Here is a 57,671-nt window from a genome sequence, read left to right on the forward strand (position 1 = left end):
CGCTGTTGAGACGCTGTATGAGCAAGACAAATCCATTGTGCTGGCCATGCTGCACTACCTCAAAAACACCGAAAAGGAAGACCTGCAGCACCTGTCCCGCAAAGACAGAATCAACGCCCTGGACCAGCACTTTTACTATCTCTCCTCTTTTGTCCGCGAAAATGTGGATTGCACGCACAGCGCCCATGGCCAGGACCAAATTCCCTGTTCCCATTATAATGCGGCCGGTAAACCACAGCACAGCCATGATTATGTTCCCTGCCTGCATATCGCGCACCTGGAGGGACACATCATTGTAAAGAAAGTAACCGAGTGATTTTTCTGGTCATTCAGCTTCTCTCACCTAAAATCGAATCAGGCCCGTTTTCCAGAAAATGGGCTTGAAGTGGACCGTGGAGCCGGGCACGTTCAAGATCATGGTGGGCAGCTCCTCAGAAGACATCCGGGAAAGCAAAGAAGTCACCATTCCTGAGTAGCCCTGCGCGCTGAATTAGTTTCTCCAAAATCCTGATGCTGGCCTAAAATGCCTTCAAAAGCTATGCATGGTCAGCGTCAGGATTTTCCTTTTTCAGCCCATGGCAGATTGACCTTTTTCTATCCTTGAGCTCCTGCTAGCATATCTGTAACCGAGGTTTTCCAGGGGATAACACCTAAATTATTACAAGTTGCCAGTGACAGCTCTTGGACCTAAAACAAAATAAAAAAGGTGCCTCTTTCTACCCACATTCCGTCAGGGACAGGCCGTTATATTCCTCCAAAACTATGTTAGGCGAAGCTCGTAAACCTAAGTATCTGGGCTGTTTATCAATATTTTACATAAAAGCGCATTTATTAAGAGTTAACAAGCTATGGACAGAACAATAGGAAGATACGCACCTCAGGCCTATGCGCTCCTGCGCATTGTGGCCGGGCTCATGTTTGCGATGCACGGAACGCAAAAGCTATTCGGTTTTCCGGGCGACAAACCCGCCGCGGATATTGCCTCTATGATGGGCGTGGCCGGTATTATTGAACTGGTGGCGGGCATTTTGATTGCGATGGGTTTACTCACCAGCTGGGCCGCTTTCATTGCCGCCGGTCTCATGGCGGTGGCCTATTTCATGGCCCACGCGGCCCAAAACCCTTTGCCTATCGTTAACCAAGGCGAGCTAGCGGTTCTGTACTGTTTCGTGTTCCTGTACATTGCCGCGGCGGGCTCCGGGGTATGGAGCGTGGATAACAGCAGAAGAGGGTACATCCGGTCACCCTTGACCCGCTAAACAGCGGAATAATCTGATGAGAAATAAAAAGGAGGTACCAGTTCTGGCACCTCCTTTTTTATTTTAAGGCCATTTTGCAGGAAACGCCCCTGAACTGGAATTGGGTTGAAAAGCTGCAGAATCTCAATGCTGGATTTCAAATCACGGGCTTAACAGTCACAGGTGAAATCACGGCTGTTGTACTCGTCTGAGGCCACGTCGCCCACTTTCACCAGATTGTCAAATCTGATTTCCTCCCCGTTGACCAGCTCCAGATACTGGGCTCCGTCCTTTTCCTCCACTTTCTTGATCATGGAAGTAACAGACAGGTATTCGTTCAGGTCGGTGCGGTACTGGATCTTCAGGAATTTCCGTTTAGAAACCGCCTCTTCAACCGCTTGCATCAAGGGCTCATCCATGGTATTTGCCATCACACTAAAAATTAAGGTAAGTCACTAAGGTGTTTTACGGCTGTTTTCACAAAAACGAGGCAAAAAAGAAGCATTAAGCACTCTCCTCTTTTTCCCTGTAGACAAACCCTGGTTTACACGGTGGCGCCCACCAGTTGCTGCAGGACCTCTACCACCCCGTTCTGGCTGTTGCTTTTGGCCCTGAACCTTGATACTTCCTTTATCTCTGGGTGGGCGTTCTCCATGGCGTAGCTGAAATAGGCTTTCTCCATCATCTTCAGGTCGTTGAGGTAATCCCCGAAGACCATGGTTTGCTCCGGCGTGATGTTGTACTTCTGCTGAATCACCTCCATGCCGCGGCCTTTGTTGGCCTGTTTGTCGCAGATGTCCAGCCAGATCTTACCGGAGACGGTAACCTGCAGATGGGCTCTTTCCTCCTGGAAATACGTGTTGCTGTTGCCCTCAGCCCCGGCCAGGTCACAAAGCGCGATCTTCAGGAACTGGTCATCTTCCACAGCCAGCAGGTCTTCCACCACTTCTACGGCGTCATAGTACAGGTTCACCTGTTCCATGAACTCAGGGCTGGTGTTTTCCACGTAGGCAGATTTCTTTCCGCAGAGCACGATGTACACGCCGGGAATGGTTCTGGCTTTCTGCAGGAGCTGTTTGGTGATGCCGTGGTCCATGGCTTGAACCAGCAGTTCCTGACCCTGGTACACTACGTAACTGCCATTCTCGGCCAGGAAAATGATTTCGTCTTTGATGGGGGTAAACAGGTTCACCAGGTTGTAGTACTGCCGACCGCTGGCGGCGGCGAACAGAATGCCCTTTTCTTTCAGGGCCTGGTAAACCGGGTAAAAATCCTCGCTAAGGTTATGATGGGGGTCTAGCAGGGTGCCATCCATGTCGGTGGCCACCAGCTTAATGTTTGAAAAATCCATAAGCAAAAAATATCCAGCGGCGCTGGTCCTTCAGTATGCCGCAAGGTACTCATTACCGCTCAGCCTTCCTGAAAGTTGTGCTTTTTCCTCTGAAAACGTATCTAGGGCCCATTATTGTAAAAATAAGCCCCAAACAGGCTACCGCAGGGAAACCTACTTCCTGTAAAGCGGATTCTTGAGGTAGACTTTGAAGGTAGTGCCCTCGCCCAGGTTGCTTTCCACCTCAATCTTGCCGCCGGCATTGTCCACAATGCGTTTTACCATGTACAGCCCCACACCGGAGCCTTCCACGTGGTCATGGAAACGGCGGAACATGGAGAACAGCTGTTTTTGCTGGGCAGATCCCAGGCCCAAGCCGTTGTCCTGCACCTTAAGCACCATGTATTCAGCCGTTAGATGGCAGCTTACCATCACCTGGGGGGTGCGGTCTGGGTGGCGGTATTTAATGGCGTTGGAGAGCAGGTTGTAGATGATGCTGCGCAGGTTCTTCTCTGAGAAAGTAACATGGGTGCAGCTTATTACCGAGGTTTGGATCTGCGCCCCTGCTTTCTGGATATTCTGGTCCAGGTCCAGGATGACTTCCTTCACCAAGTCCTCCAGATTCACTACTTTGGCCTCTGTGATATGGTCTTTCTGCAGCCTGGTGATCTCGGTGAGGTTATTGATGGTTTTCTTGAAGCGTTCAATGGACCCTTTCATCATGCCCAGAATGTTGCCTACCTCTTCCAGCTGCAGGCTTTCCGGCGGCAGTTCCAGCAGCAGCTCGCCCATGAGCATCTCAATGTTGGAGATAGGTGCCCGCAGGTCATGGGAAGCCGTGTAGATGAAGTTGTCCAGGTCTGAGTTGGTGTGGAGCAGCTGCTGGTTTGTGGCCTGCAGGTCTTCGTTGGCGGTGGCTAGTTCCTCGGCGATGGCTTTGGCCTCCTGCTCGCTTTTCTCCAGTGCCCGGCGGGCTTCCACCCGTTCGGTGACGTCGGTGACCAGGGAATAAAAACCTTTCACCACCCCATCCCGGATATCGGGCACGTAGCTGGTATGGATGTGTTTTTTGAAACCATCGCGGTAAGGCATCTCGGCCTCAAAGTCCAGCCGCTCACCGGCCAGGGCTCTATCAATGTAGCCTTTCACGTTTTGGTAGGCTTTTTCGCCAATCACCTCTAAAACACTGCGCCCCAGAAAGCCCCCCGGTTTATTAGGGAACCAGGTTTCATAGGCCTTGTTTGTAAAGCGGTAGACCTGGTCCTTGTCAAGGTACCCTATGAGCACCGGCAATGAATCTGTGATGAGCTGCAGTTGCCGGGCACCGGCCTCCACTGCCCGGCGGGCTTCAATCTGCTCAGTCACCTCAAAGGCCAAGACCAGAATGCCGTCTATGAGGCCGTGCTCATTGTAGCGCGCCTGCTGAATGTATTTAAAGTACCTGTCCTCCAGAACGCCGTCGCCGGGTCGGGCCAGCGGTATGTGCATTCCCTCTTCCTCGTGGGTTTTGCCGGTTTCATACACTTCCCGGAGGGTCCGGTACACATCATTGTGCTCAATCTCTGGCAAAGCCTCCAGAATGGGCTTGCCCAGAAGCTCGCGGCCGGGAAACAGTTGCTGATAGATGGGGTTCACCAGTTCAAACACCAGCTCAGGCCCTTCCAGGATGCAGATGGCTGCCGGGGCATCGGTGAAGAGGCGCTCCAGGCGTTGTTTCTGCTTTTCGGCTATTGACTGGGCTATTTGCAGGGCTTTGGTGCGCCGCTCAACGCGGGCCTCCAGTTCCTGGTTCAGTGCCTGCAAAGCCTCAGCGTTCTTCTCCAGTTGCCGCCTTGAGAGAACCACCTCTGTCATGTCCAGCGCGAAGATCAGCACGCCGTTTACCTTTCCCTGGGCATCATACAGCGCCTGGTAAATGAAATCCCAGTAAATGTCTTCGGGTTCCTTATCGGCGAAGCGCGCCACCGGAATGAGCACCTCCTTTCCTTCAAAGGTCTCGCCGGTGTCATACACGTGCCGGATAATGGCTTCAATGGGTTGATCTTTCAGCTCGGGTAGGGCCTCAAACAGGGGCAGGTTCATGAGTTTGCGGCCCGGAAACAGCTGCTGGTAGCTTTCATTGAATACTTTGAAAACCAGATCGGGGCCTTCCAGCATGGCCAGCGCGGCAGGCGCCTGCTCAAACAGACGCTCTAACCGGGTGCGCTGAAGCTCTGCGTGGGCCAGGGCGTGCTGTTCCCTTTCCTGGCTTTCCTTCAGTTGCAGCCTGGCCTTCTCCCTTTCCGTTACATTGAAGGTCTCGTGAATAATGCAGGTGATGTTGCCCTGGTCATCCAGCACCGCCGAGTTGACCGTGTGCCAGTAGCGCTCCAGGAATTTGCCCTCGTGCTCAGGGTCCGGGATATCGTACCGGAAAACGTCCATTTTGTGGGCCTTGCCCGTCGCAAACACCTGCGCAAAGGAGGCTTTCAGGCTCTGGGTAGATGAGGCCTCTGTTACCTCCGGGTTATCCGGGAAAACGTCAAATACATGCTTGTCTATAATCTCTTCCCTTACCGTGAGCGTTTCGCGCAGGTAAACGTCTGTGGCGGCCTGCACCCGCAGGTCAGGCGAAAGAATCAAAAGCAACCCAGGCTGGGACTCAAAAATCTGGCGAAAAGGCAGACTTTGTTCTTTGGCTGTGCCCTCTGCAACAGAGGAGGTTTGGTTATTCATGTATCAAACGCCAGGGGGTAACGGGTGAAGATGTCCGCTATACGTGTTTCGCAGCCAGATGGACAACTTGCGGCCCTATATTTTATCTTTCAGGGTGGTCAAGGAACCTATGACACCTACGGCTTAAAAATAGGTAAAAGATTTGGATAGTATTACCCCAGCCCAGGCGAAGAAACCGGCGAAAACTTGTGAGGAGATGCGGCCGGTCAGCGGGCTTTTTACGCTTTGGCCAGCGCCTTGATGTCTGGCACCTCCAGGATTTGTTTTTGGTAGCCTTTGGTGGCCACATGGATCATGGCTTGGCCCAGGTCCCGGAGGGTGGAAATGTAATGGGGTGCCAAGACTCTTACCGCCGGCGCCAGCCAGCCAATGTATTTGTAGTATTTGCTGGTGTTTTTCATGCCCGGGGTAGGCTCCAGAAAGGCAGGCCGGAAGTTATAGACGCTTTTGAAAGGCAGCTTTAGCAGGTCGTTCTCCGTTTTTCCTTTGACCCGGGCCCACATAGACCTACCCTTTTCTGAGCTGTCTGTACCCGCCCCTGAAACGTAGCAGAAAACCATCTGGGGATTCTGCCGGGCCAGGGTTTGCGCCGCATGCAGGGTCAGGTCATAGGTAAGGTGCCGGTACTCCGCTTCTTTCATGCCTACAGATGATACGCCCAAACAGAAGAAACACGCATGGTAGCCGGCCAACTGGTTTTCAATGGGCGAAAGGTCAAAAAAATTTTGGTGGATGATCTCTTTCAGCTTGGGATGGACTACACCGCAAGGTCGCCTGTTCACCACCAACACCTGCGCTACCTCTGGTTCCTGCAGGCACTCAAAAAGCACGCCTTCGCCTACCATTCCGGTTACCCCGGTGATGATCACGTTGATGCCGGAGGTTGAATTCATGTCAGTAGGAGTATTGGTTTGAGGGTGAAACTGAAATTTAAGTAACCTCTTTGGTAAACAGCGGGAGGCCGCCAGCCACAGTTGGTGTTTACACGTGGTTGTAGTTCGTTGTAATTCAGATTATATTGTTGGAGTATTTTACTATACCATTTAATTCAGCAATTCCTTCTTCTCTTTCGGCAAGCGATTTTAACTCCTTACAGAAATTGTCAATGGCATTTGGCTCAACAATTAATTCCATTGAGAGTTTGTCTTTTTCTTCTTTTCGGTATTCTGTCGAGACATTCTCTTCCATAGTGATTAGAACTCCGCATATCCCTGATGGACCAATTTTGTAGAAATCCATTTCAAAATATGCGTAACTATCCTTTTCCCCGCAAGAATGAGTCAGCCTATCTTTTCCAAAAGGAAAACCATTAAGTTCTTTTACAAACTCGAGCAAACTTTCAGAAACTTCGTAGACTTCTGTCGTACCTGAGTATCGGCCATTGTTTGCTGAAATCCGCAATTCCATCATATCGTCATCTTTCCAAATGACTTCAAACTTTAGTTGATTTTCATCCATTAATCTATTGCACTACAACTACCTAGCAAAACGCTTTTACTCACAGGCAAGCGAAGGAATAGCCTAAAAGTATCTGGCCTATTTTTGAAAAATAAACCCAAATACGCGCAGTGAAGACCTACTGAAAATGAATCACCGCTTTATAGCGGAGCCGGCGGCAGGAGGCGTACAGTTGGTCATTCTGGGTAAGGAGGTCGTAGAGCAGGTGGTCTTCAAAGCCGTTGCGCCAGAAATCGCCGTTGTTGGGGTTGTAAGGATTCAGGACGCAGGTGGCCTGTTTGGCTTCGTTCACGTAGATGAGGCCCCAGTTGGCGGGCACCTCGGTCTCCTGTATCTCATTAGCGGGAACGCACAGGAAACGGTATCTGCCCATCTCTTGCCCGGGCGTTTGCCAGGCTTTGTTTTGCACGTCTTTTTCAAAATCTGCCCTTGAAACGTAGGCCTTCAGGAGAATACTCCGGCCAAAAGAGCCAATCCCAATCACATCCGGGCGCGGCCCGGTTTCCTCTCCATCGGCAAACTCTTTAAAAGCGGCGGCACAGCTGCCCTCCGTCAGAATCCATTTACAGGCACTTGCAACTAAGTCTTCGTAAGTCATCCTTTTTGATTTCCTGATTCATGCCCTGGCCATGAAAATGAGTCAGAAATTCTCTTAATCTACGTAAAAAAATCTAAAACCACTTTCTGCGGAAACAGAAGCGGTCTGGGTCCCCTCCTCTCAGGCAGGCAAAAAGGAATCTCCTTTTCTGGCCTCCTACCCAAAATCAGGATAAATATGCCTTCACCAGGGCCACTGCCGTCATGAGCAGCCAGATAGAGTTCAAGACCCAACTGGCGTGCGCGTTCTTGTTTACCGCATAGATAATCAAGAAAAAGCAACCAATCATGTTCATGGACAAATATTCCACAGACTGGCTGCCAATGACGTTGAGGCTATTGAGGCTAAAGGCCGACAGGGAAAAAAGCGCCCCGGTCCAACCAATGGCTTCTTGTATGTATTTTGGGAGCGTTACCATCTTATCTTTGTTTTTAAGGCAAAGGAAAGGCGGACACCCCGTTCTAAAAATGCCAATATCGGGTTGACTAATGCATAAACCAAATCAGGGGCCATGGAGCTGCAACAAATAAAGTATTTTCTGGCCCTGGCGCAGGAACTCCATTTCTGGAACACCGCCGAGAAAATGTTCATCACGCAGTCGGCGCTGAGCCGGCAGATCAAGTCCCTGGAGGAGGATTTGGGCGTGCAGCTTTTTGAGCGCAGCAAGCGGAACGTGAAGCTCACCCAGGCCGGCGTTTTCCTGCGGGACCGGTGGTTGCCCCTGCTGGAGGAGATCAACCGCATGCATCGGCAGGCCCGCAAGATCCACGAGGGCGCCTACGGTTCCATCTCCATCGGGTATCCGGGATCGGTGGCGTACGGTTTCCTGCCCGAGTTCATCTCCAGCATTGCGCAGACCTTGCCCGAGCTGAAGGTGGAACTGGTAGAGCCCACCGACATCAGCTTTGAACAGCTGCTGCTCAATTACCAGATGGATCTGGCCTTCAGGAGAGACCCCGCCGAGAACCCCGCCCTGCAATCCATCAGCCTGTACTCAGAGCATTTCGCCTTGGTGGTGCCCCAGGGCCACTGGTTGCGGCAGGACAATTTCAAGGGGCTGCAGGAGGTAAAAGATGAGAAGTTCATCCTCTCCGGTTTGCACCACCAGACCTTGTATGTCAAAGGCCTGCGGCAGATTTTCAAGGAGTACGGCTTCACGCCCAATGTGTACATTGAATCAGATTTCGGGGGCATGATTCTGAGCCTGGTGGCCCGTGGTTTGGGCGTCACCATCTTGCCCAGTTCTTATTCCTTCGGGGCGCCGCCCGATGTAAGGTTCATTCACCTGCCGCACAAAGCCAACCTGTACGTGACCTGGCGCCGCGAAGACACCAGCCCCGTGCTCACCAACGTGCTGAAGCAAGTGCAGGAAACCGCCCGGAAATTCAACACCGACCAGATCTGAGACCCCTGAAAAGGGCACTTTCATGAAAAACGCCCCTAAAACGCAGGATTTTAGCATTTCAGGGGCGTTTCTATAAACCAGGCTACAATCTAGCTCTTTGGCTTTTGCCGGAGCGCGGCCTTGATCTCCTCGCCTACCGGTGACACCGCCGGCCCGAAGTAATGCGTGAGGTTGCCTTGCTCGTCTATTAGGTATTTGCTGAAATTCCAGTCGGGTTGGTGCTCGTTCCAGCCGTTTTTCTGGGCGTGTGACAGCCAGTCATACACCGGGTTCTGCCCCGGGTTTTTCACCACTACGCTCTTCTTGGCCAGCGGAAACGTCACCCCGAAGTTCACCTGGCAGAACTGCGAGATGGCGGCATCATTGTCTTTCTCCTGCTCCTTGAAATCATTGGCCGGGAACCCGATGATCACCAGATTGTCTTTTTGCTCTTCATGCAGCTGTTGCAGTTCCTCGTACTGGCCAGTGTACCCGCAGTTGGAGGCCGTGTTCACCAGCAAGACCTTCTTGTTTCTGAACTGACTGAAATCAAGCGGGCTGCCGTTGTTGAGCGTGGCCTGTAACCCATAGAAAGGCTGGGCTGCGGGCACCTGCTGCCTGTTCTCCAGTATCTTCCCGTTTTTGGTTGACTTGGACAGCCGCATAATCAACGGGTACAGCCATTTCATGATTCTTTGTCTTAACTCCATGGGGTAAAGGTAAGGTTACAAGTTGAAGGTTTACGCCTGCGTACATCGCCAATCCATTTCACAGTGGTTTCTCCTGGTATATCAGGCTTTCAGCCGATTGGCGAAAAAGGCGAGCGTGGTGGCCCAGGCTTCTTTGGCGGCCAGCGGGTGGTAACTGGCGCGTTCATCGCAGTGGAACCCATGATCTGCGTACGAGATCACAGTATTGATATAGTCTTTGCCGGCTTCTTTCACCGCGTTGATGATGGTGTCAATCTTCTCCTGCGGAATGTGGGCGTCTTTGCCACCCCAGAAAAACAGGTGCGGCCCGTGCAACTTACTAGCCTCAGAAGCCAGCGTGTCCAGCCCGCCGCCGTAGTAAGACACCGCCGCCGCCAGCGGCAGCACCGTATTGGCAATGAAAGACACCCGCCCGCCCAGGCAGAACCCAATGCTGCCAATCTTGTCCGGCTGCACGGATGGTTGCTGTTGGAGCCAGTCAAATGAAGCCTGTAAATCGGCGGTCAAGCCTTCTTTGGTGATGGCCTGGTAGTGCGGCATGGCAGAGGCGAAATCTGAGTAGCTGATCTCCACCCGTTTGGCCGTGCGGTGAAACAGATCAGGGGCGATGACGGCGTACCCTTCCCCGCAAAGCCTATCCGCAATACTTCTGATGTGGCCATTCACCCCGAAAGCCTCCTGTAAAACAATGATAGCCGGGAATGGGCCCGCTCCCTCGGGCAGCACCACGTAAGCCTCCATGGGCGTACCATCGGCTACTTGCAGGGTGATAAAATCGTGGTTGGTCATTCTGTAGTTGATTTTGTTTCTGGCGCCAGGATTGCCTGATAGTTCCTTCACCACAAGGTCTGTTTCAGCGCCAGTTTAACAAAAACACCTTCTAAACGAAAAGGTTACAACTGAGCCTCGGTCTAAAGGGCTGCATGCATTCCGTTTGATAATGAAAAACGGCCTTAGAATGACTTTCTGCAGGCAGGATGGCAAGCCGTAAGAATTAAAACGGAGCAACCATCCGGTTTTCAATCCGTTTTATAAGGCTGCAATTGATGTAGAACTTAACTCTAAAGGATATGAAAAAGGTAACATTTTTGGCGGCTTTGTTTCTGGCTGCCGGCCTGCAACTGAATACCGCCCAAGCCTCTGACCACCCGGTACAAGATACCACCCAGGTGAAAACCACTAACAAAGAGCGGGCAAAAACCGGGGTTAACCAGGTAGGCCACGGCGCAAAGTCAGTGGGCAAAGGCACCAAGAACCTGGCGGTAAGCGGCGCGAAGGCTACGGCCAAAGGCGCTAAGAAAGCCGGCAAAGCCGTGAAGAACACCACCAAAAAAGGCGTAAAAAAGGTAGACGAGAAAATTGACTAACCTGAGTAAACCTTTGCCACAAAAAAGCCTTCCTGAACTCCAGGAAGGCTTTTTTTAATGGACGAATTTCTATCCAGTGTAAGTGGATCAGTTCTCCTCCGCTCCGTTTTGGGGCAATTTCCGAACGGGCATGATCGTGAATTCCTGGATGCGCCAGTCCAGGTCCCTTACTTCCTGGAGCAATTTCTCTATCTGCTGGGTAAGCTGCCCGTTGTGGTCATGGGGCACCAAAAACGCCTCGCCGGAGTAAATATGGCCTTCCTCGCGCATCCTGAACGCGTGTTCCTTTATCCAGGGCTGGCCTTTGATTTTATGCTCTATCTGGTTGAGCAAAGGATCGGTTTCCTGGTCGTCCACGGTCTTGGGTATTTGGTCCATGAGATCGAAAACAGCCTGCTTCAGGTTAGTGTAGCCGTCTTTGATGATGTCTAAGGAGATGAGGAGCGCCGCCACCGAATCGGCCCACCACCAGCCCATTCCAATACCTATTATACCCGGAATAGCCGCCGCCCCCGTCATCCAGTCGGCTTTGTTCATGTCGGCATCGGTGTAGAGGTTCTTTTCGTGGAGTTGCTTGGCCAGGGGCAGCTTCATGCGGCCCAGGATCATGGCTGGTATGGTGCTGTAGAGCATGGCTGCAATCATGAGATAGCCCAGCCAGATCTCGTGCCCGAAAATGACTTTGATCCCGATGGTGGGGTGTTCCTGCTTGAGCAAGGTGTGCACCGAATCATAGATGAGAAAGCCCCCCACCGAGAACAAAGCCAGCGCGCTGCACAGATACGCAATACTCACCACCCGGTGGTAGCCGTACGGAAAGTTCTTGTTCGGTTTCTTGTGGAACACCCGCGAGGCGATCAGAAACGAAATGGAGGGCGTAAGGCTCAGGATATCCTCAAACCAGGCGGTTTTCATGGCCTGGGAGTTGCCCATGGTGAGGAATACCACAATGGAGGTAGTGATCAGGTAGCCTACCGTGATCCATTCCAGCTTTTTGGCTTTCTTGAAAACCGGCTGCAGTTCCTCTGGGTATTCAAATCTGCTGACCTGTTTCATGGCTGTACCCGGTTTTGAATGACGGATTTCTGCTGGTTCAGAAAACTTTCCAGTTTCACGGTGAAGGCATTCTCTCCCATGATCACCGCCATGACGTGTTTCTTTTTCTCCACCTCTACAAACGGCCGGGTAAAAGAGATTTTGCTTTTCCAGGGCGAGTCATCTGTGAGCCCGGCAATCACCAAATGCAGTTCATTTTTCTCCAGATCCTCCAGCAGGTTCTGCTCAGAATCGTTCTGCCACTGCACCCGGGCGTTGATGCTTTTGGCGAAGGCTTTCACCAGATCTGGCTCAATGCCGGTGGGGCCATCTGGGCCTTTCACCACCCAGGGCGGGTTCTCTGAGTACCCCACTTTGAGGGTTCCGTTGCTGACCTGCTCCAGCGTTTTCTCCGGGTCTTTGGGAAAATCCTGGCAACCGGTAACCAGCAGGAGAACGCAAAACAGGTATAAGATAAAATAGCCATTGCTATGCATGCGTAGGTTATTTAGGGTTAAGGGAGAAAGCTGGGCGATATTTTCAATCTATTGCTATATAGGACTAAAACAATTTACTCGAATTGCTGTTATTACGCACGCCACGCCAGATTGGTTAATGCCCAACCAGGTTGGTTTCAAAAGGAAGCATCTAAATTCCTTTCCGGAGAATCCTGGTCAGAAAGCCCTAATTCCCCACCCCCGCGTATCTCCCTGTTCTTCAACCCCCTGCTCTCTCCCTGATTCCTCCCTCCTATAAATTTGCAGCGTTAGCTTAGGTGACAAATCTCTTTTAGAGATTTGCGAACCCGTGAATTTGTAAGATTGGAAAACCGCTTCCTCAGACTCAGCCTGCTTAGCAGATACTTTAAGCGGTTGTGGCAATTGAATCTCAGCTTCAGGAAAGAACTTAAGGTGGGTTAAGCTTCTTTCCAGGTAATTGCTTTAAAGTTTTCGCCTTTCCTGCAGGCTTATTTTGCGTAAAAACAAGTACACTAGGGTTGAAACAAAGGCAACGGTATTTCCATCCTGAATTTCTGAAAACAGGGAGAAAACCCGTTCTTTCCGTGGTTGAACTTAATTAAATTCAGGCCTCAGAATTACTCAACACCATGCGCTCCCATACCCTAAACTTCGTCACGATTGCCGCCTTGCTCCTCTGGGCCGGGATGGTCATTGGCATCTCCTTTATTGAAGCCCCTGTAAAATTCACCGCACCTGGCATTACCCTGGCACTAGGCCTGGGCATTGGGCGGCTGGTATTTGGCGTGCTGAACAAGGTGGAGATCGCGCTCTGCACCGTGGCGCTGCTGGGCCTGCTTTTCAACCATGGCACCAGAAAAGAATGGACTCTGCTTGGCTCTTTGACCGGTATTCTCTTGCTGCAGACGTTCTGGCTGCTGCCTGCCCTGGACGTACGGACGCTGGCCGTTATTGCCGGAAACACAACGCCGGGAAGTAACCTACATTACCTGTACATAGGGCTGGAAGTCATAAAACTGGTGTTGCTGGTTTCCAGTGCCGCCGTGGTGAACAACACCACTATCAAAGCAAAGCACGCAGAGCGGCTCCGCCTCCACCAGCTCCAGAAAATGGTTTCGTGATTCTCCTCTCAGTTGCCGAACGCGCCCGGGCCTCTTCCTGGCCAGAGAATTGCAGCGCCATTTAAGGGTTGTTTAAAAGAAATCAGCCCTTAATCGGCTTTTCTCTTTCGGGTAAGATTTCAGATTTTCATGACCGAAAAACCTTGCCATCGGTTAAAACCTCTGCGGCCCGAATAAACACCTAATTATCAGGTTATAACCAACTATCCCCCTATAGAAGCGTAGCCAATAAGCCCACATCCTGGATAATAGCCCCTGATAATTAGCGTCATATGAAAAAAGGATTTACCATCGCCTTCCTAATACTTCTGGCCCTGGTAGTGGCCGCTGGGGTTGTCATCGCCACTACGCCTACCAAAAAGCTCATTTCCTTTCTCGCACCTAAGATTGACAACATCCGGATCACCGATACCAAAATTGGGGAGAAAACCGCCACCATGAACGTGCTCATGGATGTGGAGCCTTCGCTGGTATCCAGCTTCGTGGACAGTATTTCCTATAAATTCAAACTGTACAACAAAAGCGTGGCGCAGGGACAGAAGAGTTTTGAGCGCGATGCCAACCAGAAAAAGCAAACCATCAAATTCCCGATGACCATGGACCACAACAAAACCCGCGAACTGGTGCGGCGCCAGGTGAAGGAAGGCGAACAGGTAAGGGCTTACATCCAGGCCTATACCGATATCCCGCTGCTGGGCCGGCGCAAGTTTGACATAGACGAATCTCTGGACATGGTGATTCCGGCGGTGCCCGGCGCCGAGGTCACCAACCTCAAGATCACCGATTTCGGGCTGGACGAGATGGAGATGGTCATGACCATGAGCCTGGACAACCCCAATGAGTTTGATTTCTACATCCGGGAAATGAAGATGACACTGAACTTCCCAGACAAGATGAGCTCCGTGGGAGGCACGGTGAAAGACTACCTGGTGAAGGCCCAAAGCGTGACCCCCATCCAAATCCAGGCCGTGTCTGACGTGAAAAAACCGCTGAAGACCACCTTCAAGACCCTTATGGGCGACCACATGTGGAACTACAGCATGAAAACCTACATGGTGCTGGAGCCCAAAAGCGACGTGGTGGGCACTATCCACATGGATGCCGTGAAGACAGGTAAGATCAACGTGGTGCAGCAGCTCAAGAAAATAAAGGAAACCAAAAAGGCCGAGAAGAAAGCCGAGAAAGAGGAAAAGAAAGAAGCCAAAGAGCAGCGCAAAGAAGAGAAGAAAGAAACCAGGTAGCCGCGCTTTGGGGCTTTTCCTAGAAAAACAGGGTTAAAACAGTTCTGCATCTGGTGGCATAAAAGTTTAAGGACAAAAGCGTATTTTGCTTTGCAAATCCTTGAATCCACCACCCTATGCCAAACGTCTACTTCGCTCGTTTTCGCAAAAATATATTCTTTCCCGCGGTAGCCTTCACTCTTGCTGCCTTTTGTGTTCCGCAGGCTTCTTTGGCCAGGCAAGAGACCTTGCAAGCCCCCTCAGACTCGGTGCAGATGGGCTATGGTTTAAAGAAAAGGCAACAAACCACCGGTGCCTTGCAGACCCTTACCGCCAGGCAGTTCAACCAGGGCCTGGTAGTTTCACCAGAGCAGCTTATCTCAGGGCAACTGGCGGGTTTACAGGTGACGGGCTTAACGGGGGCACCAGGCGCAGGTTTCCTGGTGCAGCAGCTCAGAAATGCAACCCTGGCAGGCAGAAGTGCGCCTTTGGTTGTTCTGGACGGCGTTATCCTGGAGAGCGAGGCAGAGGAAGAACTGGTGTCCGCGCTGGCGCTCCTCAATCCGCAGGATCTTGCCTCTATTACCTTGCTGAAAGACGCCGCTGCTACCGGTATGTATGGCTCCCGCGGAGTGAACGGGGTGCTGCTTTTAACCTCCAAACGCGGGGCAGAAAACAAGAAGCTCCAGGTGGATTTCCGGTCACAGGTAGCCCTTTCTACCCTGCCCAGAAAAGTGGAGGTACTTTCCGGTGATGAATTCAGGCAGGTGGTTACGCAACGCGGGACACAGGAACAAAAAGCCAGGCTGGGACAGGCCAACACAGATTGGCAGGAGGAGGTGTATGAAAACGCCGTCAGCTATGACCAGAACCTGAGCCTGGATGGTACCGTGGGTTTTCTGCCCTACCGGGTGGCTGTAGGTTATCTGCACCAGAACGGCATTCTCACCAACAGCTACTTTAAACGGAAATCCGCGGCCCTTACCCTGAACCCCTCTTTTTTTGAGGATCACCTGAGGCTGGATATCAGCGTCAAAGGCACTAAGAGCGAGACCCGGTCACCTAACCAACGGCTGATCAATGCCGCGGTGAACTTCAACCCTACGCAGCCGGTGTATGCCTCCAACGGAGATTACTTTGAATGGCGTGATGCGGAAGGCAAGCCCGAGGCGTTTGCACCTTTGAACCCCCTGGGCCTTCTGGAGCGCTCCACCTCAGGCCAGGAATCAGAAAGGAAGTTTGGCAACGCGCACCTGGCGTATCGCTTTCATTTTCTGCCGGCCCTTACCGCCCATATCAACCTGGGCTATGACCATCACAACACCGACGGCAGGGACAACAACAACATTTCAGCCACTCCATCTGATTACCTTTTAACCGTAGCCCAGTTTGGCCACACCCGTAAGAACCGGCTTCAGGAGTATTACCTTACTTACGCAGCGTCGCTGGAGAAGCTTAAAAGCCAGTTGGACTTTACGGCCGGATATTCGGCCCAGAAAACCCTAAATAAATTCTTCCTGAATTCTGTTTCTGAGCCGGAGGGCAATCTAAGGTCTGGGTACAGCTATGAGACAAACATGGCTAAAAAAGCATTCTTCGGGAGCTTGCAGTATGGGTTCAAAGAACGTTACTTCCTGACCGCCTCGGCTCGCCAGGACCAAAGCCCGTATTTTGCCGAGAAGAACAGAGATTTCACCTCCAAAGCGGTAGGCCTTGCATGGCTTCTTTCTGAGGAAGCGTTTTTGCAAGACCAGGACCTTCTCTCTTACCTGAAAGTCAGGGCCAGCTACGGCGTGCAGGGCAACACCCCTTTGTTTCCCGCCTTCAACCCTTTCAATAGCGGCACCACCTCCAGCGCTTTTCCCAACCCAGACTTAACCTGGGAGAAAACCACTTCCTTTAACCTGGGGGCAGATGTTGGGTTTTGGGGTACCCGTTTCAACGCCAGCCTTGATTTGTTTTTAAAGAAAACCGATGATCTGCTAACCTACAGAGCCCTTCCTAACACCAACAACGGCTTTTCCTACGTCATGGCCAATGGCGGCGAGGTGCAGACAAAAGGCGGCGAAGTATCTCTCCGATACCTGGCACTAGACACAGAAAACGCCCAATGGGTAGTTTCTTTGAATGCCTCTTACGCTACTAATAAACTGGTCTCCGGACCCATGGGGGCTTACGGGGCCAGAACCTTTCTGCTGGCTTTTACCAATCCCCGGTACGTCAACGCACCCGGGCATGAACTGGATGCCTACTCGGTTTACGTGCAGAAATACAGCAACGGATCTCCGTTGGAAGGGCAGTACGAGGACGTAAACAACAACGGCACCTTCGGACCGGAAGACCAGAGAATCTTCCATAGCGCCAGACCCAAAAGCCTGCTGGGTTTCACCTCGCAGGCCACGTACAAACAGTGGAGCCTGGGCTTTATGGCCAGGGCCCAGTTGGGAGCGTATGCCTACAACCGCCATGCGGCAGAAACCGGTTATTACAACAGCTTCAGAAGTTCGGCCTGGCTCCAGAATCAGTCTTCCAGCGTGCTGGAAACCAACTTCAACCTCCCGCAGCCTTTCTCAGACTATTACGTTGAGAACGCCTCTTTCCTCCGGATGGAGTACCTCAGCGTAGGCTATGATTTCGGGAAAATCCTGCAGGACAAGGCCCGGCTCAATCTCATTGCCACCGTGCAAAATGCTTTTGTCATTACCGGCTACTCCGGCCAGGACCCTGAGGTGGCCTACGGAAACGGCACGGTGCATTACCCAAGAGCCCGTACCTTCTCCCTCACCCTGGAAGTGGGACTCTGAGACAGAAACCCAAACTAAAGCCCGCAAGAGCTGCCTGGTAGCGGCTCTTCCGGTTTTAGTTTTAGGGCTCTTATTATGAAATCAGGCGCAAAATGCAGCTTACTCCGCTACCTCCAATTTATAGCCCCTGCCATGCACGGTGGTGATCTTCACCGAGGAATCTGGCTGAAGGTATTTACGCAGGCGTGAAATGAACACGTCCAGGCTGCGGCCCACAAAGTACCCGTCGTCTTGCCAGAGGCGCTGCAGGATCTCCTCGCGGCGTAATAGCTGGTGCGGGTGCTGGGCGAAAAGGCGGAGCAGTTCGGCTTCCCTGTCGGTGAGGGTGTGGGTTTGGCCGCCCACGTGCAGCAACAGGTTCTTGAACTCCAATGAAGAAGTGCCAAAAGAGATGACGTCTGTGGCGGCAGGTTTTGCCTGGTCAGGTGGCGTAGTTTTAGGAGCCGTGCGGCGCAGAATGGCTTTTACGCGGTACACCAATTCCTCCAGCCCGAAGGGCTTGGTCAGGTAATCGTCGGCGCCCAGCTCAAAGCCTTGCAGGCGGTCGGCCTTAAGGGCTTTCGCGGTCAGGAACATGAACGGTACCGGCAGGTTGCGCTGCCTTATTTCCTCCGCCACTGAGAAGCCGTCGCGCTTGGGCAACATCACGTCCAGTACGCAAAGGTCAAAGGTCTCCTGGGCCAGCGCCGATAATCCGGCTTCACCGTCCGGGCAGAGGGTGACCTGGTACCCCGCCGTCTCCAGGCTGTCTTGCAACAGGAAACCCAAACTAGGGTCGTCCTCCACGATCAGGATGTGCGCCATAACTCAGTTGACTACTAGAAAGTCAGCGATAACCTTTTCCTGACCATTCACGATCACTGACACACGGTGCTCTCCCGGATAGTACCTGCGCGTGGTGATGAACTTGAAGCTTTGCCTACGGGTAATGTTGGTTTCCTCAATTGGAGCAAATTCGCGCTCGCTGATCTTGAACACCTTCCGGGCCAGGGAGTTTTTTGCTTTTTTGTAATACACGCCGTATTCCAGTCGTACTTTCTGGGGCGTTTCAGAGGTATTTTTCAGGGAAAAGGCGAAAAGCAGATCCTGCCCCAGCGCCACTTGGGGGGTTAACACTTTGAAGCCGGAGACCTCCAGGTGGGCCGCTCCGTTAAACCCGAAATACTGGAGCACCTCGGTATGGCCTTGCTTGAGCAACGTGCGGCAGCCGTGTTTTACTACCCAATCGGTTTTTTTGGTTTGGCCTTTCCATTGGGCCAGCAGTTCCAGCACCAGTTCGGGGTTATCCTTGGAAATGTCGTTGAGGTTATTGGCCACGCTCCGGCGCACGAACTCAGAAGCATCTGCTTTGAGGTTCTCCAGGATGGGCAAAATGGGCGACGGATCGCGTTTGAGGAAGGGCAGCGCCATGGCCCAGGGCAACCGGGGCCGACAGCCTTCGGAGGAAAACCGCCTGACCGCGTGGTGATCGTGCGTGGACCAGGCTAGCATCTGCGCCATCATCCGCTCGGGATATTTCAGAAGGAACGGACGAACAGCGAACTCGCAGCTGATGAACTGCGTGATCTGCTCCATGGCCCAGACGGAAGTTTCCAGGTCCTCAAGGCCGTACAGTTCCACATAATCTGGGAAGAACATGAATTCTACGTGCTGCACCGGAAACTGGCGCTCGCGTAGCTGTTGGATGGTTTGCAGAATCACCCCTACCGCCTCCGGAAAATTCCAGGGCAGAAAATGGTGCAGCATGCGGGCGGTGTGCCGCATGCGCTCCTTCAGTTCTTTGGCTTCCCAACCTTCCGCGAAAATCAACTGCCTGAACTGCTCCTGATCAAACTGGGGCAAGATAGTTTTCAGCACCTGACCGAACTTGTCATAGAACTGGGGCGAATAGACGTCTTTCAGGAGCGCGGGCATTGGCAGAGGGTTGAGGCGTTTGGGGGCCAATTTCAGGAAAAGCCCTGAAAAACGCGAATCTTACTCCTTGCCTAGGCCCACATTGTTTTTGGTCTCATTACTGGTTCAAAGACTCAAACCATTGCAGCACATCCAGCATCATGGGTTCAATGCTGGTGCGGTGCGTACCGCCCTGGATGGGAGTAAAAGTGACATTGGTAGCCCCGGCCGCCACAAACTGGTTGTAGGTGGTTACGGTGGTCTGGTAGAAAACCGCCTCATCGTCGGTGCCGTGGTACAGGCGGGTGGGCGTGGTGGGTTTCCAGTCCAGGAGGCTGTTGTTGGCAATGGCCTGTTTCAGGGTGGTTTCCCCCGATGGGTTGCTTAGGTTCGCGTAGAAAGTAGGGTTGAACAGCGCCGTGGTGGAAGTGGTGAGCTGCGCATCTATGTCTTCCCGGCTTTTGGTGCCATCCAATAAACCCGGAAGCCGGTCGGCGTACGGTTGCTGGAAGAAATCTGAGAACGGACGGTTCCAGCCATAGGTCACGTTGTAGCCGTTCAGGATCTGGGCCAGGAAAGAAGGGGCTGCGTAGTTCTGCACGGTGGCAATGGTGGAGAGCATGGTATTGAGGTCATAGCCCCCGGCGCCGGCCGCCACGGCAGTCAGGTCCAGATCCAGGTCAGGGTTGGATTCTATCTCTTTCTGGGCGGCCAGCGTCACATAGCCTCCCTCAGAATACCCCACCAGAAACAGGTTGTCATTCGTGGCGATCTGTTCGCGGTCTAGATAAAACTCCGCGGCCCGCAGCATGTCCACCACCGCGGCGGCAGAATGTTCCTCATCGTAATAAGGGTGGACCAGGTCTTTGGAGGTGCCGTAGCCAATAAAATCGGGGATCACGGTGACGTAGCCCACCGCCGCAAAGAGCTCAAAACCGGTGAAGCTCTGGGGAAAACTGGAAGGGGCATCATTATCCCGGAAAATGGTGCCGTGCTGGGCACTCACCAGCGCCGGGGCACCAGGCGTGTTCTGCGGAACGCACAGTAAGCCCGAGGCTTGGATCCTGGATCCTTTGTAGGTGGTGTTGTAAATGAACCTGAAGAACTCAATGTCATAGTCAATGAATGAAACAAAATTCCCGTACCCCGCTGTCACAGCATAAGCCTGCAGCGCTACCTTGGGAACAACGCCCAGCGAGGTAGCCGACACGAAGTAATCACCATCCTGGGGTTTTGGATCTTCATCGTCAGAGAAATCGCAACCGCTAAAGACAAATAAAGCCAGCACTACCCAGCTAAACTTTTTCAGGCTCTTTTTCATATCCCTTTCTATTAAGCTAAACCAATCCGCCTCTTTGCTTCCCACCTGATAGTCAAGGTATTAATTAATATTTTCAATTAAAACACAATATTTTCTTTTCAACCTTCAAATAAAGTGGTTTGCTACTCCGGTGAAGGGTCTTCAATTCAGTTATTTGGTAACAATAAGTTAACATTGGCGCCACAAGCATAACATTGCCTTCACATTCCCCTCATAGGGAAAGTGTAAATTACTTTCTTAATCACAAGATTATGAAGGAGATAGCACTGAACACCCTGCTGACAGACCTGGAGCCGCTGATGCTGAAAGTGAAAGTAGTTACGGGTGGTTACCTTACAGAGGTCCAGACCCTGATGTGCGAACGGCTGGAGCGCCTGGGTGTGGCCACCGGAAACCAACCGCTGGAGTTCTACTGCACCGAGCAGGACCATGTGCTGGCCTTCCATTTCGCCCGGCGGCTGGACCTGCAGAAATCCATCTGCGCCATAGACTATTTCCCCCAGCATTCGCCTAAAGAAGTAAGCAAAGTCTCAGACAAGTTGCTGGAGGTTCTGCGAAAACCGCCTGTTTTTACCAAAAAGGCCTCAAAACACCATTCTTAGTTCACGGGCAGCACCAACCGGAAACAGGTGCCCTGCTGCTCTGCGCTCTCCACGGTAACTTGTCCCTGGTGCGCCTCCATGATGGCTTTGACGTAACTCAGCCCCAACCCGAAACCTTTCACGTTGTGCACGTTGCCGTTGGGCACGCGGTAGAACTTATCAAACAGAAATTTCTGAAACTCCTGCTTTATCCCGATGCCGCGGTCGCGGATGCTGATCAAGATGCCCTGCTCGGTGTCGCGGGTGGTCACCTCAATCTCCGGCGCCTGATTGGAGTACTTCTCCGCGTTGTCCAGGAGGCTGTAGAAAGCGTTGGCCACGTGCAGACTATCGGCGTGAACCAGGGAATTGGTGGCCTGGAGATCAAGCCGCAGATGTCCGGAACGTTGCTGCAACCTCGGGGCCAGGTTCTCGCCGGTCTGCAGCAGCAGCGCGTGCAAATCCACGGTTTCCTTTTTCAGGGCCAGTTCCCGGCTTTCCATTGTGGCCATCTGCAGCACCCGCTCTACCTGGGCACGCAGGCGCTCGTTCTCGGAGTGGATCAGGTCATGGTAGCGGGTGAGCCGGTCCGGGGACAAGGTCTCGGAACGTTTGCGCAGCACCTCGCTGGCCAACCCGATGTTGGTGATGGGGGTTTGCAGCTCGTGGGTGAGGTTGTTGATAAAATCGGTTTTGAGCTCTGAGAGGCGTTTCTCACGCAGAATCTGCACCATGGTATAAGCGAAGAACAGCACCACCAGCAGCAGTGCGCCTGTGGAGTACCACCAGAATTCCATTTCCCGCAGAATAAAAGAAGTCTTGCCCGGAAACACCACCGCCAGGTTGTACAAAGGCGTTGCCCCTGCCCGCTCATGTCGCACCACCGGTTCTGGATTTGTATTGCTCACCCGCTGGGAGGTCGGTACATACTGCCCAAACAAGAGCGTGTCATCCAGGCTGTTATAGAAACCAAACTCATAGCGCTCCTGCAACTTCCGTTTGGCCAGTTCCTGCCGCAGGATCTTACTGGCCTGGGCCGGATCCACGGGCGCGTTCAGTTCCGCCAGAAAGAAGTTGGAGGCTACCTGCTGCACGGGAGCCGCCGAGGTCACTCCTTTGCCGCTATGGGCCAGCAACTGATCAGATACACTGGTGAGCGCCACCTGCACGCTGTGGTTGAAAGCCCGTTCCTGGGCACTGTAGGCTTTGTTCAGCCACACCAGCTGCACCGACAACAAGGCCACCAGCGCCACGCAGGCCAGCACCAGAATTATTTGCATTTTCACTCGGCTCATGGCTCTAAAGTACAGAATTTCCGGCGCTCTTCTACCGCATTAACATCTCATTAACATCTTTTTACAAACCGTTAACCTGGGTGCATCTCAGTAGCCGATAAGTTTGCAGAGGAGTAATTGTATGAGTTAAAAGAGAAGAATTCACGACGGAAGAGGAGGTTTTCAACGGACAAAAGTGGTGCATTCCGTTCGCTTTGAAGGTCCAGGATGAGAAGTCGGTTTCATTCTAAATCGTCTCTGGTTCAAGTTTTCAACTTGGACCTACCATGACCTGCAGTTTGCAACTGCAGTGAGGCGAAAGCCTCAAAAGGAGCATTCAAAGACTGAAATACTGCTGCAATAAATAAATCTAGGATAAAATAATTCTGCTTTGCCTTAGATGTAATAGCACTGATTCATTTTAACAGTGTCTGGATGTGTTTAAGGATCGCAAATGTGTCATTTGAGGCTATCGCCTCACTGAAGTTGCAAACTTCAGCCCATTATGGGTCCAAGTTGAAAACTTGAACCAAAAAAAATTTAAGGCACATGTAAAGAGAAAAGATTTAAGATATCCGCAAAGCGACAAACCATAAAGAACCAACTATGAGTACCACCATCAAAGCACCTGTTCAGTCAATCGTGCAAGCGCCTTTTCTGTTCACCAGACGGCAGTTCATCCCGCTGCTGGCAGGCATGGGAATTATTGCAATAGGCTTTCTGCTCATGGCTACTGATTCTGCCCCCCAGGGCTATGGTTTCCAGGGGCTCACGTTGGGTCCATTGCTGGTGGTGCTGGGCCTGTTGCTCCCCATTTGGGGCATTTTCCGGAAAAACAGCCTTAAAACAGTTGTGGAAGTTTCCCCGGCCTGGCGCTCTTTCCGGAGGTGGAATACGGTGCTGGGTTGGGTTTCGGCATTAGTTGCCTTGGGAGTGTACGTGCGCACGCTGGAGCCTACGACTAGTTTCTGGGATACGGGCGAGTTCATTGCGGCGGCTTACAAGCTGCAGGTACCGCATCCGCCGGGGGCGCCTCTGTTCCTGCTCATCGGGCGGCTGTTTACGCTGCTGAGTTTCGGGGAGGTGACCCAGGTGGCCTGGTGGATGAACTTCCTCTCAGCGGTGAGCAGTGCGGCCACGGTGCTGTTTTTGTTCTGGAGCATCACACTGCTTGCCCAACGGCTGCTACCTTTATCTCCTGATGGTCCCTCCCCTGCCCAACGTGTGCTGCTACTAGGCAGCGGAGCCGTAGGCGCCCTGGCTTTTGCGTTCACCGATTCTTTCTGGTTCAGTGCCGTGGAGGCCGAGGTCTACGGCATGTCCTCGTTCTTCACGGCCATTGTGGTGTGGGCGGCCCTCAAGTGGCAAGCCGAGGCTAACTCACCGGGGGCCGATCGCTGGCTATTATTTCTGGCTTACCTGGTGGGGCTTTCCATTGGGGTGCACTTGCTCAACCTGGTGGCTTTGCCCACCATCGCGCTGCTGGTGTATTTTCAGAAGTACAAGCCTACCAAGTGGGGAGTTTTGCTTGCGCTTGTGATGGGTGTGGCTTTGGTGCTGGTGGTGATGGAAGGCGTGATTACAGGCCTGCCCTCGGTGGCCGGGGCCATGGAAGTGTTCTTCGTAAACACCATCGGCTTGCCGTACGGCGCGGGGGCAGTTGTGTTTTTGCTGGGACTCACAGCGGCCATCTGGTACGGGCTGCGCTGGGCCAGGAAAACGGGCAGGGTGCTTTGGCACCACGCGCTGGTGTCTTTGGTGTTGGTGCTGGTGGGTTACTCGTCTTACCTCATGGTGCCCATCCGGAGTGGCTACAACCCGCCCATTGACGAGAACAACCCTGAGAATCTGCTTTCCTTTGTGAGTTACCTCAAACGCGAGCAGTATGGTAGCCGTCCCCTCCTGTATGGTCCGCAGTTCAACACCGAAGCCCAGAGCTTTGAGAAAGGCAGCCCCATTTACGCGCCGCAAAACGGTAAATACGCGATAGTGGATTACAAATATGAGGTGGCCTACGCCGATAAAGACAAAACCCTGCTCCCGCGCCTTTACTCAGATACGCCGCTGCACCTTCGGGCCTACCAATATTGGGAAAACGTACAGCAGGGCCAGAAACCAACCTTCGGACAGAACCTGGGTTTCTTGTGGAACTACCAACTGAACCACATGTATTGGCGGTACTTCGGGTGGAATTTTGTGGGCCGAGAGAGCGAGGTGCAGGGTGCCGGCGTGCTGTGGCCCTGGGAAAAGAAATCCGATGCGCCCTCGCCCATTGCCCAGAGTAAAGCCCGAAACCAGTTCTACATGCTGCCTTTGGTCTTGGGTGTTTTAGGGCTGATTTTCCAATTCCGGCGCCAAAACAAGGATGGCTGGACCGTCCTGCTGCTGTTCGTTTTCACGGGCGTGGCCATTGTGGTGTACCTGAACCAACCACCGGTAGAGCCACGCGAGCGCGACTACACCTTTGCAGGTTCTTACTACGCGTTCAGTATCTGGCTGGGCCTGGGCGTTCTTGCCTTGGGTGAACTCCTGCGCCGATTCAAAAAATCCGAACTCTCAGCCGCGATCCTGGCCACCCTGCTGGCGTTGCCCGCTCCATTGGTGCTGTTGGCCCAAGGTTGGGATGACCATGATCGCTCCAATCGTTACCACGCGCTGGATTCAGCCAAGAACCTGCTGAGCTCCGTGGCGCCCAACGCAATCCTGTTCACCAACGGCGACAATGACACCTTCCCGCTTTGGTATGCCCAGGAAGTGGAAGGCTTCCGGACCGATGTGCGCGTGCTGGTGATGACCTACCTCAACACCGATTGGTACATTGAACAAGCCCGCCGCCAGGTGAATGCCTCGGCTCCGCTTCCAGTTACCCTGCCCATGGAGCAATATGCTTTCAGCACGAATAATTACTTACCCTACATACCCAACCCCAGTGTGCAGGATAGCGGCATGGACCTGAACCAGTATCTCCAACTGCTCAAACAAAACCACCCTGCCCTCCAGGTTCAGACGCAAGACGGTCGCACCTTAAGCGCCTTGCCCACTAAGCGGCTGCATCTGGCCGTAGATCCCAGAGCCGTGCTGCAGAACGGCACCGTTTCCCCTGAGCGAGCCAGCCAGCTAGCTTCAACCATGTCGTGGGAATTACAAGCTTCGGCCCTGGAGAAAAGACACTTGTTCATGCTGGACGTGATCGCCTCTAACAACTGGCAGCGGCCCATCTATTTCTCCAGCACCGGGAGTGAATCCTCTGAACTTGGTTTGCAGCCGTACCTCCAATTGGAAGGCCAAGCTCTGCGTCTGGTACCCGCCCGCAACCCAGATCCTCAAGCCGATGCCTACGTAGACCGCCACCGGACCCAGCAAAGTTTAATGGAGAAGTTCCGCTACACCGGCCTCACCAACCCAGACCAACCCTATGAAGAGAATTTCACCACGCAAATTGTGCCTTTGTACCGCCATAACTTCGCAGAATTGGCCACGGCCCACCTACAGGCCGGAGATGTGCCACAGGCCCGCAAGGTGTTGCATACCTGCTTAACCCTGATGCCGGATGCCGGAGCCCCACACAACTTTGAAAGCGCGAACCTGGTGCTGCCCCTGGCGCAGGCAGGCCTCACCAAAGAAGCCCAGGCCCTCACCCAACTGCTTGCCAACCGCTTTGATGCCCAACTGAATTACTACCGAACCCAGCCGCCCTACTTTGACCGCGAAAAACAACTGAATCTATTTGGCCTGCAGAACCTCGTCCGGGCTGCCCAAACCGCCAACCTCCCTGAGGCAAAAAGACTGGAGGAGTTGTTCCTGCGGCACTATGAGGGACTGGGGGAATGAAGGAATGAGGATTTGAAGATTTGAAGATGTGAGGATTGGGAAATTTGGAAATATGATAATTTGGAAAGGGTAGATTCAGGTTACTCGTTTGGGCCCCGCTTTAGGAATTTTGGGCTCAAAGCCAACTTAGTGTGCCACCAACTGAGTGTGCCATTTGAAACACCCTCAAAGCCCACCTCAGATGCCGTTGTTGGTGTTATCACCAACAACCATAACAGCGTTTCTAGTGCCTTTTACAGAAAATTAGCTATAAACGGGTATTGAATAAAACAGGTGAATGCGGTAAGATTACTATGGTGGGAAATGGAGCTGTTGGTGATAAAACCAACAACGGCATTGAACTGAGAAGTCCTCTTAACACCTACAAGGGCAGCAAAGAACCTTCCCTTTCCAATCCTCGCATCTCCTAATCTCCACATCTTCAAATCTACAAATCTCCAAAAACTCCCTAATAAGGAATCTGCATGGCTTGTAACAGGCGTTCTTCTAGTTCGGGGAGTTCGCAGAAACCGCGGGAGATGAGGCGGGGGCCCATGGGGTGCTCCAGGTAAACGCTGGGCAGGGTACTGACGCCCATTTCCTCTACCATTTTGAACTCGTCCTGGGTTTGCTGGTAGATTTCATCGGTCTCGAAGACGGCCAGGAACAGGTTCTCCGGTATCCCAAACGGACGCAGCACCTCCACCAGCACCTGGGTATCAGTGATGTCCCAGCCATCGGCGTAGAAGGCCGAGTGGAGGGCGCGGAGAACTTCCAGGGTGAGCCCGGGTCTTAGGTGACGCACAGTTAAGAGGGCACGGCAAGCGGGTTCGGTATCATAAACGGCCTCTTTCCGCAGGAAGAAGCTGTAGTCAAAAGGCAGGTGTGATTTCCCCTGGGCCCGGTGCCAGCTCACGGCCAGTTTGTCTTTCTCCGCCGAGGTCAACGGATCCTGGACGTACGGATGTAGCCCTCCCACCAACACCTGCACCGATAGCCGGCCAAACCAAAGGGCCCTTAATCTTCTGATCACTGGCGTGAACCCGTAACACCAGGCGCACATAGGATCAGTGACGTACAGCAGGAGGGGATTTTCGGGGAGCATGGACATAGGTATTCTTCCTTGGTTTCTCTCTGTTTACCGTGAACCCAGCCCCAAAGGTTTGTCCTGACCTTGATTTTAGACCTGCGACAATCCGTATCGGTGCCCGGTGTTTAGGGGTAGATTTTAGTAAAATAGCCGCTAAACGCTATTCGTGGTAAATCATTTTCACGGTCATGCCGCCGTCAATGGTCAGGCTCTGGCCCGTGATAAAACCGGCTTTGTCTGAACAGAGAAAGAAGGCCGCTTCGGCGATGTCCTCGGGGGTGCCCACCCGGCCTACGGGGTGCTGCTCCTTGTCTTCCTTGCTGTGGTGCGGTTCTACTTTTTTGCCGTCCTTCTGCCAGGGACCGGTCTCAATCCAGCCCGGGCTAATGGCGTTGACCCTGATGCGCTGGGGTGCCAGGCTGATGGCCAGGGAATGGGTAAGCGACTCCAGGCCGCCTTTGGCCGCGGTGTACCCAAAGGTATCGGGCTCAGACATAAAGGCGCGGGTGGAAGTGATGTTGAGGATGGTGGGGTTAATGCCTTTCTCCAGCAGCGGCATGGCGTATTTGGCGCACAGGAAAGGACCCCGCAGATTCACGGACAGTACCTCGTCAAACTCCTCCACGGGCAACTGGGCCAAAGACCTTCTCACCGGGGCCGCGATGCCGGCGTTGTTGATGAGCACATCCAGGCGGCCGTACACTTGCCGCACCTTGTTCATGAGTTGCTGCACCTGCTGCTTTTTGCTTACGTCGCAGGGCATAAAGTCAATGGTGAGGTTTTGTTTCCCCAGCCACGCCATGGCATCAGCGCCCGCTTCCCAGTCAATATCGGTAATCACCACGTGGGCTTTCTCCAGCGCGAACGCCTGGGCCAGTCCCCGGCCAATGCCTTGGGCGCCGCCGGTGATCAGGATGATTTTGGAGGTAAAGTAATTCTGCATGATAGCTGGGAATAAGGGCTGCCGGAGAAACGCGTGAAATCAAGAAGGCAGACCGGCTCTGTTCTCCCAATTGCAGAACAGAGATACAATTATGCCTACCTTTTTTCATATGCCGCGTTAGAACAGCAATACAGGCAAAGTTTATTATCTAAAAGTAAGCTATAAACTATGAAAAAAACGTCTATCTGGCGGCAAGATGCCCAAATAAGTAATTATCCCAGGCTGGAGGGAGAAATAGAGGCGGATGTGGTTATCATTGGCGGCGGCATCACCGGCATTACCACGGCGCATCTGCTGGCCTCCGGAGGAAAGCGGGTAGTGGTGCTGGAAGCCCTGAAAGTAGCCGAGAGCACGACCGGTTACTCCACCGGAAACCTGTATGCACCCGTGGGCTCTTACCTGAACGTGCTGGAGAAAAAGTACGACCAGGAGACCGTGCGGGCCTTAACCGCTTCCAGAACCGCCGCCGTTGACTTGATTGAACGCCTTACGCAGCAATTCAACATAGACTGCCATTTCAAACGAGTGCCCTGGTACCTGCTCACCGAGAACGAGGCAGAAAACGCTTTCATCCAGGCCGAAACGGAGACCGCCCAAAGAGTAGGCTTGCCCGCTTACCTGGATGAATCCAGAACGCCAATGCCTTACCCGGTTTCCTCAGCCATGCGGCTGGAAAACCAGGCCCAGTTCAACCCTATGGCGTACGTAAAGGGACTGGCTGCGCAGATCGCCGGCCCCAATTGCCAGATTTTTGAGAACAGCCAGGTAACTTACGTAAAAGAAGGCAAGACCCACGTGGTGCATACAGAGCAGGGCAAGGTACGCGCCAACCGGGTAGTACACGCCACTCACACCCCAAAAGGCATCTGGTTCCTGCACACCCTGCTGGGGCCGTACCGCGAATATGCCTTAGCGGTGTCTCTGAACTCGGCTTACCCCGAAGGCACGTTCTGGGACTACAGCGCCATGCACCACCACTCCATGCGCACTTACGTCAACGACCAGGGAGAACCGTTCCTGCTCATTTTGGGCGAGCCGCATAAAGTAGGCCACAAGGAAAACAACGAAGAAGCTTTCCAGAAGCTGGAGCAATTTGCGCGCGAACGCTTCGATGTGAAAGCCGTGGAATACCGCTGGGCCGCCCAACACTACAAACCAGCCGATAGCCTTCCCTACATCGGTCGCCGCGACAAAGGATCTGAGATTTACGTGGGCACCGGGTACGAGGCAGACGGCCTCACCTTCGGTACCCTGGCGGCCATGATCATCAGTGACCTCATTCTGGGCCGCGAAAACCCTTACGCCGAGATGTACGCCCCTACCCGTCACAGTCCTAAGAAAGCGGCCGGCAAGTTCATCAAGGAAAACGTAGACGTGATGGCCCAATACCTCAAGGACCTGCCTTACCGCAGCCAAGTAGAAAAACTGGCCGACATCTCCGCGGGTGAAGGGAAAAACATTGAAATGGGCGGCAAGAACTACGGCGCCTACCGCGATGAAGCCGGCAAGCTGCACGTGGTATCGGCGGTTTGTACGCACATGGCTTGCCTGGTGCACTTCAACCAAGCCGAGAAAAGCTGGGACTGCCCCTGCCACGGCAGCCGCTTCGATATTGACGGACAGGTACTGGAAGGTCCCGCTTACTTAGACTTGTCCAAGATGCAGGACAAACCCTCATCCTACAACCGGTTCAAGAAGCTTTCCTCAGCGGCTTTCTTCGGAGCCACCGCCCTGGCAGGCTTTTACTTCTACCGGAAAGCCCTTAAAGAGAAAGGCGCCTCCAAAAAGAAAAGTAAGTAATTCCTTCGCCTCATTGAAAGGAGAAATTCACCATTATTAAGTGGTGCCACCATCATGTCAAAACGCTTTCATCGTAAAGGTGGCATGGTTGTGGCACTATTCATACCGTAAGTTTCGTTACCAAGGCAGGACACCTTTCTGCCCCAAATTTTCAAAAGGGGATTGCTTCTCTAAAATCTGAACTACAGCAATCCTCGCATTCATTTCTGATATCTGTTTTTGCAGCGCTTATTGCCTGGGATTACTAAATCAAGAAGTTAATCTCAAGCCCATCAAGCGTTTATGTCACAGAAGTTAAAATTCATCAATACAAACCAATCTGCCTTTTTCTCCACTGCCCGCAAGATGGTAGACATCTATTTTCAGGAACAGGGAATCTCCAGAAACGCCAACTGGCTTATGTGGAGCAAAACGGCTTTCTTCCTGGTGGGGTATGTATCGCTTTATCTGCTGATCCTTTCCGGAAATTTTGGCACCTTGCCGTTGATAGGCCTGACCCTAGCATTAGGGGCCTTCGGGGCTTTCATCGGGTTTAACATTTGCCACGATGCCATTCATGGCTCGTTTTCTAAAAGCAGCAAGGTAAACAAAAGCCTTAGCTACCTCTTCTACATCATCGGGGCGAACCCCTACCTGTGGAACATCTCGCACAACGTGGTGCACCACACCTATACCAACATTCCCGGCCATGACGAGGACATTGAGGTTGCCCCAGGCTTGATCCGGCTGGACGAGAGCGAAAAAGTGAACAAGATCCAACGCTTTCAGCACCTGTACGCCTTTTGGCTCTACGGTCTGGCGTCTCTCTCCTGGGCTCTGCGGAAAGACTATGTGAAGTTCTTCCAGAAACAGATTGGGCAGCACAGAAACCAGCATCCCAAGCGCGAGTACTTTAATCTTTTCTTCTTCAAGCTGGTCCACTATTTCCTGTTTATAGGGGTGCCTTTGCTGGTACTGGACCTTACCTGGTGGCAGGCGGCGCTTGGCTTTTTAATCATGCATTTAGCTGAGGGCACGGTGATGGGCCTGGTTTTCCAGTTGGCCCACGTGGTGGAAGGCACTGATTTTCCGGTACCCAACGAGCAGGGCAGCATGGAAGAGGCATGGGCAAACCACCAGATGCGCACCACCGCTAATTTCGCCCCTAAAAGCGCCGTTGCCAGTTTCTTCCTGGGCGGCCTGAACCGGCAGATAGAGCATCACCTTTTCCCGAAGGTGTGCCACGTGCATTACCCGGCAATCTCCAAAATCATCAAACAGACCGCAGCAGAGTTTGACTTACCGTACATTGAGATTGAGAGCTTCAAAGCGGCCTTGCTGTCCCATTACCGCATCTTAAGAAAGCTGGGCAAAGAGGCTTATCAGGACCAGACCAAAACCCTGCAGCTTGTAAGTTAACGAAAGCAAAAGCGTAGCTACTCTCAAACTCTATAAAACAAAGAAAGCCGCGGATGGAACCGCGGCTTTCTTTGTTTTAAACTACTACTTTTTACTAACCTAGTTTTTCTGGGCCAGAACTCAGCTCTCGTCCGTAGAACACCAAATCCTTTTGGGAAGGGTTTTCTGGGACGGTACAATAATAGACGCGTTTCGCATACCTTCTAACTACTAATTTCTGAGTAGGTTTAGCATTTGCGTACACGGTTGATCCTTCGGGAAATTGGAAATCCATCATTTATGTATATACGGGGTGTAAGGGTATTAAAATGAATATGAAGCGGTTATTAATCAGATACTTTCAGCTTCGCTGCCGTTTTCCCTTTCTTTCTGAAAAGTAGGCCCTAAACAGAACAAGCAGGGACATTTTTCTAAGTAGCCAGGAAAAAGGAAACCCTGTGGAAAGGATGTTTTCAGAAAAACATCCTTTCCACAGGGTTTCCCACTTATCTGACAGAACTTCTTTAAGTATAGACGAAGCTCTAACTGTTTACTTTTTGCCCTTAGGCTTCTTCTTTTTCTTTGATGCTTCCTCAAAATCCTGCACCTCTTTCAACAGGGATTTCAGGTCGGGTTTTACCTCTGCGGAGAAGTCAATGGTGGCGGTGTAATCCTGTTTCTCAATGTCCAGCACCTTGATGGGCTTGCCCAGATAGCCTTCAATCTCATCCAGGATTTCTTTTTCCTCTGGGCTGCAGAAAGAAACGGACTTTCCTTTCTGGGTACCCCGGCCGGTACGGCCCACGCGGTGCACGTAGTTCTCAGGCACATCGGGCAGGTCATAGTTCACCACGTACTCCACGCTGGGGATGTCAATCCCGCGCGAGCTCACATCGGTGGCGATGAGCACTTTCACCTCGCCTTTCTTGAAGCGGTTCAACGCGGCCAGGCGGTCTTTCTGGTCTTTGTCGCCGTGCAGGGTATCGGCTTTGATGCCCACGCGCTCCATGGCGGCGTGCACCCGCTCGGCCCGCACTTTCGTGCGCACAAACACCAGTATCTTGCTGCCCTCGTTTTCCTTGATCACGCGCTCCAGGAAGAACCGTTTGTCATCCATCCCAATGTAAGCCACCGAGTGGTCTACGTTCTTGGAAACCGGGTCTTTGGGCGAGATCTGGATGCGGATAGGTTTGGTCACCAGCGAGTAGGCCAGGTCTTTGATTTTCTCGTTGATGGTCGCCGAGAAGAACAGCGTTTGCCGCTTACGGGGCAGGTGGCGCAACACATCTCTTATGTCTTTGATGAAACCCAGGTCCAGCATGTGGTCGGCCTCGTCTAATATCAAAATCTCTACGCGCTCCAGCCTGATGTGGCCTTGGCTCACCAGGTCAAACATCCGGCCCGGGGTAGCCACCAGCACATCAATGCCGTCTTCCAGTTTAGTGATCTGAGGCGCCTGCTCCACACCGCCAAACACCGTCATGGTTTCCACGCGGGTGTGCTTGCCCAGGGTATGAAACACCTCGGTGATCTGGATGGCCAGCTCGCGGGTGGGCACCATCACCAGGCATTTGATGCCGTCCTGCCGGGCGTACTGCTTGCGCTCATGCAGCATGTGCAGCACCGGAATGGCAAAGGCCGCCGTCTTACCGGTACCCGTCTGCGCAATTGCCAGCACATCCTCACCCCTTAAAATAGGCGGAATGGCCTTGAACTGGATATCGGTGGGTTTCTTGAAGCCTAGTTTGTCCAGGGCTTTCTTGATGGCGGGGTTGATATGGTAATCTTCGAATTTCATGATCGCGGGTGTTTCGGCGTGTGCCGATAAGCAAAGCGGTTTCTCCTTGTACGAGAAGTAAAGCCAGAAACCTTCTGCAAAGGTGCGATTTCTTTCTGGGTTTTAAGGGGAATTCTATCAGATCAGGCTCAAAGCTCAGAGAACCAGGAAGAGCATTCCATTTGATTTGATATCTTGTAGTACCAGAAATTATATGAAGGTTGGAAAATCACTTTTAACCATTCCTCTAAACACTATTCAATGAAAGTTGAAGAATTAATTGGCAAAGCAAAATCGTCTGAAGAGGTGAATCAATTTCTTAGCCTATTCAAAATACCCTGTGAAATATCCAGATTCCCAGATAGCTACTTCTACATTTTCTCTGAACCAAGCATTGAGGTAAAGTTCAACACATCACACTACCTTGAATGTATATTCTTCAACAATACTGGTGACGCTATAACAGACAAGTATCCTATTGAATTTCCTTACGGATTAACCATGTTTGACACCAGGGAATTAATAGAAGAAAAGATAGGTACTCCCGAGCGTGTATCTAAAGGTAATGGACACTTTGACTTTTGGACCAGCCATCCCGAGGTGGGTGTGTCTTTCACCTACAATACTTTTGATAAAAACAATTATGGAACAACCATAAAACACATCTGCTTTTCTGAGCCAGAAACAGAACTATCAAGATTATGGTTTTTAAACAAAACAAGAATATACAACTACCTACAGATTACAAGTAAAACCTACTCTCCTGCCCTTTTATCTGACATACTCCAACTGGAACCAACCAGGTTTGCCGAAGCAGGTGGAGAAGATATCTCAGAAGATGAATACACGTCTGAGGATCACTTTTGGGAGCTTTGTCTTTCAGAAAACCAATTTCTCACCCTGAAAGCGCAACTAAAAAGTTCTTTACAGTTTTTACTGGAAAAGGAGTGTTTATTAAAGTCTTTGCAGAAGAGCTGCAAACTAAAGTTAAAAATTGTTTACTACAGCTTACCTTCCAACTCCAGCCAGGCTAGTTTTAGTCTTGAATTTCTGGAAACCGTCAGCAGGCTAGGCATTGAAGTGGATATTCAAATTCAGACCTGATTGATTTATTTTTCAACAGCAAGGCTACTGGGCTATGCAGAATGGAAAGTTGTTCTTTTTTGAAAATGGTAAGAAAACAAAGACACGCACGCCAAAGGCTACAATGCTTATCTGGGGGCCTACTTTCTTCCTGACCTTTACCCCATTTTCTTTCAAAATATGCTTACATCTACTTCCTTTAAGCCAACCCTCTTCTAGTGGGCAGAATAGCTTTTCTCCAAACCCATAAGTTACCGGGCAGAACACAGCAAACTTATCCCAAAGCAAATCTTTCAATATTTAAAAACTTAATTCCATGGAAACTGTTAACCGCGCAGGCTAGCGTGCTTCTATATTCCTGCAACCGAAAAAAAGTTAAATTTGCTTTCGCTTAAGCTCCTCCGCAAACGACAGCTTAAATGACCAGGCTCGCTTGCAAATGCAAGTGCTTGTTTACCCCAATTTTCACACACGATACATGGAAGATATCATACACCCCATTCAGGACGAGCCCCAAGTTCCGATCCTGTCTATTATTGGGGGAGGCGAATTAGGAGACCTTATCCGGAGCCATGATTGGGCTTCCACAGGCCTGGGACCTATTGCGGAATGGAGCCTAAGCCTGCGGATGACTGTAAACCTAATCCTGCAGTCCCCTACCCCTATGGTGATGTTCTGGGGCGAAGACGGCACGGTGCTCTACAACGACGCTTACCGCGCATTGGCCGGTCAGAGGCACCCGGATATGCTGGGCATCAGGTTCTCTGAGAGCTGGCCCGAAACCGCTGATTTTGTGACCCAGGTTATCTCCAAGACACTACAAGGCAAGGCGCTTACTTACCGAAAACTACCTTTCACAGTTTTCAGGAACAATACCGCCGAAGAAATCTGGGTGGACCTGGACTGCAGCCCTATTTTAGGTGATTATGGCCTTCCGGCTGGCACGTTGATCATCACCAATGAGATAACCGAGAAAGTTAAGGCCGACCTGGCCTTGGTTGACCACGAAGAACGGCTGGGCGGGGTGTTCAACCAGAAGTCTGTGGGCATTGCAGAGTGCGATTTCACCGGAAAATTCATCCTGGTGAACGACAGGTTCTGTGAAATGGCGGGCCGTTCCAAGGAGGAGCTTTACCAGCTGAGCATGCAGGACATCAGCCACCCGGAGGAACTTGCGCGTAATACGGCTCTGTTCAAGGAAGCCATTAAGCACGGTACGCCCTTTGACATTGAGAAACGCTTTGTCAAACCAGACGGCTCTGAGATTTGGGTGAACAACAGTGTCTCGATGGCAAAGAACTCACATGGGGTCCCGGCCTTTGTGGTAGCTGTCTGCCTTGACATCACCGAAAGAAAAATGGCCGAAAAACACCAGAAGCTTTTCCTGGCCATGAGCGAGAACTCCTCTAATTTCATAGGTATCGCAGACACCGAAGGAAAGGTAATCTATCTGAACCCTTCGGGCCGCAGAATGGTAGGCCTGGACAGCCTGGAGGAAGCCCAGCAGACCAAAGTCATAGATTACTTCTCTGACGAAGACAAACCTTTTGTGCGGGATGTGATTTTACCGGCCCAGAACACAACCGGCTTCTGGAAGGGCGAATTCCGGTTCTGTCACTTCAAAACAGGCCAGTACATAGAGGTAGATTATAACCAGTTTACGGTAAAAGACCCCGAAACCGGAGAGGTGCTGGGTATTGCCACCGTAAGCCCAGACATTACAGACCGCAAGCGGGCAGAGGCTGCTTTAACGGAGAGCGAAGAACGCTTCCGGACCATGGCCGAGGCCTCTGGCCTGCTCATTGCCCAAACTGATCTGGAGGGGAACGCCATCTACTTCAACCAGGAATGGATGAACCTTACCGGCCGTACCCCAGAGGAACTCCTCAACTATGGTTGGGGCGAGTTCCTTCACCCAGATGACCGCGAGGGTTTTATAGAGGCGTACCAGAACGCCTTTACCCAAAGGAAAGTTTTGCAGCGCGAATTCCGGCTCCTGAACAAAGAAGGAGAATACCGTTGGCAACATGCCGTGGTGTCGCCCAGGTTTGGCCCAGATGGTACCTTTGCCGGGTACATCAGCTCCTGCGTAGACGTGACAGAGAGCAAGAAAACCCAGGAAGCCCTGGAGGAAAGCGAAGAGTGGTTTAAAACTTTTGCCAACAACATCCAGAACCTGGCCTGGGTAGCCAACCCCGATGGCTTGATTACCTGGTACAACCAGCGCTGGTACGATTTCACCGGCACCAACTTTGAAGAAATGCAGGGCCTGGGCTGGAAAAAGATCCAGCATCCGGAACATCATGAGTGGGTAGTGAAATTCGCGGCAGATGCCTGGGCCACAAAGGAAACCTGGGAAATAACCCTGCCTTTGAAAGGCAGCAATGGCGAGTACCGGTGGTTCCTGACCCGGGGCGTTCCGGTCAAAGATGCAGCCGGCAACGTTGTCCGCTGGATTGGCACCAACACAGACATTACGGAGCAGAAGAAAGCCGAAGCCGAGCTAAGCAAGTTCAAGATCATCAGTGACTATGCCTTTGACGCCTTCATTCTCATGCGGAAAGACGGCACTTTTGCCTATCTCAATGATCTGGCCCTGAAACGCTGGGGCTATACCAAAGAAGAAGCCGCCTCTCTTAACGTACCTGATATTGACCCTACCTACGGACAAGAGGTGTTTGATACAACTTTTGCCCTGGCACAGGAACAAGGCGCTATTCCCACTTTTGAAACCCTTCACAAGCGCAAGGACGGCACCATCTATCCGGTGGAGGTAAGCATGGGCGGCATTACGCTGGATGGTCAGCCCCACATGTTTGCCGTGGCCCGGGACATCACAGACCGTAAACTGGCCGAAGAAACCCTGAAACGGAGAAACGAAGAACTCCAGCGAACGAACAACGACCTGGATAACTTCATCTACACCGCCTCCCACGACCTGAAAGCGCCCATCACCAACATTGAGGGCCTGGTGAATACCCTGGTCATGGACCTGCCGCACGACATTCTGGAAACACCTGAGATAGCACCCATCATTTCCCTTATTGGGGATTCCATCTGCAGATTCAAAAACACCATCAATGACCTCACCGAGCTCACCAAGTTACAGCGCCAAAGCAGCGAAGATGTGAGCACGGTACCGTTCCAGGAAGTGTTGGACGAAATCTGCCAGGATCTGAAAGATCCTATCCAACAATCTGGGGCCATCATGGAATTGACTTCAGCCAATACCCTGAACTGCAGTTTTCCAGAAAGAACCTCAGAAGCGTGCTGTATAACTTCATCTCCAACGCCATTAAGTACCGCTCGCCGCAGCGTACTCCTCTGATCAGGATCACGTCCAAAAAAGAAGGGGATTTCTGCGTTTTAACTGTGGAAGACAACGGTTTAGGAATTGATGCTTCTCAGCAAGACAAGTTGTTCGCCATGTTCCAGCGCCTGCATGACCACGTGGAAGGCACGGGAATTGGACTGTACATTGTGAAAAAGATCATAGACAACAGCGGCGGAAAAATAGAAGTGGAAAGCGAAAAAGGAAAAGGAAGTACCTTCAAGGTGAGCTTCAAACTTTAGCAGCTTAGAAAGCCTAAATGGCCGTGCTTTTGGGCAGGTTGCGTTGCGACCATCTGCCAGAATGCACGGCCATTTTTGTTTTGTAGTCTTCCACCACTACCTATATAGGGCTTTGTTAATATTATGTGGATTGATTACTTTAGGTGCCCCTTCGTTTCAATTCTCACTTAACCTCTACTACCCGTATGAGTAGGATTGCATCTATAGGCATGGTCCTCATTTTCGCTGCCACCGTTATTTTCCACCTGCTGGTTCTCACCTCGGTGATTCCGTTTACCATTGTTGGGGGTGGTAGGATCACAAGCCAATCAGAGATGTACCCACTGGAGACGACGGCCTTGCTACTGAATATTTTCTTCCTGTTCATTGCCCTGGTGCAGGCAGACTATGTGCGCCTGAGAGTTTCTCCTAAGATTCTTTCCGGGGTACTTTGGGTCATGTTCGGGACTTTCCTGCTGAACACCGTGGGCAACCTGTTCTCAAACAGCCAACTGGAGAAGCTCATCTTCACCACTATCACTCTTATCTTAGCAGCCTTCTCCGCAATTCTGGCCATAAGCCGGACTTCTAAAACTGCTTAAGTACAGATCTTGCTTTTGACCTCTTTTCACAAAAACAGGGGCAAAACAATTAAGTATTTTCTACCTTCCCTCAAGCCTTCCGATTTAATGGGGGTCTGTCATTACTCTTAGATCCTTGAAACTGATTTTTAGAAATAAGAACAAGATTCTTCTACTCTTAGCACTGTTGCTAACTGTTACGGGATGTGGCAATGCCAAAACCGAGACCGGTGCCCAGAAGAACGCCCAAAGTAGTAATGCATCTGAACCTGTCCTCATTAATTATGGCGTGGTGAAGGCGTACCCGCATGACACCACCGCTTTTACTGAGGGTTTCCTGGTGCACGAAGGCAAACTTTATGAAAGCACGGGCTCTCCGGCAGATTTAACACAAACCAAATCACTCATTGGTGTAGTGGATTTAGCCACAGGACAACTTGATGTAAAAGTAGAATTAGACCGCAACAGGTATTTTGGGGAAGGGATTGCCATCCTGAAAGACAGATTATACCAACTCACCTATGTGAGTAAGGTTGGTTTTGTGTATGATGTAAATACCTTTAAGCGGACGAATGAGTTTACCTACCCAAGCAAAGAAGGCTGGGGCATGACCACAGACGGAACGCACCTGATCATGAGTGATGGCACCAGCAAATTAACCTACCTCAATCCTACCACCTTCAAAGAAGAGAAAACCATAACCGTCCAAGACCCTAACGGACCGGTGGAGAACATCAATGAGTTAGAGTACATCAAGGGCTTCCTGTACGCCAATGTGTACACCACCAACACCATCCTCAAGATTGACCCTAGTTCCGGAAAAGTAGTCGGGAAGCTGGACTTGACTTCATTGGAGCAGGATGCCAAATCCAAGAAACCAAATGCTTTAGAGTTGAACGGCATTGCCTATGACAGTACCGCTGGCAAAGTGTATGTAACCGGTAAACTGTGGCCTAACATCTACGAAATCAAGTTCAGCTACTAGCTCCGTTTGAGTGCTCCTAAGGCTACCCAGTGCTGCTATTTAATTTTCAGAAACTTGTGAAATATTCTGGTTTCACTAAACCTCTGCCCTCTTCCGTTTGTTTGATTAATAGACAAGCAGAAGAAGATGGAAAACACAGATTTCAATACCAATCAGCAAAAAGAGACCAGAAACAGAATTATTGATGCCTTCATTGGTCATGTGCTGGAGACCGGAAAACAGCCGGTGTCGGTGTATAAGTTTGCCCAGAGCTTGGGTATTCCGGAGGAGGAGTTCTACAATTACTTCACCTCGTTTCAGGGGGTGAAAGGCGCGGTGTGGGACCGCATCTTTGATGAGACCTACGCCACCATGCGCGCCCAGGAAGTATACCAATCTTACTCGGCCAGAGAGAAGTTACTGGCGTTTTACTACACCTGGGTAGAAGTCCTGAAAAAGAACCGCAGCTACCTGCTCGCCTTGTATGAAGGCCACGCAGACTTCAAGAAAATAACGCCCCAGGAGGTCAGAAGCTTCAGAGACAAATTCAAAACCTTCGCCAAAGGCATTATCCAGGAAGGCAAAGCCGAAGGCGAGATCGTGGACCGCAAATACATCTCTGACAAGTACGATGAAGCCCTTTGGCTGGAGACGCTGTTTATCTTTCAGTTCTGGCTCAGAGACACCTCCGTCTCCTTCGAGAAAACCGATGTGGCCATTGAGAAATCCGTGCGGCTGGCCTTCGACCTGATTGGCAGAACCGCCGTGGACTCTTTCGTGGATTTGGCCAAATTCCTTTACCAGTCTAAATAACCTTCATGAGCAGTACCCAACCAGAGCAAAACCATATCCCCACCTCCAAAGTACAGCGGGCCACCAAATTCATTGGTACCGGTGCCAAAGTAGGCGGGAACTACATAAAGCATTACGCCAAGAAGATGGTGAACCCATCGCTGAGCAAAGAGGAACTGCACACCAGCAACGCCGAGGACATCTACGCTTCCCTGAGCGAGCTGAAAGGCAGCGCCCTCAAAGTGGCCCAGATGATGTCTATGGACAAGAACATCCTGCCGCAGGCGTATCAGGATAAATTCACCATGGCGCAGTACAGCGCGCCGCCGCTCTCCTACCCCTTGGTAGTGAGAACTTTCCAGAAGTCGTTCGGGAAAGCACCGGAGGCCCTGTTTGATACGTTTACCACATCGGCAGTGAATGCCGCTTCCATTGGGCAGGTGCACAAAGCCACTAAGAACGGCAAGACCTTCGCGGTGAAGGTGCAGTACCCCGGCGTGGCCGATAGTGTTACCTCTGACCTGCGCATGGTGAAGCCGTTTGCCCACCGGTTGTTGAACATGAACGAAAAGGAAATCAGCCATTACATGGAGGAGGTGGAAGAGAAACTGCTGGAGGAAACCGACTACAAACTGGAGGTAAAACGTTCCACCGAGATCTCCCAGGCCTGTAGCCAAATTCCGCACCTGAACTTCCCGGTGTATTATCCAGAACTCAGCAGCGAGCGCATCATCACCATGGATTGGCTTGAAGGTGACCACCTGAAGGAATGGCTCGAGACAAACCCCTCGCAGGAAGCCCGGAACCAGATTGGGCAGGCTTTGTGGGACTTCTACCACCACCAGGTGCACAACCTCAAACAAGTCCACGCCGATCCGCACCCGGGAAACTTCATCGTCCAGGAAAAGGAGACTTTGGGCGTCATTGATTTTGGGTGCGTGAAAGAGATTCCGGAGGATTTCTACCGGGGTTACTTCTCGCTGTTGAAGAAAAACGCCCATCTGAACGAGGCGGAGCTTAACCAGATCTTCTTTCAACTGGATTTCCTCAGTGACCTGGACTCTCCGGCCGAGCAAGCCTATTTCAAGGGTGTTTTCAAGGAAATGATCTCTTTGCTGGGTCGGCCGTTCCACAGTGAAACGTTTGACTTCGCGGATGACGCTTACTTCAACCAGATTTACGCCTTAGGCGACAGGGTGGCCCGAGACAAGATGTTCCGGCAATCAAGGCAGGCACGGGGCTCCCGGCACGGCCTTTTTGTGAACAGAACCTATTTTGGCTTATACAGCCTGCTCAACCAACTCAGAGCCCAGATCAACACCACCAAGCCAGATTGGTTGAAATAAAGGAAAGCAGTGCTGTTGCCCCAGGGCTTGCCCAATTGTGGTACCTTTGCCCCCAGGCGACAGCACTGTTTTTGATTTTACCGTTTCATGCTTCCAAAAAAGAAAGAGCAACCCAAAGAGAAAGAGGGTTTACACCCCCGCAACAAGCACCGCGAGCGCTATGATTTCAAGAAGTTGATCGCGAGCTGCCCTGAGTTGCGCCCTTTTGTGCGGGTGAATGATTTCAAGGATGAATCAGTTGATTTCTTCAACCCCGAGGCGGTTAAAACACTCAACAAGGCGCTGCTGAAGCATTTCTACGGCATCAGTTATTGGGACATCCCTAAAAACTACCTGTGTTCGCCCATACCGGGCAGGGCAGATTACATCCACCACATCGCGGATCTGCTGGCCAGCCTGAACCCTAAAGGGAACAAAGTACCCAAAGGCAACCGCATCAAGTGCCTGGACATTGGGGTGGGCGCCAACTGCGTGTACCCCATTATCGGGCACCAGGAGTACGGCTGGTCTTTCGTAGGCGCAGACATTGACCCGGTTTCCATTCAATCTGCGAACCAGATCATTGAGAAGAACCCCTCGCTGAAAGGCCATATAGAATGCCGGCTGCAGCCAAACCCCAAAGACATTTTCAGGGGCATTGTCCAACCAGATGAGCGCTTTGACCTGACCCTCTGCAATCCGCCCTTTCATGCCTCGGCGGCAGACGCGCAGGCCGGCACTGTGCGCAAACTCAGGAACCTGAAACAGCAGAAACCTGTAAAGCCTACCCTCAACTTCGGCGGACAGCAGAATGAACTGTGGTGCGAGGGCGGCGAAGAACGCTTCATTGGGGACATGATCAGGCAGAGCCGGCAGTTTGCCCAATCCTGCCTTTGGTTCACCACACTAGTCTCTAAAAGCGCCAACCTAAAAGGCGCCTACAAAGCCCTGCAGCAAGCCCAGGCCGTAGACGTGAAAACCATCTCTATGAGCCAGGGAAACAAAACCAGCCGCCTTGTCGCCTGGACTTTCCTCTCCCCTGATCAGCAGAAAACCTGGGTGAGCACCCGCTGGAAGTAGAACCTCTGGCTTTCTGATACGCCTGGGCTGCGTCAGGTTTAATGCCAAGCACATCCTGTTTTGAGCTTGCTTTCTGAGAAACAAGCCCAAAACAAACCTCCTAATAGCTCAAAACTAAGGCAAACCTCATGATATTCAATTTCATTTGAGTATATTCAATATACTCTTCAGCCACGCTCCTTCCCTGCTGTTTCAGGGCCGGCTTTCCGGTGATTACAGGCCAGTCGCAAAAAGCAGCGGGCAAATTTCAACCGCCACTTAAACCCAAACTCACCTCCACAACTTTTCACGCCGCAGATAAACCCTAACCAGGTGGAGACCAAAAACCACCTAAAAAACGGGGCCATCCCGAAAAGCCAGACGAGTAGGGGAAACTTAAATCACAAAGCCATGCCTAAGTATGTAATTGAAAGGGAAGTTCCTGGTGCCAGCAAACTCACCGCTGAGCAGTTGCAGGAAATAGCCCAGATCTCCAATGGGGTACTCCTTGAGATGGGCCCCGAGATTCAGTGGCTCCACAGCTATGTGGCCGGCGACAAAATCTACTGCGTGTATATTTCCCCGGATGAAGAAATGATCAGGGAACATGCCAAACGCGGCGGCTTCCCGGCTGACAGAATCAACAAGGTAGCCAACATCATTGACCCGGTCACCGCAGAGTAAGCTTTGCCTTAAAGCACGTTCTATTTTGCGCTTATTTCAGAAAAACGGCCCTCAAACAGAAGAAGCCCACCTGGCCGGTCATTGGCAAGATGGGCTTCTCTCTTTTGGGGTTACCCTAATAAACCAAACGCGTATAACTACTTAAAAACAAACACAACCGCGTACGCTCCCTTAGAACAGCCCAAAAGAAATCCCATTCTCTCCTTTACAGAATTAAGACAGGGCTGCTGACTTTGACCTGGTGGATGTAACATCATTTAAGCGTACCATTATGAGAGTAGATCAGGAATTTGATACTTCCCGGGCCCAGGCGTTTGAGAACAACCTGGTAGACACCATGAACAAAAGCGCCCTCTCCTTCATGATCTCCATCGGGCACCGGGTGGGCTTGTTTGACACCATGAGCCAGATGGATTTTGCCAGTTCCATGGACATCGCCGAACGGGCCCGCCTGGACGAGCGCTACGTACGGGAATGGCTGGGCGCTATGGTCACCGGTGGCATTGTCATCTATGCCCCCGAGACCCGCACCTATTACCTGCCCCCTGAACATGCCGCTTACCTTACCCGCCAGGCCGGATCTGATAACCTGGCGGTGTTTGCGCAGTACAGCGCCGTAATGGGCCAGGTTGAAAACCAGATTGTGGAATGCTTCAAACACGGCGGCGGCGTGCCTTACGCAGAATTCCACCGGTTCCATGAGGTCATGGCCGAAGACAGCGGGCAGTCGGTGCTGGCTTCTCTGGAGAGCCATGTATTGCCGTTGGTGCCAGACCTGCGGGAGAAACTGGAGAAAGGCATTCACGTGCTCGATGTGGGCTGCGGCTCGGGCAGAATCATCAACCGGTTGGCCTCCATGTTCCACCGGTCCCATTTCACCGGCATTGACTTCTCTTCAGACGCCATCGCTGATGCCAACGCCCAGACCGCCGCTTTAGGTCTGGAGAACGTCCATTTCAAGCTTAAAGACCTATCAGACTTCCACCACGATGCGCCGGAGGAGAAATATGACCTCATCACCACCTTTGACGCCATCCATGACCAGGGACAACCACTCAACGTTCTGCGGGGCATTCACAAGGCGCTCAAGAAAGACGGCGTGTACCTCATGCAGGAAATTGGGGGGACCAGCCACCTGGAAGAAGACATGAAACACCCCATCGCGCCGTTCCTGTACACAGTTTCCTGTATGCACTGCATGACCGTATCGCTGGCGCAGCACGGCGAAGGCCTGGGCGCCATGTGGGGCGAGGAAGTGACCATGGATTACCTCAACCGCGCTGGCTTCACCAATATCCAGACCCATAAACTGCCCCACGACATCCAGAATCTCTGGTACGTGATCAGGAAATAATCTGGGCCGCGATGCCTCAGAACAGGTTTCTGTTTCAGGGCCTTTTTACTAAAAACAAAGTAAGAATCAGCCGGGAGATGTAGTCTCCGGCTGATTCTTGCTTTGTGCCCTACCCTCTTTCTGCCACTCAGTTATTGGAGGGAAGGCTATTTTGAACTTACTTTTAAAGAAACGCACCTAAAACCCCGACTGATGATTACCAACTTCAGAGAAGCTACTGTGGCCGACATTCCGCAGATGCAGGTGGTACGCCACGCCGTGAAAGAGAACGTGCTTTCTAACCCTGCCCTGGTAACCGATGCTGCGGTGGAGGAATACATCACCAAACGCGGAAAAGCCTGGGTGGCCGAAGTGGAAAACCAGGTAGTGGGTTTCTCCATCGCGGATCTGCAGGATCACTGCATCTGGGCCCTGTTCGTGGACCCCGCCTATGAGAAAATGGGCATCGGGAGAAAGCTGCATGACTTGATGCTGGACTGGTATTTCGGGCAGACGGGGGAGAAAGTCTGGCTGGGCACCACTCCCAACACGCGGGCCGCAGCCTTCTACCGCACCGCCGGCTGGCGCGAAGTGGGCACCCACGGCAAAAACGAAATCAAGTTTGAAATGACCTCGGAGGAATGGGCCCAGAGAAAAGCGAATGCTTCTGCAGCCCACCAACGGTAGGAAAGTCTGTAACAGTGAAATATAGACACTCCTGCGAAGTCATTGCTGGAGACGACTGGCCATTTTTGGGCTCCTTTCTGAAGAACGGGCTGAAATCAATTCGCGGCAATCTACCGCCCGGCCTGATGCCATTAAGTACGTGACCAGAAACGCAGAAGCCTCCCCATTTCAAAGATTAAAGTATACAGAAACCTTACCCTCCCGCGTTAAATGCTTAATTTTGACCTTCCTTTCTCCCCAATCAGGAAAGGAGGCTTTATTTTAAGTATTTAGAAAGTAAAATGATTACAAAAACACTCTGCGTTCTCGCAACTATGGCTATAGGACTACTGGCCAGTGAACAAGCGGCGGGTCAGGCCAAAGACAAAAACAACCCCCTTTTACAGAAGTACAACACCCCCCACCAGGTACCGCCTTTCCACCTGATCAAGAATGAGCACTTCAAACCCGCTCTGCAGGAAGGCATCAGGGTAAACCAGCAGGAGATTGACGCCATTGTCAACAACCCCAAGGCACCCACGTTTGAGAACACCATTGTGGCCATGGAAAACGCCGGCCAGCTTCTGGGTCGCGTGTCAACGGTTTTCTATAACCTCAACTCGGCCAACACCAACGAGGAGATCCAGAAAATAGCCCGCGAGATTGCCCCTGAGCTATCGGCGCACAGCGACAACATCATCCTGAACAAGAAATTGTTTGAGCGGGTGAAAACGGTCTGGAATAGCAAAAAAGACCTGAAACTGACCGCAGAGCAGCAGAAACTGCTGGAAGAGACTTACAAATCCTTCGTGCGCAGCGGCGCCAACCTAAATGATGCCGACAAAGACAAACTGAAGAAGATCAACGGCGAGCTGTCGCTCCTGAGCCTGCAGTACGGCCAGAACATCTTAGCCGAGACGAACGCCTACCAACTGGTGATTGACGACAAGAAAGACCTGGCCGGCCTGCCCGAGGGTTTAGTTGCCGCCGCCGCTGATGCCGCCAAACAAGCCGGCAAACCGGGCAAATGGGTTTTCACCCTGCACAACCCCAGCGTGATGCCGTTCCTGCAGTACGCCGACAACCGCGAGCTGCGCAAGCAGATCTGGGAGGCGTACTCACTGCGCGGAAACAACAATAACGCCAACGACAACAAAGAAGTCCTGCGCAAAATTGTGAACCTGCGCCGCGAAAAAGCGCAGCTGCTGGCCTACAAAACCCACGCGCACTACGTGCTGGAAGAAACCATGGCCAAGTCTCCGGAGAACGTGAACAAACTGCTGGACCAACTGTGGGCCCCGGCCCTGGCTGTAGCCAGGCAGGAAGAGCGCGACATCCAGAAAATGATTGATGCCTCCGGCGCCAAGTTCAAAGTAGCGCCGTACGACTGGCGTTATTATACCGAGAAAATCCGGAAGGAGCGCTTTGACCTGGACGAGCAGGAATTGAAACCCTATTTCAGCCTGGAGAACATCCGCAAGGGCGTTTTCACGGTCACCGAGAAACTCTACGGCCTCAGGTTCAAAGAGCTGCCTAACCTGCCTAAATACCACCAGGACGTAACCGCCTACGAAGTATCTGAGGCAGACGGTACGTTGGTAGGCGTGATCTACATGGACTTCTTCCCGCGCGCTTCTAAAAGAAGCGGTGCCTGGATGACCTCTTACCGCAGCCAGAAAACTGAGAAAGGCAAACGCCTGGCCCCGGTGGTGTCTATTGTCTGCAACTTCACCAAACCAACCGGCGATGCCCCGGCCCTGTTGACCTTTGACGAGGTAACCACCTACTTCCATGAGTTCGGGCACGCCCTGCACGGTCTGTTGTCTAACGTGACCTACGAGAGCATGGCCGGCACCTCAGTACCGCGCGACTTCGTGGAACTGCCTTCGCAGATCATGGAGAACTGGGCCGCCGAGCCTGAGGTCCTGAAAATGTACGGCACGCACTACAAAACCGGACAGCTGATCTCCAATGAGCTGATCCAGAAAATGAAGAAAGCCGGCACCTTCAACCAAGGCTTCGAGACCACCGAGTATTTGGCGGCCTCTTTGCTGGACTTGGCTTACCATACCCAAACCCAGAACCTTGAGGGCGACATCAACCAGTTTGAGAAGTCCTCTATGAGCAAAGTGGGCTTGCCTGAGCAGATCATTCCGCGTTACAGAAGCACCTACTTCAGCCACATCTTCTCCGGCGGATACTCAGCGGGCTACTACAGCTACATCTGGTCTGGCGTATTGGACACCGATGCCTTTCAGGTCTTCAAGGAAAATGGTCTGTTCAACAAAGAGAAAGCCCAGTCCTTCAGAAAGAACATTCTGGAGAAAGGCGGCACCGCCGATCCTATGGAACTCTACAAGAAGTTCAGAGGCGCTGAGCCCAGCATTCAGCCTTTGCTCAAGAAGCGTGGTCTGACTCCGGTGAGTTTGTAAGCCATTTTCATCAAAAGAAGGCAAAAACAAAGGCCTTCTTCTAGCTGAATACCAATCGGCCCTTTGCAGGTAAAACTGTAAGGGGCCGATTTTTTTGTGCCTTTAATATGTGCCTTTAATATCTGATTCACCTCTGCTACATTGGTGCCCCTATGATGGAGAGCACACCGTTGGCCAGACAGTCTTTCCAGTAGGTGAGAAAAGAGCGCTCGCTGCGGCGTTTGACTTGGATCTTGCCCTCGCGCGGGGCTTTGCCGTCTTCCTCACTCTCTGATTTCAAGACCACCGTGTTGGCCACCAGCGATTTCAGTTTATTCCCCAGGCCCTGCTTCTTCTTTTCCTCTTTCTTGCTTAGGAGGTCAATCTTGAAGTCATCGTACTGCAGTTGCATGGAACCTTGCGCCGAGGTTTTGGTTAGTTCTACCTTGAACGTGCCCCGCTGCAGAACTCCGCTTTTCACGCGCACAAACATACTGGGTTCCATCATTGGATTCAGGATGGCCGGATAACCCTTCCCAATGGTGCCCTCCATGGAATGGTAGCCGTTGGGGTCCAGCAAAGCCAGCCGTATGGTGGCCTGCATGGGGGCCTTGCCCATAAGCAACCCGCTGCCCTTCAACACCGCCGGGTGCTTCTTAGAGATGAGGTTTTTGTCATTGGTGAGGTTGGTGAGCGTGAGGTCTATGTTGCTGCCCGTGACATAGCCGGTTTTGAAGGCTTTCTCGGCCAGTTCCTCGTAGCGCACGTACATGTCACGCACTTTGGCCGTACGGATATTCACCCCGAAGGTAAGTTTCTGCACCAGGTCATGGGGCATGAGGCCCGAGCCTTTGGCTGGATAGTTCTTCCCGTCTTTGTAGGCATTCACCTGAGGCTTATAAGCTACCAGAGACCCGATGTACACGTTGGAGTTCCGCGATAAAGTCCCGAAGTCTACGTTACTCAACCTCAACTCCGGTACCTGCACGTTGAACCTGGTCACGGCCGCCCCGGCTTTTCTGGACATCTGGGCGGCGCTGGCCAAAGGGATGAGCTGCAAGCGGGTTAAAGTAAATTCCCGCTTTTGGGTAGAGGCCTGCAGGGGACCGACTTTGAGTTTGTAGTTTCCGTTGGGCAGCCAAAACGAGGCCTCTTTCACCTTGGCTATGATTTTTTTGCTGTAGAACGCGCGGGCGGTATCCTGGAAAGCGGCGCTGTCCAGCTTGATACCCTCGGCCTCCAACTCCACCCCAGACACGGAGAGAAGCTCGGCCTGGCTGCCAGGTTTGTTTTTGAACCGGAACGCCCCGTCTTTGACCCTGATCTCGTTTATGCCCATCTTCCGGAACTGCTCACCCACCGTCTCGTGCAGCGGCTGCGAGGTGGTGTCTTCTTTCATTTGCCGCAAAACCCACTGCGGTTGGTCCAGCTGGATTGAGCTCAGGCTGAATGCCCCGCCAAACAATAGTTTTATGTAACTGATGCCCTGCACCTGCACCCGATGGGCGGTGAGGTCTGAGATGCTGGCCGGAGCCTGGGCTGGGGAAGACTTTTGCAGCTGTTTCCAGACGGCCTCGTGCGGAACCAGGCGCAGGGAATCCAACCGGGCAGATCCCGCCAGCAGCGACACCTCCAGCTTGGCCAGTTGCAGGGAATACAGCCCTTTAGATTGGGTAGTGATCTGCTTCTGCAGCTTCTCCTCGGCCCAGGAGTTGAGGTTATGAGATACCACCAGCAGCAGCACCATAACCACCAGCAGCACCGAGGCGCCTCCTACAAGGTACTTCTTCCTATTCGACCTATTTTTAGCGGTTTGTTCCACAGCAAAAGACTTCATCCGCAACCTTCTACGCACATAACCAGAAAGCAACTGGTTTCCCCTCTCCAAAGCTTAAATTAAGCTTCCTTATTCTTGCCGCCCTGTCTGTACTGTCATACGAAACTATGCTGCCACGCACCAGACATTTTACAGCCGTTTTCTCGGAAACACCGCAGAAACAGAAAAGCCAGGCTTTATCAAAGATTTATAACCCAACCGGCACGCTCCATGGTGGTTGTATTACCGGGTAACCGTTAAGCTGGATCAGGCTAAAGAAGCCAGGTCTTTCTTGTACCTTTACAGTGCATTGCCTACCGAGTCACTTGAAACAACCCCTATGTTACCCTCTCCAGAATCCCCTGAATCTCCAGAGACCGATCACCAGGAAGCCTATTACCGCGCTTACTTCGGGGTTGACGCCGACTATTACCTCCGCAAACTGGCGCAGTACCGGGCCGGCACCAAAATCACCTTCAATATTGGGGCCTTTTTCTTCGGGATATTCTGGATGCTCTACCGCAAGCTGTACGTAGCGGGTATAATGGTGATCATAGCCCTCACCCTGGAGTCTTACCTGCTGGGCATGGCCATTGAGTACTACAAAATCTCTGACGGTAACGCCAAACTGCTGAACAATCTCTCCACCTTGTTTTGGAGTCTGCTGGTGGGTTTCCTGGGCAATTGGCTGTACCTGCGGCAGGCCGAGGCCAAAGTAAACCATGCCCTGGAAGAGGAAGACAACGAGCGTGACACAGTGGCGCGGCTCGCTTACGAAGGCAACATCACCTATATCCCACACATCATCATCGCGGCCCTCATTTTACTGCTGCTCCTCATCTTTCAGTTCGTTTCCTGACAAGAATATCAAGAACCGAGTGTTTAGGGGTCGGTGTGCAGAATCGGATTGTAAACGTTTTCACCGTATTAAAGAAAAGAATATGGGACTGATAAAAGCTCAGGGAGCAGAAGGTGCCTTTCTACTACAACGAGGAAGCCTCCAGGGCATGATATTTTTTCAGGTAAAATCTTTACTTTGAGGCGCAATCCAGAAGACCAGCAATGCGCCCATCTCTTACCAGAAACCCCGATCTGCTTTTTTTAGGTCTCCTGATTTTCCTTAAGATCCTGCTGCACTATGTGCTGGTTGACCCGGCGTATGACTTGCACCGGGACGAGTACCTGCACCTGGACCAGGCAAACCATCTGGCTCCCGGTTACCTGTCGGTGCCGCCGTTTACTTCCTGGGTGGCCTGGGTTATTAAACTGCTGGGGAACTCAGTATTCTGGGTAAGATTTTTTCCGGCGCTGTTCGGGGCGTTGACGCTGCTGGTAACCTGGAAGATGGTGGAGGAGCTGGGCGGCGGGCTTTACGCCAAAGTCCTGGCCGGCATGGCGGTACTGGTCTCGGCGCTCCTGCGCGTGAACATGCTTTTCCAGCCTAACTCTTTTGACATCCTGAGCTGGACCCTCACCTACTACTTCCTTATCCGCTACCTGAAGACGCAAAACGGGAGGAATTTGCTTTACCTGGGCCTGGTGGTGGCCTTAGGTTTTCTTAACAAATACAACATCCTGTTCCTGCTCATCGGGTTGCTGCCGGCCTTGCTGCTCACCGGGCACGGCCGGATTTTCCTGAACCGATACTTCTACCTGGCGGTTTTGCTGGCGGCCTTGTTGGTGTCACCTAACGTGGTCTGGCAGTTATCACACGGGCTCCCGGTCATCCACCACATGGAGGAACTGCAGGCCACCCAACTGGTGAATGTGAACCCCGCTGATTTCTGGCTAGACCAATTACTGTTCTTCTTCGGGTCCGTGTACCTCATCATCGGGGCGCTGGTGGCTTTTGCGGTATACGCGCCTTTTAAGGAGTACCGGTTTATAGGCTTGGGCTACCTGATCACCATGGCCGTGTTCACTTACCTGCGGGCGAAAAGCTATTATACCCTGGGGCTGTACCCGGTGCTGCTGGCGTTTGGCAGCGTGTACTGGGAACACCTGTTCAAGACGGGTTGGAAACGTTACCTCCGCCCCTTGTGGATTCTGTTGAACATTGGTTTATTTCTGCCGTTGGTAAACGTGGTTTTCCCGCTCCTTTCCCCGGCCGAGATCCAGGCCAAAGCCGCCAAATTCAAGAAATTCAACCTCCTGAAATGGGAAGACGGCAAAGACCACCCGCTCCCCCAGGATTTCGCGGATATGCTGGGCTGGCAGGAACTCACCCAAAAAGTGCAGCAGGCCTACCAGCAAATCCCTGAGGCTGATAAACCCCACACGCTCCTGATCTGCGATAACTACGGGCAAGCCGGCGCCCTCAATTTCTACGGAAGCAAAACCCTGCCTTCGGCCGTTTCTTTCAACGCCGATTACGTGTACTGGTACCCCATGGAGATGGACATCCAGAACATCATTCTCATCAAAAACGCCGGAGAGGAGCCTCTGCAGGAGGAGGAAAAACAGTTCTTCAACTCCGTCACCCGGATTGGGACCATAGAAACCAGGTTCGCACGGGAGCAGGGCACTACTGTGCATTTGCTGCGCGGCGTTTCGCCCGTCATGACCCAGCGCCTGAGAGCCCGCACGGCGGAGAAGAAGCAAGAATGGTAACCGGCTGATTGATCAGGAATTCAATTTAAAGCAACCCCTTTTTTTGCCCTGATTTCTATAAAACAACCCTAAAATGGTTTGAAAGTGTAAGTGGCCAGAGCGTTGGTGTGGGTTCTTGGGTTCCTTCCTTTCAGAAAGGGCACAAAAAAAGAGACCCGGGTTACGGGTCTCCTTTAGTTAAGCAGAACCCTTAGCTGTTCCACACTTTCTTTTGCTCTTTGGTCTTTAAGTGCTGAGCTTTCTTACCAGATTTACCATCCTGGTGACTAGCCTTTTCCTTGCGGTCTGCTTGATATTGGGCATACTGCTCTGGGGTCAGAATGCTTTTCAGCTCAGCCTCATACTGTGCCTTTCGGGCTTTATAAGCTTCCCGCTCCTGTGGTTTGGCACCTTCGGCAGCGCGGCTTTGGGCTTTGAGAGCTGAGGTTTCTGTTGCCTGTCTCAGGAACAGCGCCTGCAATCTGGTTTGCTGGGCTTGGGTGAGGCTGTATTTCTCCGTCAGCTTCTGGGCTTTCTGGGCGGCTTTTTCCTCCGGAGTTCTGGTTTGTTTTTTCACGCCGTCTTTGCCCGCCCGCTCAGTTTTGGGCTTTCTCTCTTGGCTGGTTTTTTCCTGTGCAAAGGTGGTTCCGGTTACCAGTAATCCCAGGGAAAGCATCACAAATATCTTTTTCATCTCTCTTCTCTTTTAATGGGTTTTCTTCTTTTACCTAAGCCTTGGCTTGCAAGGCTAGGTTTCTTCCTCTTATTCAAACCACATGCCATAAATAAGCAACCCTTTTTTCCGGGCCATAACTCAGCCACCAACTCACTTCAAATCAAATTCTTACAGAATTAAAAATCTTTGTTTCAGGGCTTATTTTCTGAAAAAAGGCAAAAATTTAGGTAAAGCGCTTTTAATTGCGCAGGACCTTTCCACGTACTTCTAACCTGGAAGAGGAGGATGGTCTATCTATCAACCTACGACTCACTTTCACAAGACCTGCTATCTTTATAAAAGACTCCTAAACCATGTGGCAACTATTCAGTTATAGCTAAGCGGTTTGGCCCAGGAATGGGTTTTCTTCTCTCCAGATGCTGGCAAATGATTAAAAATGATCAGCTTTATTTATATAATTGAATAAATTTTATAATATTTTGCACAAGTTTATTACAACATTAAGTTTTTTACTGCTACCTTTATATATAATAAAAAATCAGTATACCATATTAGCCATAATGAAAGCAGGGGCTAAGGCTCCTCAATTTTGTCAGTTATTCCTGTAAGAATAAAGAAGGATAATACGTTTTAAACATCAGAAAGGCAGTTTTTATGGTCCGGCCCCTGGCTTTAGGTTACCTGAAAAAAAAGCCCAACGTCTTTTCTGAAAGCTTAGAAAACCTTCTACAGGCTAATTGGCGGATCACCGGCGGGAGGCACTTCTGGAATAAAACTGAACTTAAAAGGCCCTGGGCTTGGGATGAAACCTTAAAGCAGCAGGATAGCCTCTTTGACCTTATCAAGCGCACGCGAGAAAGTACAACCTATACGACACAAACACGCAATATAATCAGCACAAAAGGCATGGATTACACCACTCCTACCCATACCACTCACCCTTCAGAAGAAGCAGCTGAAAAGCCAAGTATCCTTTACATTGATAATGAAGAAGACAATCTGGTTGTATTCAAGTCTACCTTCAGAAAATATTTTAAGGTATTCACGGCTATGTCTGGTGAGGAAGGATTAAGGATTCTATCCAATGAGCCCATCTCCCTGGTTATCACTGATCAACGGATGCCTAAAATCACCGGCGTTCAGTTTCTGAAGAGTCTACCAGAAGACAAAGACCTGATCAAGATCATCCTGACTGGCCACTCAGATACCGCCTCTATTCTGGATGCCATTAACAGTGGCAAGATTTACCGGTATATCTTAAAACCCTGGGACAAAGAGAATCTAAAGAATATCATGGAGTCTGCCGTGGAAGAACTCAAGCAGCGCCAGGCCCATAGAAAGCTAGTAGAAGACTTAAAGAAGGAAAACGAGAAACTGGAGCAGAAGGTAGCCGAGCTAACCCAAAAGATGAACTTGCAGGTAAACCAATCAGCGAAGGTGGTCAGGTCAGAGCAACAGGATGAGTAAACCCCTTACGGCTTCAGGCTTTTTAAACGGTGCGCCTTACGTTTTTGCAAAAGAGACCTTTGGGCAAAAGAGAGCCAAGATCTTGTATATACCCCAACTGAGTCTTGGAGTAGGGAATCCTCTGCCCCGGAGGCTCTACCCCATAGGTGTGGGCTTGTTTTAAGCACGATTTCGTAAAAACATCCGCTAAACAAACTCAACGGGTATTGTTTCCTGCCTGTCCTTGGTTATACCCGCACCCAGCGCAGACTTGCCGTTTTTGCCACCTATAGCATTTCCGGCCGGTTCTTCTGAATTGGCAGGTAAACCAGGGATGTCTCCAAGATTATCCTCTCCTACTTTTTGCAAATTTTACCCTCTTGCTGTAACCTTCTTAAGAGGGCACTCTGTAGTTAGCCGTGTCCATGCCTCTTTGTATCCTTCCGTTTATTCTACGCCCCACTTTAATTGTGGCAAAGGCCCTGCTCCATCCAAAAATCAAACTCAAAGCTGGTTTAGAATACTACACGTCCTTTCCTCGAATGACATAAGTACTTACTCTCCATAACAGATGCTTTCGTCATCAACTGCGGTAGTGAGGGGAAGGCAGGTACCCTTTCTCAGGGCTTATCGAGGGTTCATCTGGTAAGCCTCAAAATTGACTTTTATTTAAGTTGTGCTTTGGAAGGAAAGAGGCAAGTGAAGTAGAGATCTAAACCTTGGGGCGGGCAGTTTTTAGCTCAGGAAAAATAGACACTTTTACCAGCGGGCCTTTAAGCCTCTTAAATCAGACAATCTGAAAGTCACCTATGATTAACCCGCAAAAAATTATGTTTACACAATTAGATTATGTATATTGAAACAATATAAAGTTCAATACAACCTTCCCTAATAAAATTTATTAGCTTTATATTATAACTTTACCAATACGCTTTAAAAGTATGCTTGAAAGTAAGGAGGTTACCAACCATTGGGAGTGGGAGATTAACGGACGAACCCGGTATTGGGGGTTAAACCTTCATGAGTTATGGCATTACCGCCATTTATCCCTGAGTTTAGTTCGGAGAGATTTCCTGTTAAACTACCAGCAAACGGTCTTGGGCCCCTTCTGGCTGCTGGTACAACCTATTCTAACCCTGGGCACCTATGTGCTGGTATTCAATAAATTGATAGGGGTTTCTACCGGCAGCTTACCACCAGTGTTGTTTTATCTTTCTGGTATTGTCCTCTGGAATTTCTTCAATGATACTTTTATGGGTACCTCCTTCATTTTCAGGGAAAATGCCCAGCTCTTCAGTAAAGTATACTTTCCCCGGTTAATCATTCCTATCTCCCAGATGGGCACCCAGATTTTCCGGTTCGGTATTCAGTTTACCCTCCTGTTGGCCATGCTGGCCTTTTATGCCTTGTTTAAGAACTACACCTTGCCCACTAGTTTTTTGGCGGTTACCATCCCGGTGGTCATTATTCTGGTGGGTCTGACCGGCCTTTCCCTGGGGCTTATTTTCTCAGTGGTGACCGCTAAATACCGCGACATCATCAACCTGGTGACTTTTGGGGTGCGGCTGCTCATGTTTCTTACGCCAGTCCTGTATCCGGTCAACTACGTACCGGAGAATGTACGGTGGGTTGTTCAATTCAATCCGCTCACCTCCTATTTTGAGTTATTCCGGCGGGCCCTGCTTGGGCAAGGTGTCATCTCTCCGGAGAGCCTGGGATATAGCCTGGCATTTACTTTAATCCTCTTGGTCATCTCCATTGGTATTTTCAACAAGCAGGGTGACAAACTCATAGACGTAGTGTAAGCTTATGGGAGACGTAGTTATCCAAGTAGAGGAGTTGTCCAAAGTTTACCGGCTGGGCACCATTGGCTCCGGATCTTTAAGGCAGGATCTGGCGCGGTGGTGGAATACGTCTGTGCTCAAGAAAGATGATCCTTTCTACTATCCGCAGCTTTCTGAGAACCAGGAACCGATGGACAAGAACCAGAAGGCTTTTTGGGCTCTGCAGGACCTCTCCTTTGAGATAAAGCAGGGCGAGGTGTGGGGCGTCATCGGTAACAACGGGGCGGGCAAGTCAACGCTGCTTAAAATCATTTCCCGCATTGTAAAACCCACTAAGGGCGTGGTGCGGGGCAAAGGCAAGATCAGCAGTCTTCTGGAGGTGGGCACCGGTTTCAACCAGGAGCTTACCGGCCGCGAGAACATCTTCATGAGCGGTTATATCCTGGGCATGACCAAACAGGAAATAACCGCCAAGTTTGACGAGATTGTAGACTTCTCCGGCATTGAGAAATTCCTGGACACGCCCGTGAAACGCTACTCCTCGGGCATGTACGTACGCCTGGCTTTCGCGGTAGCCGCTCACCTGGAACCCGATATCCTCATCCTGGATGAGGTGCTGTCTGTGGGAGACGCCGAATTTCAGAAGAAATGCCTGGGCAAAGTAAAGGACGTGTCCAGAAGCGAGGGGCGCACCATTCTTTTTGTGAGCCACAGCATGCAGGCGGTCAGCAACCTATGCAACCATGCGCTCTGGCTCCAGAAAGGCAGGCTCATGGAGGCTGGCAAAGCCACCACCGTTATCAACAACTACATCAAAGGAGTCAAGAAATCACAGCTGCACCGCACCTGGGAAAACCTGGTAGAGGCTCCGGGCAACGAATTCGTCCGGTTCAGAAGCATCCGGCTCACACCCCGGTTCAGTGAGCCAGATGCCCAGCTTGACATCCGGACTCCCCTTACCGTTGAGTTTGAGTTCTGGAACCTGGTAGAAGACCAGGACCTGAGCATAGGGCTGCATCTGTTCTCCTATGGCGGCGAATGCATCTTTGATGTCCCTTCTCCCTCCTTCCAATGCAAAAAAGGCCTTGTGGAAGGCGAGTGTACCATTCCGGGCAATTTCCTGAATGATGGCTCCTATTACATTTCGCTCATCGTGGTAAAAAACACCTCGGTTGATCTGTTCTACTATGAAGAGTGCCTGTCTTTTGAGATTGAAGACTACCGGGGTGATATCAAGTGGTTTGGCAAATGGATGGGGGCCGTGCGTCCCTCCTTTCCTTTCAGATTGGAGCAAAAAGAACTGGAGCTTGTATAGCCCCAAAAGTAAGGTCAGCTTGTTATGAAGGAATTTAGCCCCTATCATATTACCCACGTTCACCTGCATGAATTCCTGCAGATGCCAACGCTGAATCAGAAAAACCAAGGAAACTACCTCGTTTTCTGGTGGCACTCCATTGCCTTGGGAGAATTGTATGTGGAACCGCAGGAGAAAGTCACTGAAGAGCAGTATTACCTCAAACTTAGCCATGCTATAAAACCCGCGGTCGACTTCTATGCCTCGGGGAAAAATATTCCTGATTTTCAG

Annotated in this window: 50 protein-coding genes (2 of these 50 running past the window's edge); 29 read left to right on the top strand and 21 right to left on the bottom strand. The window is 51.5% G+C overall.

All coding sequences use genetic code 11. The features are described 5' to 3' along the window. Both J3P34_RS01365 and J3P34_RS01370 read left to right on the top strand, forming a co-directional pair. A protein-coding gene (locus J3P34_RS01365) for a M48 family metalloprotease (protein ID WP_210486101.1) crosses the window boundary here: on the top strand, positions 1-316 show its end. Its footprint begins 338 nt before the window's first position; the window shows 316 of its 654 coding nt (coding positions 339-654); its start codon lies beyond the left edge, outside the window; it ends in the stop codon at positions 314-316. Positions 317-848: 532 nt separating this feature from the next. Further along, positions 849-1,259 (top strand): DoxX family protein, encoded by a 411-nt coding sequence (locus tag J3P34_RS01370; RefSeq protein ID WP_210486102.1) that lies wholly within the window; start codon positions 849-851, stop codon positions 1,257-1,259. Between the two features lie 149 nt (positions 1,260-1,408). Here J3P34_RS01370 and J3P34_RS01375 read toward each other — a convergent pair whose 3' ends face one another. From J3P34_RS01375 to J3P34_RS01405, 7 genes are all read right to left on the bottom strand, one after another. After that, entirely contained in the window at positions 1,409-1,669 is a 261-nt protein-coding gene (locus J3P34_RS01375; RefSeq protein WP_210486103.1) for a hypothetical protein, read from the bottom strand. A gap of 113 nt (positions 1,670-1,782) precedes the next feature. Beyond that, entirely contained in the window at positions 1,783-2,589 is an 807-nt protein-coding gene (locus tag J3P34_RS01380) for a Cof-type HAD-IIB family hydrolase (protein ID WP_210486104.1), read from the bottom strand. A 153-nt stretch (positions 2,590-2,742) separates the two neighbouring features. Continuing rightward, entirely contained in the window at positions 2,743-5,283 is a 2,541-nt protein-coding gene (locus J3P34_RS01385) for a PAS domain-containing sensor histidine kinase (protein WP_210486105.1), read from the bottom strand. A gap of 218 nt (positions 5,284-5,501) precedes the next feature. Then, positions 5,502-6,176, bottom strand: a complete 675-nt coding sequence (locus J3P34_RS01390; RefSeq protein WP_210486106.1) for a Rossmann-fold NAD(P)-binding domain-containing protein — start codon at positions 6,174-6,176, stop codon at positions 5,502-5,504. 115 nt (positions 6,177-6,291) lie between these two features. Beyond that, positions 6,292-6,741 (bottom strand): hypothetical protein, encoded by a 450-nt coding sequence (locus J3P34_RS01395; RefSeq protein WP_210486107.1) that lies wholly within the window; start codon positions 6,739-6,741, stop codon positions 6,292-6,294. Between the two features lie 118 nt (positions 6,742-6,859). Then, positions 6,860-7,339, bottom strand: a complete 480-nt coding sequence (locus tag J3P34_RS01400; RefSeq protein WP_210486108.1) for a hypothetical protein — start codon at positions 7,337-7,339, stop codon at positions 6,860-6,862. Positions 7,340-7,505: 166 nt separating this feature from the next. After that, positions 7,506-7,757, bottom strand: coding sequence for a CBU_0592 family membrane protein (locus J3P34_RS01405; protein WP_210465931.1), 252 nt, complete (start codon positions 7,755-7,757; stop codon positions 7,506-7,508). A gap of 93 nt (positions 7,758-7,850) precedes the next feature. Here J3P34_RS01405 and J3P34_RS01410 point away from each other — a divergent pair, with 93 nt between their 5' ends. Then, complete coding sequence (locus tag J3P34_RS01410; protein ID WP_210486109.1) at positions 7,851-8,744, top strand: LysR family transcriptional regulator; 894 nt, start codon at positions 7,851-7,853, stop codon at positions 8,742-8,744. Positions 8,745-8,833: 89 nt separating this feature from the next. Here the strand turns inward: J3P34_RS01410 and J3P34_RS01415 are convergent, their stop codons facing one another. Then, on the bottom strand, positions 8,834-9,433 hold the full coding sequence (locus J3P34_RS01415) for a glutathione peroxidase (protein WP_210486110.1): 600 nt from the start codon (positions 9,431-9,433) through the stop codon (positions 8,834-8,836). An 81-nt stretch (positions 9,434-9,514) separates the two neighbouring features. Next, entirely contained in the window at positions 9,515-10,273 is a 759-nt protein-coding gene (locus J3P34_RS01420) for a dienelactone hydrolase family protein (RefSeq protein ID WP_210486111.1), read from the bottom strand. A 230-nt stretch (positions 10,274-10,503) separates the two neighbouring features. On the opposite strand from J3P34_RS01420, the gene J3P34_RS01425 reads away from it, so the two are divergent. After that, positions 10,504-10,800, top strand: coding sequence for a hypothetical protein (locus J3P34_RS01425; RefSeq protein ID WP_210465935.1), 297 nt, complete (start codon positions 10,504-10,506; stop codon positions 10,798-10,800). 87 nt (positions 10,801-10,887) lie between these two features. Here J3P34_RS01425 and J3P34_RS01430 read toward each other — a convergent pair whose 3' ends face one another. Together J3P34_RS01430 and J3P34_RS01435 are read right to left on the bottom strand one after the other, a co-directional pair. Next, a complete protein-coding gene (locus J3P34_RS01430) occupies positions 10,888-11,856 on the bottom strand; it encodes a cation transporter (RefSeq protein WP_210486112.1) in 969 nt (322 codons plus the stop codon). After that, a complete protein-coding gene (locus J3P34_RS01435; protein WP_210486113.1) occupies positions 11,853-12,332 on the bottom strand; it encodes a transporter substrate-binding domain-containing protein in 480 nt (159 codons plus the stop codon). The genes J3P34_RS01430 and J3P34_RS01435 overlap by 4 nt, the downstream gene beginning before the upstream one ends. Positions 12,333-12,943: 611 nt before the next feature. On the opposite strand from J3P34_RS01435, the gene J3P34_RS01440 reads away from it, so the two are divergent. The 3 genes from J3P34_RS01440 (at position 12,944) to J3P34_RS01450 (ending at position 17,459) form a co-directional block, all read left to right on the top strand. Beyond that, positions 12,944-13,435: a hypothetical protein gene (locus J3P34_RS01440; protein WP_210486114.1), complete on the top strand. Its 492-nt coding sequence runs from the start codon at positions 12,944-12,946 to the stop codon at positions 13,433-13,435. A gap of 272 nt (positions 13,436-13,707) precedes the next feature. Further along, on the top strand, positions 13,708-14,676 hold the full coding sequence (locus J3P34_RS01445; RefSeq protein WP_210486115.1) for a hypothetical protein: 969 nt from the start codon (positions 13,708-13,710) through the stop codon (positions 14,674-14,676). A 227-nt stretch (positions 14,677-14,903) separates the two neighbouring features. Continuing rightward, complete coding sequence (locus J3P34_RS01450; protein ID WP_210486116.1) at positions 14,904-17,459, top strand: SusC/RagA family TonB-linked outer membrane protein; 2,556 nt, start codon at positions 14,904-14,906, stop codon at positions 17,457-17,459. Between the two features lie 99 nt (positions 17,460-17,558). On the opposite strand, the gene J3P34_RS01455 is transcribed toward J3P34_RS01450, so the two are convergent. From J3P34_RS01455 to J3P34_RS01465, 3 genes are all read right to left on the bottom strand, one after another. Next, on the bottom strand, positions 17,559-18,263 hold the full coding sequence (locus tag J3P34_RS01455) for a response regulator transcription factor (protein ID WP_210486117.1): 705 nt from the start codon (positions 18,261-18,263) through the stop codon (positions 17,559-17,561). A gap of 3 nt (positions 18,264-18,266) precedes the next feature. Next, complete coding sequence (locus J3P34_RS01460) at positions 18,267-19,373, bottom strand: DNA alkylation repair protein (protein ID WP_210486118.1); 1,107 nt, start codon at positions 19,371-19,373, stop codon at positions 18,267-18,269. A 97-nt stretch (positions 19,374-19,470) separates the two neighbouring features. Further along, on the bottom strand, positions 19,471-20,673 hold the full coding sequence (locus J3P34_RS01465) for an alpha/beta hydrolase family protein (RefSeq protein WP_210486119.1): 1,203 nt from the start codon (positions 20,671-20,673) through the stop codon (positions 19,471-19,473). Positions 20,674-20,924: 251 nt separating this feature from the next. Between J3P34_RS01465 and J3P34_RS01470 the strand changes: the two genes are divergently transcribed. After that, entirely contained in the window at positions 20,925-21,275 is a 351-nt protein-coding gene (locus J3P34_RS01470; protein WP_210465944.1) for a hypothetical protein, read from the top strand. On the opposite strand, the gene J3P34_RS01475 is transcribed toward J3P34_RS01470, so the two are convergent. Beyond that, a complete protein-coding gene (locus tag J3P34_RS01475; protein WP_210486120.1) occupies positions 21,272-22,534 on the bottom strand; it encodes a sensor histidine kinase in 1,263 nt (420 codons plus the stop codon). The two genes, J3P34_RS01470 and J3P34_RS01475, sit on opposite strands and share 4 nt — an antisense overlap. Positions 22,535-23,134: 600 nt before the next feature. Here J3P34_RS01475 and J3P34_RS01480 point away from each other — a divergent pair. Next, positions 23,135-26,359 (top strand): DUF3098 domain-containing protein, encoded by a 3,225-nt coding sequence (locus J3P34_RS01480; protein WP_246853493.1) that lies wholly within the window; start codon positions 23,135-23,137, stop codon positions 26,357-26,359. A 448-nt stretch (positions 26,360-26,807) separates the two neighbouring features. Here the strand turns inward: J3P34_RS01480 and J3P34_RS01485 are convergent, their stop codons facing one another. Both J3P34_RS01485 and J3P34_RS01490 read right to left on the bottom strand, forming a co-directional pair. Beyond that, positions 26,808-27,443, bottom strand: a complete 636-nt coding sequence (locus J3P34_RS01485; RefSeq protein WP_246853494.1) for a DsbA family protein — start codon at positions 27,441-27,443, stop codon at positions 26,808-26,810. A gap of 145 nt (positions 27,444-27,588) precedes the next feature. Beyond that, positions 27,589-28,371 carry an SDR family NAD(P)-dependent oxidoreductase gene (locus J3P34_RS01490; protein WP_210486122.1) on the bottom strand — a complete coding sequence of 261 codons (783 nt, stop codon included), beginning with the start codon at positions 28,369-28,371 and terminating at the stop codon, positions 27,589-27,591. A gap of 168 nt (positions 28,372-28,539) precedes the next feature. Here J3P34_RS01490 and J3P34_RS01495 point away from each other — a divergent pair, with 168 nt between their 5' ends. Together J3P34_RS01495 and J3P34_RS01500 are read left to right on the top strand one after the other, a co-directional pair. Next, entirely contained in the window at positions 28,540-30,171 is a 1,632-nt protein-coding gene (locus tag J3P34_RS01495) for an FAD-dependent oxidoreductase (RefSeq protein ID WP_210486123.1), read from the top strand. 282 nt (positions 30,172-30,453) lie between these two features. After that, complete coding sequence (locus tag J3P34_RS01500; RefSeq protein ID WP_210465949.1) at positions 30,454-31,569, top strand: fatty acid desaturase family protein; 1,116 nt, start codon at positions 30,454-30,456, stop codon at positions 31,567-31,569. 529 nt (positions 31,570-32,098) lie between these two features. Here the strand turns inward: J3P34_RS01500 and J3P34_RS01505 are convergent. Continuing rightward, positions 32,099-33,346 carry a DEAD/DEAH box helicase gene (locus tag J3P34_RS01505; RefSeq protein WP_210486124.1) on the bottom strand — a complete coding sequence of 416 codons (1,248 nt, stop codon included), beginning with the start codon at positions 33,344-33,346 and terminating at the stop codon, positions 32,099-32,101. A 240-nt stretch (positions 33,347-33,586) separates the two neighbouring features. Here J3P34_RS01505 and J3P34_RS01510 point away from each other — a divergent pair, with 240 nt between their 5' ends. From J3P34_RS01510 to J3P34_RS01565, 12 genes are all read left to right on the top strand, one after another. Then, entirely contained in the window at positions 33,587-34,429 is an 843-nt protein-coding gene (locus J3P34_RS01510) for a DUF4279 domain-containing protein (protein ID WP_210486125.1), read from the top strand. Positions 34,430-34,886: 457 nt separating this feature from the next. Beyond that, entirely contained in the window at positions 34,887-37,736 is a 2,850-nt protein-coding gene (locus J3P34_RS01515) for a PAS domain-containing protein (RefSeq protein ID WP_210486126.1), read from the top strand. Further along, positions 37,676-37,981, top strand: coding sequence for a sensor histidine kinase (locus J3P34_RS01520; RefSeq protein ID WP_210486127.1), 306 nt, complete (start codon positions 37,676-37,678; stop codon positions 37,979-37,981). The genes J3P34_RS01515 and J3P34_RS01520 overlap by 61 nt, the downstream gene beginning before the upstream one ends. 185 nt (positions 37,982-38,166) lie before the next feature. Next, positions 38,167-38,562, top strand: coding sequence for a hypothetical protein (locus tag J3P34_RS01525; protein WP_210486128.1), 396 nt, complete (start codon positions 38,167-38,169; stop codon positions 38,560-38,562). Positions 38,563-38,728: 166 nt separating this feature from the next. Continuing rightward, the gene (locus J3P34_RS01530) at positions 38,729-39,526 is read left to right on the top strand and encodes a glutaminyl-peptide cyclotransferase (RefSeq protein ID WP_210486129.1); all 798 of its coding nucleotides are present in this window, start codon (positions 38,729-38,731) and stop codon (positions 39,524-39,526) included. Positions 39,527-39,652: 126 nt separating this feature from the next. Continuing rightward, positions 39,653-40,318 carry a TetR/AcrR family transcriptional regulator gene (locus tag J3P34_RS01535; protein WP_210486130.1) on the top strand — a complete coding sequence of 222 codons (666 nt, stop codon included), beginning with the start codon at positions 39,653-39,655 and terminating at the stop codon, positions 40,316-40,318. 5 nt (positions 40,319-40,323) lie between these two features. Continuing rightward, a complete protein-coding gene (locus J3P34_RS01540) occupies positions 40,324-41,643 on the top strand; it encodes an ABC1 kinase family protein (protein ID WP_210486131.1) in 1,320 nt (439 codons plus the stop codon). A gap of 87 nt (positions 41,644-41,730) precedes the next feature. Continuing rightward, positions 41,731-42,702, top strand: coding sequence for a 23S rRNA (adenine(1618)-N(6))-methyltransferase RlmF (rlmF, locus tag J3P34_RS01545; RefSeq protein WP_210486132.1), 972 nt, complete (start codon positions 41,731-41,733; stop codon positions 42,700-42,702). 390 nt (positions 42,703-43,092) lie between these two features. After that, positions 43,093-43,365, top strand: a complete 273-nt coding sequence (locus J3P34_RS01550) for a DUF4242 domain-containing protein (RefSeq protein ID WP_210486133.1) — start codon at positions 43,093-43,095, stop codon at positions 43,363-43,365. A 271-nt stretch (positions 43,366-43,636) separates the two neighbouring features. Beyond that, positions 43,637-44,719 carry a class I SAM-dependent methyltransferase gene (locus J3P34_RS01555; protein ID WP_210486134.1) on the top strand — a complete coding sequence of 361 codons (1,083 nt, stop codon included), beginning with the start codon at positions 43,637-43,639 and terminating at the stop codon, positions 44,717-44,719. Between the two features lie 192 nt (positions 44,720-44,911). Further along, the gene (locus tag J3P34_RS01560) at positions 44,912-45,385 is read left to right on the top strand and encodes a GNAT family N-acetyltransferase (RefSeq protein ID WP_210486135.1); all 474 of its coding nucleotides are present in this window, start codon (positions 44,912-44,914) and stop codon (positions 45,383-45,385) included. Positions 45,386-45,699: 314 nt separating this feature from the next. Further along, positions 45,700-47,796, top strand: coding sequence for a M3 family metallopeptidase (locus tag J3P34_RS01565; RefSeq protein ID WP_210486136.1), 2,097 nt, complete (start codon positions 45,700-45,702; stop codon positions 47,794-47,796). A 136-nt stretch (positions 47,797-47,932) separates the two neighbouring features. On the opposite strand, the gene J3P34_RS01570 is transcribed toward J3P34_RS01565, so the two are convergent. Continuing rightward, complete coding sequence (locus J3P34_RS01570) at positions 47,933-49,612, bottom strand: hypothetical protein (protein WP_210486137.1); 1,680 nt, start codon at positions 49,610-49,612, stop codon at positions 47,933-47,935. Between the two features lie 319 nt (positions 49,613-49,931). Here J3P34_RS01570 and J3P34_RS01575 point away from each other — a divergent pair, with 319 nt between their 5' ends. Both J3P34_RS01575 and J3P34_RS01580 read left to right on the top strand, forming a co-directional pair. Continuing rightward, complete coding sequence (locus tag J3P34_RS01575; RefSeq protein WP_210486138.1) at positions 49,932-50,450, top strand: DUF2628 domain-containing protein; 519 nt, start codon at positions 49,932-49,934, stop codon at positions 50,448-50,450. A gap of 203 nt (positions 50,451-50,653) precedes the next feature. Then, positions 50,654-52,201, top strand: a complete 1,548-nt coding sequence (locus J3P34_RS01580) for a glycosyltransferase family 39 protein (RefSeq protein WP_210486139.1) — start codon at positions 50,654-50,656, stop codon at positions 52,199-52,201. A gap of 190 nt (positions 52,202-52,391) precedes the next feature. Here the strand turns inward: J3P34_RS01580 and J3P34_RS01585 are convergent, their stop codons facing one another. Continuing rightward, positions 52,392-52,874 carry a hypothetical protein gene (locus tag J3P34_RS01585; RefSeq protein ID WP_210486140.1) on the bottom strand — a complete coding sequence of 161 codons (483 nt, stop codon included), beginning with the start codon at positions 52,872-52,874 and terminating at the stop codon, positions 52,392-52,394. A gap of 888 nt (positions 52,875-53,762) precedes the next feature. Here J3P34_RS01585 and J3P34_RS01590 point away from each other — a divergent pair. Further along, positions 53,763-54,323 carry a response regulator gene (locus J3P34_RS01590; protein ID WP_210486141.1) on the top strand — a complete coding sequence of 187 codons (561 nt, stop codon included), beginning with the start codon at positions 53,763-53,765 and terminating at the stop codon, positions 54,321-54,323. Positions 54,324-54,509: 186 nt separating this feature from the next. Here the strand turns inward: J3P34_RS01590 and J3P34_RS01595 are convergent, their stop codons facing one another. Further along, positions 54,510-54,671 carry a hypothetical protein gene (locus tag J3P34_RS01595; protein ID WP_210486142.1) on the bottom strand — a complete coding sequence of 54 codons (162 nt, stop codon included), beginning with the start codon at positions 54,669-54,671 and terminating at the stop codon, positions 54,510-54,512. 572 nt (positions 54,672-55,243) lie between these two features. Between J3P34_RS01595 and J3P34_RS01600 the strand changes: the two genes are divergently transcribed. The 3 genes in view from J3P34_RS01600 to J3P34_RS01610 are tightly spaced (at most 24 nt apart) and all read left to right on the top strand, a layout consistent with a single transcriptional unit that may run on beyond the window. Continuing rightward, positions 55,244-56,107 (top strand): ABC transporter permease, encoded by an 864-nt coding sequence (locus J3P34_RS01600; RefSeq protein WP_210486143.1) that lies wholly within the window; start codon positions 55,244-55,246, stop codon positions 56,105-56,107. A 4-nt stretch (positions 56,108-56,111) separates the two neighbouring features. Next, a complete protein-coding gene (locus tag J3P34_RS01605; RefSeq protein WP_210486144.1) occupies positions 56,112-57,401 on the top strand; it encodes an ABC transporter ATP-binding protein in 1,290 nt (429 codons plus the stop codon). A gap of 24 nt (positions 57,402-57,425) precedes the next feature. Continuing rightward, positions 57,426-57,671 carry the 5' end (the start) of a glycosyltransferase family 2 protein gene (locus tag J3P34_RS01610; RefSeq protein ID WP_210486145.1) on the top strand. Its footprint extends 1,071 nt past the window's final position, so only the first 246 of its 1,317 coding nucleotides appear in the window; it begins with the start codon at positions 57,426-57,428; the stop codon falls past the right edge of the window.

Source organism: Rufibacter aurantiacus (genome assembly GCF_017916345.1).
GTDB classification, from domain to species: Bacteria; Bacteroidota; Bacteroidia; order Cytophagales; family Hymenobacteraceae; genus Nibribacter; species Nibribacter roseolus.

Bases quoted from the DNA above. Each gene is read 5' to 3' on its own strand.
- J3P34_RS01375 (WP_210486103.1), bottom strand. From the start codon at position 1,669: ATGGCAAATACCATGGATGAGCCCTTGATGCAAGCGGTTGAAGAGGCG.
- J3P34_RS01470 (WP_210465944.1), top strand. From the start codon at position 20,925: ATGAAGGAGATAGCACTGAACACCCTGCTGACAGACCTGGAGCCGCTG.
- J3P34_RS01570 (WP_210486137.1), bottom strand. From the start codon at position 49,612: ATGAAGTCTTTTGCTGTGGAACAAACCGCTAAAAATAGGTCGAATAGG.
- J3P34_RS01510 (WP_210486125.1), top strand. From the start codon at position 33,587: ATGAAAGTTGAAGAATTAATTGGCAAAGCAAAATCGTCTGAAGAGGTG.
- J3P34_RS01460 (WP_210486118.1), bottom strand. From the start codon at position 19,373: ATGCCCGCGCTCCTGAAAGACGTCTATTCGCCCCAGTTCTATGACAAG.
- J3P34_RS01525 (WP_210486128.1), top strand. From the start codon at position 38,167: ATGAGTAGGATTGCATCTATAGGCATGGTCCTCATTTTCGCTGCCACC.
- J3P34_RS01400 (WP_210486108.1), bottom strand. From the start codon at position 7,339: ATGACTTACGAAGACTTAGTTGCAAGTGCCTGTAAATGGATTCTGACG.
- J3P34_RS01505 (WP_210486124.1), bottom strand. From the start codon at position 33,346: ATGAAATTCGAAGATTACCATATCAACCCCGCCATCAAGAAAGCCCTG.
- J3P34_RS01435 (WP_210486113.1), bottom strand. From the start codon at position 12,332: ATGCATAGCAATGGCTATTTTATCTTATACCTGTTTTGCGTTCTCCTG.
- J3P34_RS01415 (WP_210486110.1), bottom strand. From the start codon at position 9,433: ATGGAGTTAAGACAAAGAATCATGAAATGGCTGTACCCGTTGATTATG.
- J3P34_RS01590 (WP_210486141.1), top strand. From the start codon at position 53,763: ATGGATTACACCACTCCTACCCATACCACTCACCCTTCAGAAGAAGCA.
- J3P34_RS01560 (WP_210486135.1), top strand. From the start codon at position 44,912: ATGATTACCAACTTCAGAGAAGCTACTGTGGCCGACATTCCGCAGATG.
- J3P34_RS01490 (WP_210486122.1), bottom strand. From the start codon at position 28,371: ATGCAGAATTACTTTACCTCCAAAATCATCCTGATCACCGGCGGCGCC.
- J3P34_RS01535 (WP_210486130.1), top strand. From the start codon at position 39,653: ATGGAAAACACAGATTTCAATACCAATCAGCAAAAAGAGACCAGAAAC.
- J3P34_RS01575 (WP_210486138.1), top strand. From the start codon at position 49,932: ATGTTACCCTCTCCAGAATCCCCTGAATCTCCAGAGACCGATCACCAG.
- J3P34_RS01465 (WP_210486119.1), bottom strand. From the start codon at position 20,673: ATGAAAAAGAGCCTGAAAAAGTTTAGCTGGGTAGTGCTGGCTTTATTT.
- J3P34_RS01440 (WP_210486114.1), top strand. From the start codon at position 12,944: ATGCGCTCCCATACCCTAAACTTCGTCACGATTGCCGCCTTGCTCCTC.
- J3P34_RS01475 (WP_210486120.1), bottom strand. From the start codon at position 22,534: ATGCAAATAATTCTGGTGCTGGCCTGCGTGGCGCTGGTGGCCTTGTTG.
- J3P34_RS01390 (WP_210486106.1), bottom strand. From the start codon at position 6,176: ATGAATTCAACCTCCGGCATCAACGTGATCATCACCGGGGTAACCGGA.
- J3P34_RS01395 (WP_210486107.1), bottom strand. From the start codon at position 6,741: ATGGATGAAAATCAACTAAAGTTTGAAGTCATTTGGAAAGATGACGAT.
- J3P34_RS01480 (WP_246853493.1), top strand. From the start codon at position 23,135: ATGAGTACCACCATCAAAGCACCTGTTCAGTCAATCGTGCAAGCGCCT.
- J3P34_RS01425 (WP_210465935.1), top strand. From the start codon at position 10,504: ATGAAAAAGGTAACATTTTTGGCGGCTTTGTTTCTGGCTGCCGGCCTG.
- rlmF (WP_210486132.1), top strand. From the start codon at position 41,731: ATGCTTCCAAAAAAGAAAGAGCAACCCAAAGAGAAAGAGGGTTTACAC.
- J3P34_RS01495 (WP_210486123.1), top strand. From the start codon at position 28,540: ATGAAAAAAACGTCTATCTGGCGGCAAGATGCCCAAATAAGTAATTAT.
- J3P34_RS01370 (WP_210486102.1), top strand. From the start codon at position 849: ATGGACAGAACAATAGGAAGATACGCACCTCAGGCCTATGCGCTCCTG.
- J3P34_RS01555 (WP_210486134.1), top strand. From the start codon at position 43,637: ATGAGAGTAGATCAGGAATTTGATACTTCCCGGGCCCAGGCGTTTGAG.
- J3P34_RS01585 (WP_210486140.1), bottom strand. From the start codon at position 52,874: ATGAAAAAGATATTTGTGATGCTTTCCCTGGGATTACTGGTAACCGGA.
- J3P34_RS01500 (WP_210465949.1), top strand. From the start codon at position 30,454: ATGTCACAGAAGTTAAAATTCATCAATACAAACCAATCTGCCTTTTTC.
- J3P34_RS01380 (WP_210486104.1), bottom strand. From the start codon at position 2,589: ATGGATTTTTCAAACATTAAGCTGGTGGCCACCGACATGGATGGCACC.
- J3P34_RS01550 (WP_210486133.1), top strand. From the start codon at position 43,093: ATGCCTAAGTATGTAATTGAAAGGGAAGTTCCTGGTGCCAGCAAACTC.
- J3P34_RS01580 (WP_210486139.1), top strand. From the start codon at position 50,654: ATGCGCCCATCTCTTACCAGAAACCCCGATCTGCTTTTTTTAGGTCTC.
- J3P34_RS01540 (WP_210486131.1), top strand. From the start codon at position 40,324: ATGAGCAGTACCCAACCAGAGCAAAACCATATCCCCACCTCCAAAGTA.
- J3P34_RS01385 (WP_210486105.1), bottom strand. From the start codon at position 5,283: ATGAATAACCAAACCTCCTCTGTTGCAGAGGGCACAGCCAAAGAACAA.
- J3P34_RS01405 (WP_210465931.1), bottom strand. From the start codon at position 7,757: ATGGTAACGCTCCCAAAATACATACAAGAAGCCATTGGTTGGACCGGG.
- J3P34_RS01605 (WP_210486144.1), top strand. From the start codon at position 56,112: ATGGGAGACGTAGTTATCCAAGTAGAGGAGTTGTCCAAAGTTTACCGG.
- J3P34_RS01430 (WP_210486112.1), bottom strand. From the start codon at position 11,856: ATGAAACAGGTCAGCAGATTTGAATACCCAGAGGAACTGCAGCCGGTT.
- J3P34_RS01410 (WP_210486109.1), top strand. From the start codon at position 7,851: ATGGAGCTGCAACAAATAAAGTATTTTCTGGCCCTGGCGCAGGAACTC.
- J3P34_RS01565 (WP_210486136.1), top strand. From the start codon at position 45,700: ATGGCTATAGGACTACTGGCCAGTGAACAAGCGGCGGGTCAGGCCAAA.
- J3P34_RS01445 (WP_210486115.1), top strand. From the start codon at position 13,708: ATGAAAAAAGGATTTACCATCGCCTTCCTAATACTTCTGGCCCTGGTA.
- J3P34_RS01600 (WP_210486143.1), top strand. From the start codon at position 55,244: ATGCTTGAAAGTAAGGAGGTTACCAACCATTGGGAGTGGGAGATTAAC.
- J3P34_RS01455 (WP_210486117.1), bottom strand. From the start codon at position 18,263: ATGGCGCACATCCTGATCGTGGAGGACGACCCTAGTTTGGGTTTCCTG.
- J3P34_RS01515 (WP_210486126.1), top strand. From the start codon at position 34,887: ATGGAAGATATCATACACCCCATTCAGGACGAGCCCCAAGTTCCGATC.
- J3P34_RS01485 (WP_246853494.1), bottom strand. From the start codon at position 27,443: ATGCTCCCCGAAAATCCCCTCCTGCTGTACGTCACTGATCCTATGTGC.